The organism is Natronobiforma cellulositropha, assembly GCF_025629245.1.
GTDB classification, from domain to species: Archaea; Halobacteriota; Halobacteria; order Halobacteriales; family Natrialbaceae; genus Natronobiforma; species Natronobiforma cellulositropha.
Genome location: NZ_JANZXN010000032.1, coordinates 113554 through 156304, shown reverse-complemented (window position 1 = coordinate 156304; position 42751 = coordinate 113554). Strand labels below are relative to the sequence as shown.

Here is a 42751-nt window from a genome sequence, read left to right as displayed (position 1 = left end):
CCCAGTGAAGCGGGAAATCTTGGACATAGACATCCGCCGTTTCCCGCTTCAACTCCCTAGTTCTGACGGATCAAGTCGGCGCAGTCTGGCGATTCACCAGAGCCGTCTACTTCAAATCGCGCCGGATCCGATACTCACCGCTCGCGGAGTTGCTCGCGGTGAGAAACGGGCCGGGCGCGATTTGAACACACGGTCGGATGTGCTCGCTCACGGCTTCGCCGCTCGCAATCGCGGTCGCGAAGCGACCGCGTTCTCGCTGCGCGCAACCTCCCTGCGATTCAAATCGCTTCCGTCCGGTTCACTCACTGGCTCGCTCCTGGGTACTCACTCCGTTCGTACCACGCGTCGCTCACCAGTTCGTTGCACGGGCCGGGCGCGATTTGAACACGCGACCGTCTGATTAAGAGTCAGACGCTCTGCCTAACTGAGCTACCGGCCCTCGTATCGAGAGTTCGGATGCGCGTTGAAATACGTTTCTGTTGTATCCGGCCTGTGTCACTCGAGAACAGCCCACTTCCGTCACCGGCAATCGCCTGCAGAAAACGTCACAGTCTTCGGGAGCGTTAAGTAGACTGGGAACAACGACTCTGCCAACATGAGTACGGCGGTCACTATCTCTTCGATGTCGGATTACGCGATACTCGGCTGTGGGAGTGTCGGCTACGCCGTCGCCGAGGAACTCGTCGGGCAGGGCAAAGACGTCCTCATCATCGACCGCGACGAGAACCGCGTCGAGTCGCTGCGCGATCAGGACCTGGATGCGCGCAGAGCCGACATCGTCGAGCAGGAGACGGCCGACCTGGTCGCCGACCGGAGCGTCGTCCTCATCCTCGCCTCCGACGTCGAGGCGAACAAACAGGCACTCGAGCAGATCCGAGCGAACGACGGGACACAGTTCGTCGTCGCGCGGGCGAGCGACCCGGTCTCGGGTGACGAACTCTCGACGCTCGGCGCGGACATCGTCATCAATCCCTCGTCGGTGATCGCCGACTCGGCGCTCAGAGCGCTCGAGTCGGGCGAACTCGAGTACAACGCCGGGAAACTCGCCCGGCTGCTCGAGGAGACGAACACGCGGCTGGCGATCGTCACCCAGGACAACCCGGACCCGGATTCGATCGCGAGCGCGGCCGCCTTACAGGCGATCGCGACACACCTGGGCGTCGAGTCGGACGTGATCTACCTGGGAGACATCGGCCACCAGGAGAACCGGGCGTTCGTCAACCTCCTCGGAATCGAGCTGTTGCCGTGGCGCGACGTCGAGGATCCGTCGGTGTACGACACCGTCGCGCTCGTCGATTACGCGACCTCGGAGGAGATGGACCTGGGTGTCGACATCGTCATCGACCACCGCGAACTCACCGACGCCTACGACCCGTCGTTCGTCGACATCCGCCCGAACATGTCCTCGACCTCGACGATCGTGACGAAGTACATCCAGGAATTCGATATGAACGTCTCCGAGGAGGTCGCGACCGCCCTCCTCTACGGGATTCGCGCCCAGACGCTCGATTTCAAGCGCGACACGACGCCCGCGGATCTCACCGCCGCCGCCTACCTCTACCCGTTCGCGAACCACGACACGCTCGAGCAGGTCGAGTCGCCCTCGATGTCGCCGGAGACGCTCGACGTGCTCGCCGAGGCCATCGCGAACCGCGACGTCCAGGGCAGTCACCTCGTCTCGAACGCGGGCTACGTCAGGGATCGGGAGGCGCTCTCACAGGCGGCGAACCACCTGCTCAATCTCGAGGGCGTGACGACGACGGCGGTCTTCGGCGTCGCCGAGGAGACCATCTTCCTCGCCGCACGCTCGAAGGACATCCGGATGAACATCGGCAACGTACTGAGTGACGCTTACAGCGAGATCGGTGAGACGGCGGGTCACTCGACGCAGGCGAGTGCGGAGATTCCACTCGGCATCTTCACCGGGATCGATATCTCCGACGACACCCGGGATACGCTCCTCGAGTTGACCGAAGAGGCGGTCAAGCGGACGCTGTTCGACGCGATGGGTGTCGAGGGGAGTGAGGGAACGAACGGCTCCTGATCAGGCGACGATCTCTTCTTCTTCGTCGGGGTCGCGGACGCGCTCGACGACGTCGTTGACCAGGATGATGTCGCCGACGGCTCTGACCCAGCGGTAGGGAACGATGATTCCCTGGCCGCCGTTGATCGCTTCGGCGAACAGTTCTGCGTTGAGTCGACCGAGTGCGAGTCCGGTGACGGCCTCGCCGTCGACGTTGAGCCTGAGGTCTTCGACTTCGCCGACGAACACGCCGTTGTTCGAGTACACCTCGCGGCCGACGAGTGAGGTGATCTCCTGCGGTGTATCGTCCATACCAGGTCGCATGCGTGGCTCGCTCTTAAGAGTTAGTCAGACGGAGCCGGGCGCCGACTCACTCCCGGAGGACCGACAGCGGTGACGCCTGCTGCCAGAGCGACGCGAACGTCGACTCGGCCCACGCGACTGCGGGTTCGCTGTCGTTCGAGACGATAGCCTCGAGTCCGTCGTCAGACGTGACGACGAGCGACGCCACGACGCGGCCGGTCGGGTCGTGCCGGGAGAGCACCAGCGAGTACGGGAGCGTCGTCGTCGCCTCGCGGAGTTCGACGCGGCCGGCCGCCAGCGCTGCCGAGACGGGACCACGAAACTCCGTGGCGAGGTCGTCGAGGGTTTCGGAGGTGAACACGAACTCACACTCGAGACCGTCGTCGATTGCGTCGAGAGACGCCGCCACGAGGTGTGAGACGGTCTCCGTGACGAACACCCGCTGGTGTGTGCCGGTGAGTTGCGCTTCGAGTATCGAGCGCGACGGATCGTCGCCGACGCGAACGACGGTCGCCCCATCGACGAACGCACGCTCGAGCGGGACCGTCGGCGGAAGGGCCGAGAGGACATCGCTGGCGTCGGCGATAACAGTCACACGGTCGAGGAACTCCTCGTATTCGGCGAGTGCGAGTTCGCCGGCGAGCGTCAGCCGACACCGGCAGTCCGCACACGCGACGAGGTCGAACCGCTCGAGATCACAGATCGCGCGGTCGACGGTCGACCGGGAGACGCCGAGACGCTTGGCGAGGTCGTCTTTCCGCACCGGTCCCTCGAGCAGTGCCTCGAGAAACCGTCCACGGCGTGTGAGCACCGAGAGAACGGCCGACCCACCGTCGTTGCCCATCAACACATCTCGTCGAGACAACCCGATAAACATTTGGGTAGGTAGACAGTACCGGATGCGTGTGGGTGGGGACCTGCCAGTCTACTGGACGAGTCGGAACCCGTGACGGTCGGTTCGGCCGACCAGTTCGTTATAAAGAGCCACAATGCATATACCGGATGGTGACCGGAGCGGGAAGCCGAGCGACGAATGAGGATATACCACTGGGGAATATACACCTGAGTGCCGGGGTGCCTCTGACAACCGGCACGTTCTGGGTAGTTCGCGCGCCCGGACGACCTACCCAGACTGCAACTTTTGACGACGGTCTCGAGAACGGCGAGGACAGCGCACGCGCTACAGGCCGAGGATGGTCTCGAGGTGGGCGTGGTCGGTCAGCAGCGCCTCCATCCGGTCGACGGTTTGCTCGTCTCGAGTGCGGCCGCTTCGAATCACGTCTTCGGCGCGTTCGACGGTGGTGACCGTGTCTGTCTGGACCTGGACGATCGGAACGCCGCGCTCGGCGGCCTGTCCGAGGATCGGACCGGAGGGGCGGTGGCCGCCGGTGAGGACGAGACAGCGGACGCTCGGGGCTTCGAGTGCCGCCCGGTGAATTTCGGCACGGTCACCGCCAGTGATGACGGCGGCGTTCTTCGTCCGCCGGAAGTGGCGCAACGCGCTGTTGGCACCCATCGCACCGACGGAGAAGCGCTCGACGTACGCGTCGAGACCGTCGTCGACCAGGACGGTCGCGCCGAGTTCGTCCGCGAGTTCCGCGACGGTGACGCCGGCGAGCGAGCGCTCGCGAGGGAGGACGCCGAAGACCGGCACGCCGTTGCTCTCGAGGAAGCCGACGACGTCGGTCTCGAGCGTGTCGTAGGCACCATCGGAGACGTTGTTGAAGATGACGCCCTCGAACCGCTCACCGAGTGCGTCCGCACCGGCGAGGACGTCGTCGACGTCGCCGGGCACTTCGTACGGGGCGACGAGGACGACCCGGGCGTCGAGTAACGCCGCGACGTCGGCGTCGGTGAGGTCGACGATGCCGCCGAGTTCGAGTCGGCCCCCGCCCTCGAGAAAGAGCCGGTCACAGTCGGCGGCGAGCGTCGTGTAGGCCTCGTGGACGCGTTCACGGAGTTCGGTCGCGTTCTCCCGGCCGCGGATCGCCTGCTCGACGAACGTCGGCGAGTAGACGACCGGCTCCAGGTCGTGCATCTCGGCGTCGAGGTCGAGGAGGTCGCGAGCGAGCATCGGGTCCTCGTCGAGGGTCTTCCCGACCGTACTCTGGAGGCGGGTCCCCTTCGGCTTCATGTAGCCGACGCGGTCGCCGTGCTCGCGAGCGAGTCGAGCGAGCGCGAGCGTGATCGCCGTCTTTCCGAGGCTCTCCTCGAGCGAGGCGACGAGCAACGGCTGGATCTCGGGCGCGTCGGTCGCTGACGGTTCGGTTGTGGTCTGTTCGGGTGTGTCTGGCGGTGTGTCCTGAGTCATAGGGAAACCTCCGTGTCGAGGGTCAGTCTGAGGTCGATCGCCTGGACGCCGTCGGGACCGACGACCAGCGGGTTCACGTCGAGTTCGAGGATCGCCGGAAAGTCGGTGACGAGCTGGGAGAGACGGCCGAGCACGTCGACGATGGCGTCGACGTCGGCTGGCTCGCGTCCGCGCGCACCGCGAAGCAGTGGCGCGGCCCGTATCTCGTCGACCATCTCGCGAGCGGCCGTCGGGCCGATGGGGGCGACGCGAACCGCGGTGTCCTCGAGCACCTCGACGAAGATGCCACCGAGACCGAACAGGACCAGCGGGCCGAACTGCGGGTCGCGGTTCATCCCGACGATGGTCTCGGTTTGCCCCTCGAGGTCGAGTCGTTCCTGCACCTGCACGCCGAGGACGCGCGCGTCGGGCTGGTAGGTGCGCGCTCTCGAGACGAGGTCCTCGTAGGTGTCTTCGACCGCCGCGTCCGGGACGCCGACCCTGACGCCGCCGATGTCCGACTTGTGTGAGATGTCGGGGCTGACGATCTTCATCACCACGTCGCCCGGAATCGATTCGGCGACCGCGCGCGCCTCGTCGGGACCGTCGACGACCTCACCCGTGGGGATCGGAATGCCGTAGGCGTCGAGCAGTTCCATCGACTCGACGCCGAGACGGGCGTCGGAGCGCGAGCGGGCCCGCTCGAGGACGGCACGGGCGCGCTCTCTGTCGACGTCGAACGTCGTGGGTTCGTCTCGCGTCCGCTCGCGGACCTCGCGGTAGGTCGCGAGCGCGTCGAGACCCGAGACGGCCCGTGCCGGGTCGAAGTAGTTGGGGACGCCACCCTCGCGCAGTCGGTCGGCGGCCGCGCGCGAACGGGCACCACCCATCAGGCTCGTCGTCACTGGAACGGCGTGTTCCTCGGCGCGCTCGACGACGGTTCGGGCGAGGTCGTCGTACTCGAGCACCGCCGTCGGCGCGCTCACGACGACCGCCCCGCCGACGTTCGGGTCCGAGAGGACGATCTCGAGCGCCCGGTCGAAGCGCTCGACGTCCCCGTCGCCGAGGACGTCGACCGGGTTGTAGGCGGTCGCCTCGTCGGGCAGGGCGGTCTCGAGCGCGTCGATCGTCTCGTCGGTGAACGACGCCATCGAGAGACTCGAGTCACCGACGGCGTCGGTCGTGAGCACGCCCGGCCCGCCGGCGTTCGTCACGACAGCGATCCCGTCCGACTCGGGGAGTGGCAGGCCGGAGAGCGCTCGTGCGTAGTCGAACAGTTCCTGGACCGACCGCGCCCGGAGGACGCCCGCCTGCTCGAGTGCCGTCTCGTAGGCGCGTTCGCTCCCGGCGATCGATCCCGTGTGCGAGGAGGCGGCCTTCGCTCCGGCGTCGGTGCGCCCGGACTTGACGAGGACGATGGGCGTCTCGGTGGTGACCGCACTCGCCACCTCGAGGAACGCCTGGCCGTCGTCGATGCCCTCGAGGTAGCCGATGACGACGTCCGTCTCGTCGCTCTCGCCCCACTCGCGGACGAAGTCCGTCTCGGTGAGGACGGCCTCGTTACCCAGTGAGACGACGTCTCGAAACCCGATTCCCTGCTCGTTCGCCCAGTCGAGGACGGCCGTGATGAACGCACCCGACTGGCTCATAAACGAGATCGATCCCGGGAGCGCGTCGTCGGGACCGAACGTCGCGTTCAGGCCGACGGCGGTACCCATCACGCCGAGGCTGTTCGGGCCGACCAGGTGCAGGCCGTACTCGGCGGCGACCGACTCGAGTTCGCGCTCTCTGCGAGCGCCCTCTGCACCGGTTTCGCCGAAGCCGGCCGTAATGACGACGACGTGTTCGACACCCGACTCGCCGAGGTCACGCAGTGCGTCCACGACGGCCGGTGGCGGGACGACGACGACCGCGAGGTCGACCGTCGGTGCGCTCGCGACATCCGGATAGCACGTCACGCCGAGGACCGCCGTTCGGTTCGGATTGATCGGGACGACTTCGCCCTCGAACCCCTCGCGGAGATTCTCGAGAATCGCCCGGCCGACGGATGCCTCGCGGTCGGTCGCGCCGACGACGGCGACCCGGTCGGGTGTGAAGAGTTCGGATAACCTACCCATCGTTCGAAATTCAGCGAGGAGGGTGTTAAACGTGTCTGACGGTTCCGGCCGGGTGGGAGCCGGGGCAGCCGCCGGTCAGTGCGTCGAGAGCGCCGTCACCGACCGGCTCGACGCGAGAATCGCCAGCAGGTAGATGGCGATGGCGACGACGACGATCGACCCGCCGGGTGGCAGTCCCTGACTGATCGAGAAGGCGAACCCACCGAGGATCGACAGCTGGCCGAAACAGATCGAGAGAACGAGCGTCTCGCGGAAGCTGTGGGCGAGTTGTGAGGCGGCTGCGACGGGGACGACGAGCATCGCGGCGACGAGGATGACGCCCAGAATCTGCATCGCGCCGACGACGACGACCGCGGTCATCACGATCAGGAGGGTGTTGTACCAGGTCACGTTCAACTGTGCGACGTGAGCGGCCTGCTCGTCGAAGGTGATGAACAGCAGCTGTTTGTACGTGATCGCGACGACGGCGACGACGGCGACGGTGAGGACGGCCATCATCCGCGCACCTTCGACGGTCACGATGGCGAGACTGCCGAAGAGAAAGCCCTCGATGCTGATCGCGATGGAGATGACGTCCCGCCCCCAGCTAATGATCAGCGTCCCGACGGCGAAACTGCCGCTCAAGACGATGGCGATCGGCACGTCGCCGTAGGTGTTCGTGCGCTCGACGAGCCACTGGAGACCCAGCGCCCCGATCACGCTCACGACGAGCGCGACGAGCAACAGCGAGCCAGTCCAGCCGGTAAAGGCGATCACGACCAGACCGATCGCGACGCCCGCGAACGCCGTGTGCGCGAGCGTCTCGCCGATGAGCGCCATCTGCCGGTGGACCAGGTAGGTTCCGACCAGCGGCGCGGCGACACCGATCAGGACGCCCGTCGCGATGGCGCGCCACATGAACGGGTGGCGGAAGACGTTCGTCCCGAGGTAGTAGTCCATCCACTGGCCGACGACCATGAACTGCCCGAAGAGCAGGTCCGCCGGAGGGAACCCACGGAGCCAGTCGAGGGCGATGAACGCGAGCATCGCCACCGCCAGTGCAGCCGTCAGTCCCAGACCGACACGCTCGAGCGTTCGCCTGAGCGAGCGACGGGAGGTCTCGGTCTCGGGGACGGGTTCACTCACGCGTTCGCTCATCAGTGGTGGTGGTGGACGACTCTGCCCGTCGCGCCGTAGGCTTTCTCTAAGGCGTCGCTCTCGACGAACGACTCGGTGTCTCCGTGGTGGAACAGTTCGGTGTTGATACAGGCGATGCGCTCGGCGCGGTCGGTGACGACGCCGATGTCGTGTTCGATCAGGACGATCGTGATCCCCGACGCGTTGAGCGAGTCGAGCAGGCGGTAGAAGGCGTCACGCGACTCGGCGTCGACGCCGACGGTTGGCTCGTCGAGTGCGAGCAAGTCGGCCTCGGAGGCCAGCGCGCGAGCGATGTAGGTTCGCTGGCGCTGGCCGCCCGAGAGCTGATTGACCCGCCTGTCTGCGAGACCGCTGATCTCGACCGTCTCGAGTGCCTCCTCGACGATTTCGCGGTCACGGTCGGTCAGCCTCGAGAAGCCAGCGTGGGCGAAGCGGCCCATCGTCACCGCCTCGCGGACGGTGACCGGCATCGTACTCCCCCGGTTGGTCGCCTGCTGGGAGACGTAGCCGATGCGTCCGCGCTCGTCGAACGCCTCGACGGGCTGGCCGAACAGTTCGACCGTGCCGCTGTCGGGTTCGAGGAGACCGAGCATGAGGTGTAACAGCGTCGTCTTTCCCGAACCGTTCGGCCCGATCAGGCCGAGGAACTCGCCGGGTTCGATCCGCAAGGTGACGTCTCTGACGGCGTCTGCGTCGCCGTAGGCGAACGTCACGTCCTCGAGTGAAACGACCGGTGGCACGGGACTCTCGGTGGAGTCTCTGACGCCGGGGTGTTTATCTCTTTCATCTTCGACTCGAGTGTGAGTCTCGTCACCGCCGTTCTCGGCTCGCTCCCCTTCGTTGCCTGCCTGGTCCGTACTCTCGCGCCCGCCTCCGCCGTCCTCGCTCCGCTCGGCTTCACGGTCGTCACTCGAGGTGGGCCGGAGCGACGGCCGGTAGGAGGCGACTCGCTCGAGGAGACCTCGGCGAACGGTCGCCATCACTCGGCTCCGAGAGCCTTCCTGAGTGAGGGGAGGTTGATCTCTTCCATCTGTTCGACCCAGCCCCAGCCGTTCTCGTTCCACTCGAGGGTGGTCCCCTCGGCGGGGGTGAGCGGTGCGTAGTCGGTCGCGTCGGTGTTCTCGATGAGGACGTCGACCATGTTCGGCACCTCGTGGTCGGGGTCGTTCGTCTCGAACGGGTCGTAGAGGACGGTGTCGATGTCGTACTCTTCGATGACGTCGATCAGGCTGGCGACGTCTTCGAAGGACTCGGCGTCGTCCGGCGAGATGCCGACTGGGGTGTACAGTTCGAAGCCGTAGCGGTGTTCGATGTACTGATAGGAGTCGTGGCCGGCGAAGACGCCGACGGTGCGTGACGCCTCGTCGATGAGCTCTTCGAACTGCCGGTCGACGTCCTCGAGGCGCTCCGTGTAGGCGGCGGCGTTCGACTCGTAGTCGTCGGCGTTGTCGGGATCGATCTCGGCCAGTCCGTCGGCGATGGTGGCGACGATCTGCTGGGCCAACACCGGGTCGACCCAGACGTGCGGGTCGACGAACTCGTCTGCCGCCTCGTCCTCGCGCTCGGTGACGACGCTGACCGACATCGAGTCGGCGGACGTGTCCCAGATGACCTCGCCGTCGGCACGCAACTCGAAGACGAGCAGCGTCGTCCGGTCGTCGACGCCGTGGAGTTCGACGTACTCGCCGTGGGAGTCGATCTCGACAGATTCGGGTGCGCCGTCGACGAGTCGCGCGTCTAGCTGGAACTGTTCGTCCGCTCCCAGCGGGAGGACGCGCTCCTCGTCGTCGGTGATCACGGCGTCGATGGGGACGGACTCGTCGAGGACGACCGCCGGAAGGTTGCCGTGCCAGTGGTCGCCGTGCCAGTAGGCGACGACCTCGCCCGTCCGGCGGTCGATGGCGTCGAAGCCGCCGACCTCGAGCGTCTCCGGGTCGAAGTCGTAGTCGGTGTCGGGACTGGCAGGCGGTTCGCGGTCGACCGTGAGGAAGTGCTCGCTGAGTCCGGCCATGCCGTCGATGATCGTGACGTCGTCGTAGTCGCGCTCCAGGTCGGCGACGACCTGCTGGGCCCAGGCGAACTCGGCGGTGTCGAGGTAGACGAACACGTCGGTGGTGGCGATGTCGGCGGCTAAGTTGCCGTCGGGCTCCCACCCGTGGCCCATCTCGCCGACTCCGATGGGGTTCTCGAACTCGAACGTGTCCCCACCAACCTCTTCGGCCCAGTCCCACAGCGCGAAGAAGGCCGCGTAGCCCCGCCGCTCGTCCGTCCCACCCCAGTCACTCGGCGAACTCAGACAGCCAGCGAACGCGCCGGCCGTGAGCACGCCCGCACCACTCGAGAGTATCGAACGGCGTGTCAGATCCATATCCGATGAAGTGGCCCGCACGATAAAAGTATTATTATTTCACTGCCATTGGTTAATAATTCGTGGGCCAGTGGATCGTGTTCGCTAGCAACACGTTGAGAACGAAACCCCTCCGTCAGAGACGCCGAACACCGGTGGAGGGCCAAAAAACGGGTGTCAGCGGTTGATAGCCGAAGGACGACTACTCGTCGTCGTGGTGGTGATCGTCGTCGTGGTCGTCGTCGTGCTCTGCACCCTCTTCGAGTACCTGGGCGGTGATCGGCGGCGTCTGGTAGTCGGCGTGGTCGTCGTGCCAGATGAGGAAGACGACCTCGGTGACGCCGACGCTCTCGCCGGTCAGGTGGACGTGGTCGCCGTGGTAGTCGAACTCGAGGACGTCGTCGTCGGCCCCGTCTGCGACCTCGACGCGGAGTTCGTACTCGCCGCCCAGTTCGAACTCGTCGCCGTCGTCGTCGACGACCGACGCCCCGAGCGAGAGCGTCTCACCGACGGGGATGGCGGGAAGACTCCCGTGCCAGTGGTCGCCGTGGACGTCAGCGACTTCCTCGTCTTCGCCCCGGTCGATGACGCCGAACTCGTTGATGCCGATGTGGTCGAAGTAGTCAGCGTCGTCGTGGTGGTGGTCGTCATCGTGATGATCGTCGTCGTGACTGTGGTCGTCGTCGTGGTGATCATCGTCGTGGCTGTGGTCGTCGTCGTGACTGTGATCATCGTCGTGGCTGTGGTCGTCGTCGTGACTGTGATCGTCGTCGTGGCTGTGGTCGTCGCCACTGGCAGCCTCGTCGTCGTCCATACAGCCAGCAATGGCCAGGAGACCGAGCGACCCGGTCGCTGTCAGTACGGAACGGCGGGTTCTCGCGTGTGGTTCAGGAGTCATTAGCAGACACTGGGGGTAGATTACGAGAGGTTGCTAATGAAGCTGACGATGTTATTAAGATGTGCTGGTGATCCGCACAATCCTCCTGCGCTCGAGGCGCTCACAGCGGCGAGTGGGGTCTCACTCGAGCGAGACGACGACGCGTACGCCCTCGAGTCGGCGGTACCGAGGCTGGGGGTCGCGTTCGACGTCGAAGGTGTCGAAGCGGACGACGAGGCGGCCCGGATCGATCGTCGCCCGGAGGATCGGCCCTCGGCTCGTGACGACGACGTACGGTGGCGCGGCGACCGGCGACGCGGGGAGCGTACAGCCGGCCGAGTCGACGAGGTCGGCCAACACGAGCGGGAGCGCCGCGAGCACGCCGGTCGACTCGAGGCGGGCGCGCAGTGGGTCGGTGATCGCCGCCGCGTCGGTCTGTGTCGGCGTTTCCCAGGCGTGGACGACCGCGTCCGCACAGCGCTCGACACCGTAGACGACGCTGCCGTGTTCGTCTCGAATCCGTCGCCTGACCGTTCGAACCAGCTGAGACACGGGCGAGTGGACGTACGCTGAACCCAAAGGGTTCTCGATGACGCTTCGAACCGACACTCACTGCCCGCCGAGGAGGGCCACGACCGCCTCCCGGTCCGGCAACGCCGTCATCGCACCGGGTGCCGTCGTCGACGACGCCGCGACCGCCCCGGCGAAGTGCAGCGCCTCCTCGAGCGGGTGTCCCTCGCCGAGCGAGGCGATGACGCCCGCGACGAAGGCGTCGCCCGCTCCCGTGGTGTCGACGACGTCGACGTCGAAGCCACCGTGTTCGACGAGACCCGGCCAGGGGGCGTCCTCGCTCGCGAACGCGAGCGCCCCCGCCTCGCCGCGCGTGAGAAACACCGTGTGCGGTCCCGCCTCGGTAGCCGCTCGAGCGACCGCCTCGGGTGTCTCGCCCTCGAAGCCGAGCAGGCGTAGCTCCTCGTCGGTGGCCTTCAGTACGTCCACGTGCGCGAGCGCCTCGCGCACAACGCGCACGAACGTGGCCTCGTCGGGCCACAGTTCGGCGCGCGCGTTCGGGTCGAACGAGACGGTACAGCCGGAGTCGCCCGCGCGCCGACAGAGGTCGAGCGTCGCCTCCCGCGAACTCTCGCTCGAGAGGGCGACCCCACCGGCGTGGACCCAGTCGACGGCCGCGAGGGTGTCGTCGTCGACGGTTCCCGACTCGAGGCGGGTATCGGCGGTGTCGTCGCGGTAGAAGGAGAACGTCCGGTCACCCGTCTCGTCGTGGGTGACGAACGCCAGCGTGGTCTGTGCGGCCGGGTCGGTCTCGAGAAACCGGTCGGGAATCCCCTCGCGTGCGAGCGTCTCGCGGAGGTAGCGGCCGAAGGGGTCGTCGCCGACGCGCGTCCAGAACAGCGGCGGGCACTCGAGGCGAGCGAGTGCAACGGCCACGTTCGCCGGTGCCCCGCCGGGTCTCCGTTCGAAGCCGTCGACGCGCGAGAGCGGGCCGGGCCGCTCGGGGAGGAAGTCGATCAGCGTCTCACCGGTGACGAGGACCTCTGCGTGCATCGTCACCGTCTGTTCGTGCAGGCGAGTTAACTCCCCCGCTGTGGTAGCGAGTCCACCGGAACGTGTGTGACAATGGCTGACGATACGGGAAGATTTTTTCCCAGATGAGAAAGAAAGGTTCTGGCGCGAGGAATCTTTAAGTGGCTGGATCGTGTACGTCGAGACGAGATGAGCACCCAGAAGACCGTCCGACAGTCGGCAGGTACCGTCGAGGAGAACGGACTCCGTCTCGAGCGGGAGAAGGCCGAACAGATCGTCGACGCGCTCAACACGGAGCTGGCCAACACGTACGTGTTGTACCACCAGCTCAAGAAGCACCACTGGGTCGTCGAGGGAGCCCAGTTCCTCGAACTCCACCGCTTCCTCGAGGAGTGCTACGAGCACGCAGAAGAGGGTGCAGACCTCATCGCCGAGCGCGCCCAGGCGCTCGGTGGCGTCCCCGTCTCGGGTCCGGCGAACCTGGAGGCGCGCGCCACCGTCGAGTTCGAAGGTGAGGACGTCTACGACGTCAGAACCATGTTCGAAAACGACCTCGAGATCTACGGCGACATCATCGAGTCGATGCGCGACAGCATCGAACTCGCGGCGAACCTCGGCGACTACGCCACCTCACAGATCCTCCGTGAGATCCTCGTCACCGTCGAGGACGACGCCCACCACTTCGAACACTACCTCGAAGACGACACGCTGGTACTCGAAGAAGCGACCCACTGAGACCGGACGCGTCGGCCCACTGATCACGACTTCTTTCGGACCGCACTCGAGACGAGAGCGGCCGCTCTCGCTCGTGCGCTCGAGAACCCGGGCTACTCTATCGCTCGAGGTCGACCGCCACGTCGCTCGCGAGCCAGCCGTCGGTGTTGTTCCGTTCGGTGAGAACGAGCGTACCGGGGCGTGGTTCGTGGTACGAGACGATCGGTTCACAGGTTTCGGCGGCGAGTGCATCGTCGGGAGAGTCAGCGCCACCCTGACGGTCGGTGGAGACGTCCATCACTACGAGTTAGGCGGGCCTAAAACTAAAAAGATTTTGGTCCGCCTAGGTTCTCGGTAGCTGCCACGTCCGGTCGCTCGAGCGGGCTGTTCGGTGTCGGTCCGTCGAACGAACTACTCGGTCTACGTGTCGACCGCTCAGGAGAGCGACAGCCCGCGAATTTCGACGCTGTTGCCCTCCTCGACGCGGCCGATGATCGTTCCGCCGGTCTCGGCGGCGAACGCCTCGGCGCGCGCGTCGGGGAGCGAAACGACGAAGCCCGTCCCCATGTTGAACGTCCGGTGCATCTCCTCGTCGGTGACGCCGCCTTCGGACTGGATGAACTCGAAAATCGGCTGTGAGGGGTGTGGATCCTCGACCACGTAGCGACGGTCGCCCATCCGTAACAGGTTCGTCCACCCGCCGCCGGTGACGTGTGCGGCTGCGTTGACACCGTACTCGTGCATCGGCTCGAGGAGGTCGGTGTAGATACGCGTCGGCTCGAGCAACGCCTCGCCGATCGTCCGCTCCGGTGCGGGTGGGAACGGGTCCGTGTACTCGTGGCGGCGCGTCACCGCCTCGCGTGCGAGCGTCAGTCCGTTCGAGTGGATGCCGCTCGAGGCGAGACCGACGAGCGCGTCACCGACGGCTGCCTCGCCGTCGATCACCTCGTCTTTTTCCGCCAGTCCCGCACAGGTTCCCGCGAGGTCGAAGCCCGAGACGACTTCGGGCATGACCGCCGTCTCGCCACCTAAGAGCGTCATGCCGGACTGCTCGAGACCGACGGCGAGACCCTCGCCGATCTCACGGGTGAGTTCGTCGTTCGGCTCCTCGACGGCGAGGTAGTCGACGAAGGCGACCGGGGTGACGCCCGCCGCGACGAGGTCGTTGACGTTCATCGCGATGCAGTCGATGCCGACCGTCGAGAAGTCGCCCACCGCCTCGGCGACGAGCAGTTTGGTGCCGACGCCGTCGGTCGCCAGCGAGAGGTAGCGGTCGCCGATGTCGAGCAGCCCGGCGTACTCCGTAGTGAGACCGCTGCCGAACGCCGAGAGCAGCGCCGCCGTCGCGTCCTCGCTCGCGTCGATGTCGACGCCGGTGTCGGCGTAGGTCAGCCCCTCGGAGTCAGCGTCGTCGGCGCTCGCCTCCTGCGCGCGCTCCCCATCGTGGGTATCGGTCATGTCTGAACGACCTCGCGGGGTGAGCAAAAGGCCACCGTTTCGGCCCTCGAGTTGCCTCACTCGGCGGCGCCTGTCACACTCGGCTCACGGGAAGCCGAGTACGAGGAAGGCGACGGCCAGCAACAGGACGCTCGGGAGGAAGACGACGACGAAGACGCCCTTGTGCCAGTTCCAGACGGACTTGCCGTCGAGCGGGCCGAAGGGGATCATGTTGAACGCGGCGAGCAAGAGGTTGATGAGGACGCCGAGGTGGCCGATGTACGAGAGAATCCCCGGGAAGAAGAGAAACGGGACGAACAGCAGTGCGAGACCGTGGTTCGTCAGCGGACCCGCGAGTGCGATGATGCCGTTTTCGCGAAGCGTGATCCGCCCGCGGTGGTACACCGCCCCCGGCGCGGCGAAGAGAAAGCCGATGAGCGCGCTCATCACGGCGAGAAAGAGCATCTGGTAGTCGGCGCGAAACTCCGCGACCTGGCCGAAGCGGATCGCGACCACCTTGTGGGCGAGTTCGTGGAGCAAGAACGCGACGCCGACGGTGACGAAACTCAGCGCGATCATCGTCACGAACTCGGAGAGCGGTATCTCGAGGCGGTGGATCGGACTCAACAGCAGCGCGAACGCCACGCTGAGGACGACCCAGGCGATGGCCAGGTCGAGCAGTTCCTGCTGGCTGAACGAGAACGGCGACTGCGAGCGGGTCACGTCGGGGAAACTCACCAGGGGATCACCGCGCGGAGCAACTCGGCGCTGTTTCGCGCCCCGCGCAGCAGTTCGTCGGCGAGCGCGTCGACGCCGCCGAACTCCGGCCCGGCCAGCCACGGCAACACCGTGAGCACGAAGAGGAAGGTCGCGATCATACTCCCGATGTTGGTGAACGCGACGATCATGATCAGTCGAAACAGCGGCACGTCGAACATGTCCTTCAGCGCCCGCTCGAGCGGCCGTTCGGTGTCGCCGATGATCTCGTTGAGCGCCTGAATGTCGGCGACGTTGACCGGGCGTTTCCGGAGTTCGACGTAGCCGGCGAACCAGCCGGGAGCCAAGAGTGGATTGATGCTCGTCAGCCAGGCGACCGCGCCGCCGACGCCCGCGCTGCTCCAGCGTGCGCCCGCCAGTCGCGCGAGCGTGAACGCGAAGATGCCGTTGATGAGGAACCACGCGAGGAACAGCTGGAGCAGGAAGGTGTCCTGGACGCCAGCCATGAGCAAGAGACCGAAGAAGGCGACGAAGCCGATCATGAACAGGTAGCCCAGCACCTTCAGTACCGAGAACCGCCGCGTCGCGGCGGTGCCGGTGATCGACTCGAGCGGCGGGAGCGTCTCCGGGTTCTCGAGATAGCTATCGATGCCCGCTTTGTGGCCCGCGCCGACGACGGCGACGACGTTGTACCCCTGCGTTCTGAGCGCGTGGAGTTTGTGGGCGATGTAGGCGTCGCGTTCGTCGATCAGGGCGTTCGCACCGTGGGGGCTGAAGCGGCGAAACTCCTCCATCATCGCGGCGATGACGTCGCCGTCGGTGATGTTCTCGATGTCGAACTCGTCTAGGTCTTCGGTGTCGCCGGCGAGCACGTCGAGGACGAGACCGATGACGACGCCGAGCAGGGCACCGAGACCGACACCCGCGAGGATGCCGACGGCGCCACGGATCGTCAGCGATCCGGCGCTCTCGAACGCGCCCGCAGAGAGCGGGCCGACGAACGTGCCGGTCGCGACGAGCGCCAGACAGCCACCGACGCCGAGGACGAGTCCGGCGACCAGACGGAGGGCGAACCCGCCGAGCAGGCCGCCGGTGAACTGTTCGGTCGACTCGAGCGAGGGGACGAACAGTAACCCGACTAACAGGCCACCGAGTGCGCCGACGCCGAGCGCGCCGACGTACTGGAGAGTGGCCGGGTCGGAGACGCCGAGGGTGAGCAGCGACTCGAGACCGAGCAGTGGGGCGAAGACGGCGGCGAAGAGGAGTCCGAACGAGAGACCGACGACGGCACCGAAGGAGATGCCGATGGTCCGTGGGTCCGTGACGCCGAGGGCGAGACCGCCCACCATCCGCATCTTCTCGGTGAAGGTGAGCCGTGCCCAGAAGCGTTGCATCGTGACCTGGATGTCCCGGTCGACGAGCGCGACGCCGTGGCCGTTTCGTTCGGCGGCTTCGATCGCTGCGCGCATGTCCGCACCCGGTTCGATGTCGAACTGTTCGCCGAGCCGTGACTGGACGTACGAGAGCATCCAGTAGGCCAGAAACTGAAAGACCGTGTTCCCGCTCAGGAGGTCTTTCGCCTCGATGTCCTCTGGGGCTCCGCCTTGCATCTGCCGGAAGCGCCCCTCGTCGAGTTCGACGGCGACGACGTCGGGGCGCTCGCGGTCGACCGTCTCGTGTACGTCGTCGACGCTCGCTTTCGAGACGTGTGCCGTCCCGAGAACGTAGACCTCGCCGCGCTCGCGTTCCGGGGGACCTGCCTGGGAAACGGGCGCGTCGCCTGCATCGCTCATTAGCACCGTCAACTCGCTCACGGCTTTTACCAGTATCGAACGCGTGACGAAACCGGGGCGCGACGAACCGCCAAGACTGAGACGAATCCCCGAGTAGCGCCACCGATGACCGACCTCGAAGAGACGATCATCGAGAACCGCACCATGGTCCTGCCGAACCACGCGAACATCCTCGACACCGCCCACGGCGGCACCGTCATGAAGTGGATGGACGAGGTGGCGGCGATGTCGGCGATGCGCTTCGCCGGGCGGACCTGCGTGACCGCCAGCGTCGACCGGATGAGTTTCGAGCGCCCGATTCCCGTCGGCGACACGGCGTTCATCTGTGGCTACGTCTACGACGCCGGAACGACCAGCGTCAAGGTGCGGATCAGGACCTACCGCGAGGACCTGCGGACCCACGAGCGAGAACAGACGACGGAGTCGTACTTCGTCTTCGTCGCCATCGACGACGAGCGCGCCCCAGTTGCGGTCCCCGAGCTGACCGTCGCGAGCGAGGAGGGAGCACGACTCCGCGAGGACGCACTCGAGGGCGAGAACGGCGGTCGGTGAGCTGACTGACTCGGTGAGCGGTGCCTGTGACCCACAGCGGTCGGTCAGCCAGGCGATCCACAGCTCACTCGAGTACCCGGCTGATCTCGCCGAGCGACTCGAGGACGTAGTCGGGGTCGACGCTCGAGGCGGTGACGTCGTCGCGCGTCGTCACCCCCGAGAGGACGAGCACGGTCGTCATCCCGGCGCGCTCGCCGAGTGCGACGTCGGTGTCGAGTCGGTCGCCGACGACGAGCGTCGCCTCGGGTGGCGCGTCGATGAGCGCCATCGCCGCCGAGGCGGCCATCTCCGAGGGCTTGCCGAGTACGGCGTCGGGGTCCCGGCCGGCGGCCGCTGTCATCGCGGCGAGGATCGACCCCGTCCCTGGAATCGAGTGGCTCGCCCGTGGAATCGTCACGTCCGGGTCCGTTCCATAGAAGGGGAGGTCGCGCTCGAGCGCGGCGAGAGCGCGCTCGAGGTCCGCGAAGCGAAACTCCCGATCGATCGAGCCGAGGACGAGGTCGGCCGCGTCGGGGTCGTCGGTGACGGCCAGGCCGGCGTCCTCGAGAATCGACGCGAGACGGCGCTCGCCGACGAGAAACACCGTCTCCCCGGGATGTGTGTCGGCGAGGTACGCCGCCGTCACCGTCGCCGAGGTCAGGACCCGCTCCGGGTCGACATCGATGCCGTGGGCCGCGAGGCGATCACGGTAGTGCGCCCCGCCCCGCGTCGGGTTGTTCGAGAACAGCACCCGCGAGAGGGCTGCCCGCTCGAGCGCCCGCAGGCCCTCGAGTGCGCCGGGGACGAGGTGCTCACCGCGAACGATCGTTCCGTCGACGTCGAGGATGGCTGCCGCGTAGGCTCCGTCGTCGCTCATCACCCGCCGAGAGGAACCCACCGGGGTTGAGCCTTCGGGTGGTCGGAGCGAACCCTTATCGGCGAACCCGCCGAAGTGGGGTCCATGGGACTGGACGTGGACGCCCCCGCGCCACCGACGCTCTCGTTCGTCGACCCGAACGAGTACGAAGACGCGACGATCGTCGGCGACGGGGACATCGACTACCGCCGTGAGGAGCTGCAGGCGTTTCTCGAGGACGGGGCCTGGGAGGAGGCGTTCGACGCGTGGGTGAGCGAAGCCGACCTCGAACCCGACGCTTACCAGATCGCACTCGACCTCGAATTGTTCGCCGACTTCGACTTCTTCTGGGACGACTTCGCCGACCGCGTCGGCTACCACGCGCCGGGCATCCCCGAAGACTGGCGCGAGCGGGGCTACCACCCCAATCTCGACTCCTGGGGGACCGTCTCGGCGATCAACGCCGAACTCACCGAGTTCGGGCAGATCGTCTCCGAGGTGCTCAAAGACGAGTACATCGACTGGGAGGCCTCCTACGAACCGCCGGAGGACCTCCCCGACTTCTGACTCGAGACGGACTCGAGTGACGGAGGTAGCGAGCGCGAGTGAGAACCCTCGCACAGAGGTGATAGCCAGCCGAACGGTCGTTACTCCCTGGCGACGGCGATGTTGTGGACGTTCCCGTCACACTCGGGACAGCCGCCGGGCAGTTTCGAGGCCGTCGATCGGTACCCGCACTGGTAACACTCGAAGTAACACCGCTCGGGCGTATATGGGTCGTGGTATGCCATGTATGGCCGTGAGAATCGGACGTATGTAAACACATCCCTGAAACAGTATGCAGAATGTCCAGAGATGTGGAGGCGCTAATATCCGTTAATACAGTGGACGTCCGTCCACCGTGATCCGTTCGGTGAACGCTGTCACACGCAACCAGCCGACCGCCCGCCGGCGTGTCACTGGCAGCGACTCGGCGAGACCGGACGTGGCGAAGCCCACCGCGATCACGAGCGCGGGAAGCGAAGGAGACCCGCGCAGGATGTCGTAGTAGGCGTAGATGCCGAAGAAGACGAGCGAACCGACGAACAACACGACAGCGCTGCGTCTGCCGGCGGGTTCACCGAAGACGAACGCACCGAGACTGCTATAGTAGCCACTGCAAGTCAGTGTACACCTGATCGCCAGACGGGTCGGCGATTCCCGGGTAGGGTCGGCGTCGGCCAGCAGTGATCAGTCACCGGCCACTTCGAGGTCGGTCGTCTCGCGCATGCGGTCGACGTTCGGGTTGCCGATCCCCTCGAGTGCGCAGTCGTCGGGGACGGGTTCGTCGCGCAGCCAGTAGATATCCCGAATCTGGCACTTGAGGTGGTCGACGAGGAACGACTGGAACGGCCAGCCGAACGAGACCGGCAGGGTCTGTGGGGGCAGCCGACAGAGGACGTCCGGTTCGCGGTCGGGTGCGGCCATCGAATCCGCGGGGTTCAGATACTCCCAGCGGGTCTCCGCCGCCGTCACGAGTTCGAGGGCTGGACTCGTCACGTACTCGAGCGTCGGTGTCCCCGTCGGGTCCCGCAGGTAGAGGGCGATCGTGACGGTCACCACGTCCGCGGGGTCGGCGGTCGTCGGCGACGGCTCGAGCAACTCGTCGTAGAACTCCCGGAAGTAGCGGACGAACTCGGCCTCGCCGAGCGATTCGACGACCTCGATGCCCGCACGCAGCGTCGCTGGCCGTTCGGAGGGGCGGACGATAGCCGCGTCGGTCTCCTCGTCGGCGACGTAGCGGGCGTTCGCTCTGGCGGCGCGGATCATCCGCCGCTGGTCGGCCGTACACGCCTCGACGTCGGCCGGATACTGGTTGTACTGGTGGACCGCGATGTCTCCCGTCAGTTTGTCGATGGCGATGCGGTGGTCGACGCCGTTTCCGTCCCGGACGGTCACTACCGCTGCGTCCGGCGTGTCGTTCGTCAGTCGTGTGGTGAAGTTCCCCATATCGATCACTCCGCGAGAGGTCGCGCTGGCACGTCCCCGCCCCGACGCGTGTGCCGGCGTTCGGCGCGCCACGAAGATACAGCACGTACGACGTGAGCCATACTAAATTTTATGATTTAATACAGTAGTATATGGACCGGTTCCGGCCGTCGGCCGTCCGCTCGAGCGTGCGGTCCCGGTTCTGGTCTAGCGTCGACGCGCGCTCGAGCGGCGAACCGACGGATACACCTCGACGTACGCCTACTCTCGGGTACGTTCAGCATGTCGACTCCGACGATCCGTCGCCACCTGCGTGCGCTCGACGCACTGTTGCTGACGGCGTCCATCTGGTTTCTCGCGAAGTTCATCCGGTACGCCTTCCCGCCGCTGTTCGAGCCGCTGCAAGGGAGTTACGAGGTGTCGAACACCATCATCGGAGCCGCGTTCACCGGGTTCATGCTCGTCTACGCGCTCATGCAGTTCCCGTCGGGTGTCCTCGCCGACAGACTGGGGTCGGTCGTCGTCATCACTGCAGGGGCCGTCGTCGCCGCGGGGGCGTCGCTGCTCGTGGCGACGGAACCGCCGTTCGCGCTGCTCGTCCTGGCGATGGCGCTGATGGGAGCCGGGACCGGCGCGCACAAGACGGTCGCGGTGAAGCTCCTCTCGCGGGCCTACCCGACGCGGACCGGCCGCGCTCTCGGCGTCCTCGACACCATCGGCGCGTTCGGGGGCGTCGCCGCCCCCGCCGCCGTCGTCGTGGTCGCACTCGTCCCGGTGGTACTCGAGCCCGGCTGGCGGACGATATTCCTGGCGGCTGCGCTGGTGGGACTCGTCCTCGCCGTGACGTTCTCCCGGCGGGTCAGCCGACGGCTGCCCGCAGAGTCGCGCGACGGGCGGCGAGCGAGCGGAGGGGCGGACGACGAGACGGGCCTACAGAGCTACCTGGTGCTCTTCGGCGAGTGGCGCTTCACCACGTTCGTCCTGGCGACGGTGCTGTTCGCGCTCGCGTACAACGGCGCGGTCGCCTTCGTCCCGCTCTACCTCACTGACGAGGCGGGACTCACGACGGCGAGCGCGAGTCTCCTCTACAGCGCGCTGTTTCTCGTGAGCTTCGTCCAGCTCGTCACCGGCGACGTGAGCGACCGGGTGGGAACGCTCCCCGTCATCGTCTGTACACTCCTGCTGGCGACGGCCGGACTCGTCTGCTTCATCCTCCTGACCGCGAGTGCGAACCCGTTCGCCCTCGGCGCGGCAGTGGTCGCCCTCGGGCTCGGTGCCCACGGGTTCCGCCCCGTCAGAGGCTCGTACCTGATGGCCGTGCTCCCGTCGTCGACCGCCGGCGGCAGCCTCGGTATCGTCAGAACGCTGCTGATGGGCGCGGGTGCGCTCGCACCCGTCACCGTCGGGTACCTCTCGGAGACCGTCGGTTTCCAGCCGGCGTTCTGGCTCCTCGCGTGTTCGATGGCGGGTGCGGCCCTGCTGGCCGTGGTCCTCTGGCTGGTCGGGCCGACACCGGATCCGCGAGCCCGCACCTCGGAGCGCTGACCTGCCCGAATACTCACACGCGATGGACAGTCTCTCGAGCGTGTACCAAGGCGTTTAGCGCCGTCTGTGGAACGGGGACGCATGACCACGGCAGCCGACATCGCGGCGTTCGCGAGTGACCTCGAGTTCGACGACCTCTCCCCCGGCGTTCGGGACGCGCTCGAGCGCCACCTGCTCGACGCGCTCGGCGTCGCCATCGCCGCCAGCGAGTCGGGGACACCGGTCGAAACGGCAGTCAGCGACCTCGAGGGGGAGGGTCCCTGCACGTGCTGGCTGCGCGGGGAGCGGTCGTCGCTCACCGGCGCGACGATGCACAACGCGTCGCTGGTGCGCGCGCTCGACTACTCCGACGCCTACCTCACTCCGGGGGAGACCGCTCACCCGAGCGACTGTGTCGGTGCGCTGCTCGCGACGGCCGAGTACGCCGACGCCACCGGCGAGGACCTCCTGGCCGCGCTCGCGGTCGCCTACGAGGTCCTGGGTGCACTGGCCGAACACGCCCCGGTCCGCGAGCGCGGCTTCGACTACGTCACCCACACGGCCGTCGCCGCGGCCGCCGCCTGCGGGCGCCTCCTCGGTCTCGAGCGGGACGAACTCGTCGACGCACTCGCCATCGTCGTCAGTAGCCAGAACGCGCTACGGGTGGCGCGGACGGGGGCGGTCACCGGGTGGAACACGCTCGCGGCCGCGAACGCGACCCGGAACGCCGTCTACGCCGTGGCTCTCGCCGCGGGTGGCGTGGGCGGACCGGCCGACCCTTTCGACGGCCAGTACGGGTGGAAGGACGTGGTCACCGGCCCGTTCGAACTCTCGTTCACCCCCGGCGAGCGCGTCTTCGACGCCACGATCAGGCGCTACGTGGCCGAGGCGAACGCCCAGTCGGCCGTCGAGGGAATCGTCGAACTCGCGAACGCAGAGCGACTCGACCCGACGAGCGTGACCCAGATCAGACTCGAGACGTTCGCGGCGGCGCGACGAACGCTCGGCGGGGGAGAGGGCGGACGCTACGAGGTGCGAACGCGCGCGCAGGCAGTCCACTCGCTCCCGTACGTTCTCGCGGCCGCGCTCGTCGACCGCGACCTCAGCCTCCCACAGTACGCTGACGATCGGATCCGCGCCGGCGACGTCCAGGCGCTGCTCGAGCGCGTGACCGTCACCGAAGACCCGGCGCTCACCGACCGCTTCGACGCCGGCGAGTTGCCCGCCGTCCTCGACGTGACACTCGAGGACGGCACGACCTACCGCATCGAGAAAGAGACCGCCCGCGGCCACCCGAGCGACCCGCTCGAGTGGGACGACGTCGTCCGGAAGTTCGACGCGATCACCGCCGACCGACTCGACGAGGAGCGCCGTGGCGACCTCGTGGCGGCGGTGCACTCGCTCGAGGACCGCAGCGCAGCGCAGCTGTGTCGGCTGCTGGCGTGAGCGGCCGGCCGGTGTGCCCGTCGGTGCGTACAGCGGAGCGACACACCGCAGGCGCGTGTGCTGGGTGGTGCGTTTTCTGCGCCGACGGAGATGGGTGCGGTATGTACACGCTGGCGCTGCTCGAGCACGCCGACACGGAGTCGTTCGACGAGGGACCGACGCGCCGTGCGATCGATGCTGACGTCGAGTCAGCGCAGATGCGCCCGTCGGTCTGGGAGTACGAAACCGGCGAGAAGAACGTCTACCACCGACAAGAGCAACAAGAAGAACTGTACGTCGTCCTGGAGGGGCACTTCGACGTGACGATCGAACGCGACGACGAACGCGAGGTACTCGAGATCCGGCCCGGTGCGTTCCTGCTCGTCCCGCCGTCGTCCTGGCGCCAGTTCGAGGCGCTCGAGCCGAGTCGCCTGCTGGTCGTCGGTGCGCCGAACGTCGCCGACGACGGTATCCTCGAGCGCTGATCAGGCGTCGGCCGTGACCACGGCAGCGACGACCAGGAGGACACCGACGATAACGACCGGCAGCCCCACCGACGAGCCGGTGAACGCGAGCGTCGAGCCGGCGACGAGTCCAGCACCGCCGCCGCCAGCGAGGACGTTCGTCGTCACGGTCGACACCGGTGCCTCGCGAACCGGGGTTTCGGCGTGAGGGTCCGAACCGGCCTGGACCGCCTCGAGATCGGCCCGCAACGAATCGAGTTCCGCCTCGAGGTCGCTCGTCTCCTCGTCACGCTCGAGATCCTCGTCGAGGCGCTCCTCGAGTCCCTCGACGGCCGCTTCGAGGTCGGTGACCGCCTCCGCCGACGCGGGCTCCGGACGCTCCTCGAACTCCTCGACGTCCGTCGCGAGGGTCGTGAGCGTCTCCTCGAGGTCGGCGAGGTCCGCTTCGAGTGCTTCGACGGCGTCACCGGTGTCCGCGTCCACTCCCGCTTCGAGTTCGGTCTCGAGGTCGTCGAGGCGTATCTCGAGCGACGAGACGGTCTCGTCTACCTCCGCGAGCGCCCCCGAGTCGTCGGATGTTCCCTCGAGAGCGTCCTGCAGGTCCGTGACCTCCGTCGCCAGTCCCTCGAGTTCGGTCTCGAGGTTGGCGATGCGATCCGTGCTCTCGTCCGCCGTGAGCGCGTCGACGGTCGACTCGAGGGTCCCGAGCTGGGACTCGACCGCCGAGATGGAGGTGGTCGCGTCGTCGAGGTCGTCCGTCAGGTCCGCGAGTGCGTCCTCGTCGACCGACGCCGTCCCCTCGGAGCCGCTCGACTCGAGACGCTCGTCGATCGCATCGACCCGGTCGTCGACCGCTTCGAGCGTCGCCTCGGCCGACTCGAGGCGGTCGATCGCGTCCGTCACCGACTCCTCGAGCGCCGCCGCGTCGTCGAGTCGTCCCGTGGTCGACTCGAGGCGCTCTTCGACGTCCGCCACCGAGTCAGCGAGCGCGTCGGTCTCCGAGCGGACCGTCTCGAGGTCCGCTGCGAGCGTCTCTTCTACGGTCTCGAGGTCGCCCTCGAGTGCCTCCGTTCGACCGGTGAGTTCGTCGAGGGCGGCCGAATCGGCGACCGTCGACTCCAGCGCGTCGACCCGCCCGTCGACCGCCGCCGCGGCGTCGGTGGCGTCCGAAGCCGTCTCAGAGACCGTCCCGAGCTCCGCTTCGAGAGTTTCCAGATCGTCTCGAGCGCTCTCGAGCGCGTCGTCGACCGCCTCGAGGTCCGTCTCGAGGTCGGCGACCGCCGTCTCGGCGGCGGCCGTTTCCAGCCGTTGCTCGAGATCCGTGAGCGTCTCCTCGAGTGTCTCCACCTCGGACGCGACCGCGTCGGTCGTCGCGGCAGTCGCTTCGAGGTCTTCGAACGCGGCCGTATGCGCTTCGAACGTCGTTTCGAGTTCCTCGAGGTCCGCCTCGAGCGTCTCGACGGTGTCGGCCGACGCCGCATCCGTGGCGAGCGAGTCGTGGTCGTCTCGTAACGACTCGTACCTCTCTTCCAGCGAGTCGTGATCGTCTCGCAACGACCCGTGGTCGTCCACGAGCGCGTCTCGGTCGTCCTGCAAAGCGTCCAGGTCGTCTCGCAGAGCGTCCCGGTCGTCCGCCAGCGCCTCGAGTCGCGTCTCGCCCTCCTCGAGTGCCGCATCGACGTGTTCGGTCCGGTCCTCGAGGCGCCCCTCGAGTTTCTCGAGGTCCGCTTCGACCGACTCGACGACCTCCGTGAGGACGATCACCTCGGCCTCGGTCGAGCCGACGTCTGCGCGAACCGCCTCGAGGTCCGCGTCGGTCGCACTCTTCTCGGCGAGTTCACCGAGGTCGCCCTGGAGCATCGATACCCGATCACCGAGCGAGGCGAACCGGTCTTGCAGCCGCTCGAGGTCCGTCTCGAACTCCGCGTCGGCACGCTCGAGGTGGTCGACGTCTCCAACGACGGTCTCGAGGTCTGCCTCGAGCGCTGCGATGTTGGCTTCGGCCTCGCTGAGGTCGGGTGCGAGGTCTTCCTCGAGCGCATCGAGCCCCTCCGAGAGCGCGTCGATGTACCCGTCGAGAGCCCCGACCTCGGACTCGAGCGCGTCGACGCGGTCGTCGATGCTCGCGACGTCGTCGACCGAGGCGGCCGTCGCCTCGACGTACTCGAGGTTCGCGAGGAGGTCTTCGACCTCGTCGGCGACCGATTCGACCTCTTCGTCGCGGGTCGCCAGCCGATCGAACAGCCGGTCGATAGCGGCGTCTTCGGTGCCGGCCGCCGACTCGAGAGACGGCTCCTCGAGCGTCGTCTCGTCGAACGAGAGGTCGGCGTCGAGCGGCGAGTCCAGGTCGTCGTCGGCCGCGTCGTCGGACCAGGTGACGGTTTCGTAGGCCTCGACGTCGTCGCGGGCGGCGGCGAGCGCCCCTCTGGCGGCCGCGTCCGCGGGGTCGTCTGCGAGTCTGACACCCCGGATGGAGAAGGGCAGGGCGGCCGCGTCGAAGCGGCCACCGAGGAGGAACTCGATGCCCTCGACCGCACAGTCACCGGCGACGGCGACGGGGACGGAGATGCTCTGTTGGAGGTCCGTCTCGTCGGCCTGCTCGATGATCGCGTCGACCAGCGCCTCGGCGAGGTCGTCGTGCGCCTGTGCCAGCGCGCTGTCGAGACCGCCCGAGGCGGTCTCGGGGTCGAGGGCGAACTCCTCGAGCGCCGACGCGACCTGCGAGCGGGCGTGACCCGTCTCGGCGGCGGCCCGCTCGACGATCCACTCGCTGCCGCGCGCGAGCGAGAAGGCGAGGACCGGAACGCCGTAGTAGGCGAGCGAGACGCTCGTCGTCTGCGATTCGATGCAGACGCCGAGACCGGTGAAGTTGTCCTCGGCTAGCTGGTCGTAGATGACGGCGTAGCCCTTGCTCACCGGCGTGGCGTCGCACTCGAGGGCGGTGAACGCCTGCTCGAGCGTCTCCCGGTGGGCGTCCGTCGGCCGGTCGTCGCCGATCAGCGTCCCCGGGGTCGTATAACAGAGGGACGTCTCGTCCCCGCCGTCCGCGAGAAGACGCGCGAAGAGGGCTTCGAGCGCGGCCAGGACGTGGCCGTCGGTGCGAAGGACGCCCGTCTCGAGCAGCGACTCGAGATCGGCGTCGTCCTCGGCGACGGCCACGGCGTCGCTCCCGAGGAGGTACGTCTCGCCGTCGACGTCGACCGTCAGTGCGTCCTCACCGAGCGCTGCGTCCGCGAGTTCGCCCCCCGAAACCGCGAGACAGACCGGCGGTTCGGCGACGAGTGCGGGCCCGTCGGGTACGTCTCGGGCCGATCGAAGCGCCCCCGTTCCGATGTCGAGACCGTATTCCATGCACCCGCGAATACAGGGAATCCTCTTGGAGGTTTGGCCCTGAATACCAGAAGTGAAAATTAGCGGTGTCGGGCCGCGTAGAATATCGAGCGGACGGTCACGCGCAGGGATCGCGCCGTGAGGTGCCGACGGAGACCTCGTCCCCGACGGCGAGGACGCCGCCGGAGGGAGAGGGAACGCGCGTGTTCACCATCAGCCGAAAGTAGTGGTCGAACCAGGCGTCGGTCGCCCACGCCGGGAGCGTCGCCCGTCGGCGCTCGAGGAAGCGCTCTCTGAATCCCGGCGTCGACTCGCCAGTGTCCGGGTCGCGCGTCGGCACGACGCACCGTTGGCACGGATTGACGCCGTGAAGCGTCACGTCGCCGACCGAGAAGGGGACGACCCGGCCGGGCCGCTCGTAGAGGCGGTCCTCCCAGAAGGCGTCAACGCCGCCGACGACGAGGTTCGGCCGGAGCCGCCGCTGCATCTCGAGCGCGCCGACGCCGTCGTACCACGAGGCGACGCGCTCGAGCGTCGCCTGCGAGATGACGGTCGGTCCCGCCGCCTCGGTGTCGTCGGGGAAGCCGCCGTCGTCGTCGCTGCGGAGACGGACCTCGTAGCCGAAGAACTCCGTGAGCCACGCTGTGAGAGTCTCACGGTCGTCTTCGAGGTGAAACGTCCGGCCGTCGTCACTGCCCCGTTCACAGAGCGTCACCGTCGCCTCGGATGGGGTGACCCGCGAGCGCAGGCGGTGGACGCGCCGCTCGCGTTTGCCGTTGACGTACTCGCCGTCGGCGTCGACCATCGCGTAGCGTCGGTCCCACTCGAGACCGCCACCTGTCGTGAGCGCGGCCACATCGACTGAGATCGGATCGAGTGACTTTACTGGGTAACAGCAGATTCGCTCGAGCGTTGCCACAGCCATCGGTCTCCGTTGGACACACGTCGGGAAAATCGTTGTGAACTCGATCGATCATCCACTACGACACGTCTCACGTCGAGAAGGCTCGACGCGGTAGGCGATCTGTGAAATACTCTACGAACCCCATAATTGCAACGATTGTTAATAGAAAACTGTGTCAAGGGATGGCGGACATGGGTACGGTTATATGCTTTGAGTTCACATACCTCTGCTAATGAGCGTACAAGTGAAGAGACCGACCGCACGAGAGTGCGAGCAGTGCGGCCGACGCGAGCGGTGGGACGAGGACGCAGGTGCGTGGCAGATCGTAACCGAAGACGGCGAGAAACTCGCGGGTAATCCACACTGCATCCACGAGTGGGACATCAACGGGACGTTCAACCCACTCAACGGCCACTGAGACGGACGACAGCGACCGAGTGACGAGCACGCGGAGAGACCGGGAGTGCTTTCTGGGACGACCGCACTAGAGAGCGCATGCCAACGGTGTTCATCACGGTCCCGCCGACGGCCGCAACGGACGTCGTCGAGACGCTGCTCGAGGAGCGCCTCGCCGCCTGCGTCAACCGCATCGAGACCCGCTCGAGCTACCGGTGGGACGGCGAGGTCGTCCACGACGAGGAGGAGATTCTCCTCGTGAAGACGAGCGACGACGCCTACGACGACCTCGTCGCGCGCGTCGAGGAGATTCACCCCTACGAGGTCCCCTGTATCGAACGCTTCGAGGAGTCACACGTGCTCGAGTCGTTCGCGACGTGGCGAGCGGAGGCACTCGAGTGAACCGGCGTGGACTCGAGCGGCGGCCGCCCGTGACACTCGCACACACGACTTCGTGGCCCCGAAAAGACAATCCTTAAAACTCGTCCGCGGGTTCTGTGAGGTATGGCTGGAACAATCGAAGTGCTCGTTCCGGGCGGACAGGCCAACCCTGGCCCACCGCTCGGTCCAGAGCTCGGACCGACGCCCGTCGACGTACAGGCGGTCGTCAGCGACATCAACGAGCAGACCGCAGCGTTCGACGGCACCGAGGTGCCCGTCACCGTCGAGTACGAAGACGACGGCTCCTACGAGATCGAAGTCGGCGTGCCGCCGACGGCCGCCCTCGTCAAAGACGAGGCGGGCTTCGACACCGGCTCTGGCGAGCCCCAGAAGGACTTCGTCGCCGACCTCTCGATCGAGCAGGTCAAGAAGATCGCCGAGCAGAAACTCCCCGACCTCCTCGCCTACGACGCGAAGAACGCGGCGAAGGAAGTCGTCGGCACCTGCGCGTCGATGGGCGTCACCATCGAGGGCGTCGACGCACGCGAGTTCAAAGAGCAGGTCGACGGCGGCGAGTACGACGACGTCCTCCTCGAGGAAGCGGCGGCGTAATCGGCTCACGCCAACGCGTCGTTTTACAGCAGCAGTAACACGGCCGTGTAGCCGGCCGCTCCGGCGAGAAACGCCGGGAAGCGACTCTCGCGTTCCTCGGGCAACTCCTCTTTGATCACGTTGAGGACGACGGCACCGGCGAGAAACGCCAGCGGCAGCGAGAGCAGCGCGTCGTCGATGTGCGTCGCGTATCCGACCGCCGTGCCGGCGAGCACGACGGCCGCGAGGAGCCAGCGCCCCACCTCGTCGTAAGCCGCCCCGTAGTGGTCGTACAGCCCGAAGTCGTTGACGAACAGGTGCAGCCCCATGGCGAGTGCGAACAGCGAGAGTCCGGTGACGCTTGGCTCTTCCTGGTGGACCAGCAGGTAGCCGATGAGCGCGTTGTACGCCGCGAACACACCGATGTGGATCCAGAAGTGCATCGCTGCTGACCCCACGGTCTCGTCGTCACCGGAGGCTGCGTCGACACTCGAGCGGCCAGCCGACGTTTCCGGCGGCCGGGTCGTCGCGTACCACTCGAGTCCGTAGAAGGCGACGAAGCCACAGAGCGAGACGACGTAGACGTGGCGCTCGAGGGTGACGATGGGGAGCAGCGGACTCTCGGTGGCCGTCCGGGCTGCGACGCCGACTTCGGGCAGGAGGTGGACGAAGACGTAGGCGACCGACGCACCGCCGGCGAACGAGAGCCAGCCGCTTCGCGGGACGGTCTCGACGAGTTGCAGGCGGCCGACGACGACGTGAACCGCGGCGAGACACACCGCGAAGACCGCCGGGAGGACGACGAGCCACATATCGGCCGCTCTACCACGCCGACCCGGATAACCCCACAGCCACGTTCCACGCACAGCGAACCCGGCCCACGAGCGTTCGGAGCGTCGCGGGGCCGACCGCGCTCTCAGACGCGCGCCAGCACGTCGAGGTTGTGCGCGACGAAGACGAGTTCGGCGCGCTCGAGTTCGGCGCGACGGCGGCCGAGCCAGCGCTCGTACACAGTCGGATCGACGACCGACGGCGGGTAGTCCGCGAGCGCGCCCTCGACCGTCTCGAGGAGGTACTCGAGGACGCGCGCCTCGTCGGCGGGGTAGCCGCGCGCCCCGTCGGGCGTCGCGTCGGGTGGATAGGTCTCGAGCGGGCGGACGATCCAGTCCCCGCCGCCGGCGGCGAGCACCGACCCGCCGGCCGCGGGCCACTCGAAGAGGAACTCCCGGCCGCGACGGCTGCTCCCCGGTTCATCGCGGACCGCGTCCATGTGTCGGTGGTAGGCGGTGAGTACGCGCTCGTCGCGTGGGTCGCGTGGGGCGAACCCGGTCTCGCCGTCGAACGTGATCGGCGCGTAGACCAGGCCGCCGTCGGCGAGCACGTCGCGGAAGTGATCGACCGTCGAGGCGAGGTCGACGATGTCGAGAAACGCCCCAGAGACGACCGCATCTACCTCGTCGGTGACGGCGAAGGCGTCCCCGACCTCGAGTGTGACCGCGAGCGTTCGCTCCCCGTCACGGGCGACGAGGAGGTCGTCACCCCGCCACTCGACGCGGTATCCGGCCGTCGAGAGCCACCGCGGAAGCCGCTCGCGAGCGAGCGCGATACAGTCGGGGTCGCGATCGATCGCCCGGTAGGAAACCGACGGCGGGAGACACCGACGGGCGGCCAGGCGGGCGACCATCGTCCCCGGCCCGGCACCGACCTCGAGGATCGAAACAGGCGCTCCGTCTGGGCGGTCGGCGAGCGCCGACGCGAAGCGCTCGAGGACCCGGCGGTCGAGCGCCCGGTCGTCGACGGTCCGCTTCGCCAGCAGGTACGCCGTCGTAGAGACTCCTCCAGTCACCGGTGCTCGCCCTCCTCGAGCGACGGATCACGGCGGGTCTGGCCGGTGTCGGCCACCTCGAGCGAACGGAGAAACGACCGAACGTCGTCCGCAGTCTCCGGCCAGTCGGGGTGGGCGTCGGCGGTCTCGAGCGCACGACCCCCGAGTCGGGCGAGTCGCGACCGGTCGCGTGCGAGCCACGCGAGGAGTTCGCTGATCGCGTCTGGGTCCGCCGGCGGGACGAGCAGCCCGTTTTCCCCATCGTCGACGAGCTCACGCGCACCGCCAGCGGCGCTTACAACCGGGACGACGCCGTGTTCCATCGCTTCGAGGGCGACCATCCCGAAGCCCTCGTAGCGTGAGGGGGCGACGAGGACGTGGGCACGCGAGAGGAGCGACACGAGGCGCGCACTCGAGACCTCGCCGGTGACGGTCACGTCCGCCTCGAGTCCGAACGCGTCGATGGAGTCGAGGACGCGGCGCGCGTAGGCGGGGTCGCGTCGGTGGTCCCCGACGAGAGTGAGGTGAACCGGGCCGGGGCGGCCGGCCGCCGGCTCGAGCCGCCGTCGGAGCGAGAGGAGTCCCTCCAGGAGCGTCACCACCCCTTTCCGGGGGAGGAGGGCCCCGACGAAGAGGAGTCGGAGCGGGTCGTCGGTCGCCCGCGCGGCTACGGCCGCTCGAGACGTCGCCCGCGACCCGACCCGACCGCCCGGTGGGGCGACGAGCGTCGGCCGCGAGACGTACGCCTCGACACATCGGCGCGTCGCCTCGCTGACGCAGACGGTGGCGTCGACCGACTCGAGGTAGCGCCGTTCGGTCTCGAGGAGGTCGCCTCCGGGGACGGCGGCCGCCGCCGACCGGAGGTGGTGGACGAGCGCGACGAGCGCGTGCGGGCGCTCGAGGTGTGGATTGAGCCACCCCAGCGTCGGCGCACACAGTTCGTCCTGGACGAGGGCGTCGAACGGGCGGTTCAGGCGGTGCTCGAGCGCTCGCGGGAGTGTCTCACCAGCGGACGCGGTCTCGGGTCCGGCGTCGTAGCGCGAGAGGTCGATCACTTCGACAGCGTCGCCGCGGGCGCGGAGCTGTGAGACGAGCTGGCGGTCGTAACGGTAGCCGCCGGAGCGCGTCTCGAGCGGTCCGGGGACGACCAGGCCGAGTGAGAGTCCGTCGGCGCGGCCGCTCGGCGTCGACGCCTCCATGTCAGAGGTCGCGCTCGTGAGCGACCCAGGCGAGGTCGTCTTCGCGCATCGACACCCGGAGCGACGTGGCGGGCACCGGGTCGAGTCGCTCGAGCAGTCGGTCGCCGAAGATCCGGGCGAAGTGTTCGACGCTCGGGTTCTCGTCCCCGAAGGCGGGGTCGTCGTTGAGGACGCGCCCCCGGTGGGCGTCGACGAGTTCGTCGAGCGCGGCCGCGAGGTGATCGATGTCGACGAGATAGCCGTACTCGTCGAGCGTCGGGCCGGAGAGCGTCGTCTCCACGGTGTAACGGTGGTCGTGGAGGTCGCCTTCGGGACCCGGGTCGGGAACGGTCAGGGCGTGGCTCGCGGTGAACGACCGCGAGAGCGACACCGAGTACATAGCTGTGTCGACACCCGCCAGCGGGTAAGTACCCGACTCTCGACTGCAGGCGCTGAGACCGCAGGTGACCGCCGACACACTCACAGCGCGTACGCCGGAGTCGGCCGCGCCGTCAGCCGTAGTCGAACACCACCTGCACCGCCTCGTTCGGGCGCTCCTCGAGCGTTCGGTAGGCCGTCTGTGCGTCCTCGAGCGGGAGTTCGTGCGTGAACAGGTCCTCGAGGGTGAGCCGTGAGAGCCACGTCCAGGCGAGGTCGTGTCGACGGTCGCGCGAGAACCGCCCCCGGTGTCGTGGCGCGATGGTGCTCACCTGGCTGCTCACGAGCCGAATGCGCTCGCGGTGAAAGCGCCCGCCGAGGTCGAGCGTGACCGGGTTGGTGCCGTACCAGGAGCCGACGACCACCCGGCCGCCGAACCCGGCGGTTTCGACCGCGTCGTCGAGCGCCGACGGACAGCCGGAGAGTTCGTAGACGAGGTCGGCGCGTTCGCCCGTCGCCTCGCGAAACGCCGCCGGCGCGTCCGCCGGCGGGAGTGCGCGGTCGGCACCCAGGTCGGCGGCGAGGTCGCGCCGGCGCGGGAGGTCCTCGACGGCGACGAGCGCCTCGAGCGGCGACCGGGCGAGCAACGCACTCGTCAGGAGTCCGACGACGCCCTGCCCGAAGACGGCGACGCGCTCGCCGATGACCGGTTCGCCGTCGAGGACGAACGTGAGCGCGGTCTCGACGGTCGCGAGCAGCGTCGCCTCGCGGAGCGAGACGTCGGGTGGAATCTCGAGGACGTCGTCGGGACTCGCCAGGAAGTGGCTCTCGTGGGGGTTGTACGCGAAGACCCGACGCTCGAGCCACTCCTCTGGGACCTCGTCACCGACGGCGACGACGGTTCCCGCCGCAGCGTAGCCGTACGAGAGCGGGAACTCGAGCGAGCCGGAGAGCGCGTCGATGGTCTCGTCGGCCGCGAGGTCCGCGGGTGCCTCGCCGCGGTAGACGAGGCGCTCGGTGCCGGAGCTGATCGCGGAGTAGGCCGTCTCGACGAGGAGCTCACCGCGGCCGGGGTCGGGAGCCGGACCGGTCTCGACGGTGACCTCCCCGGGTGCGACGAACGAGAGCCGTCTCGCCGTCATCGCTGGCGTTGCGTCCACGGCCACCGCGGCCGTCGGCGGACGACCCGGCGGTACCGGGCCGGAGGGCGACTGCTGCGGGGACCACGAGGAGACCTGGCTCGAGTCGGCGAGAGCGGTTCGAGGGCGAGCACGTCGAGAGCGTCGACGGCCGTCCACTTGGTCGTTGGCCGTCGTCTCAGCGACGGCGGGAGACCGACAGGTAGTCGGCGGCGAAGCCGACGAGAAACGGCGGGGTCACGGCCGCGGCGAGCAGCCAGGAGATTCGCGGGGCGACGACGGGAAGTACGGCGAGAACACAGACGGCCATCGCCGCGCTGCCGAGTACGCGTCTGCGCCGACTCGGCGGCAGGTCGGAGACGGGGTTGTCGCGAACCGTTCGCCACCAGCAGGCGAGGACGAACGCGTACCTGGCGAGTCCGACGGCGAGGAAGATAGCCGGTGCCCCACCGACGGCGACCGCGTAGACCGACCCGAGGAGCACCGTCGCCCCGTCGACCTCCGCGTCGACGCGTGCACCGAGGGCCGTCGTAGCGCCGATGGCACGCGCGAGCGCTCCGTCGGCCGCGTCGAGAACGACGGCGAACGCGAACAGCCCCGCCGCGACCCACGTACCCCGACCGGCCGGCCCAACGACGGTCAGGCCCGCGAAAAACGCGAGCGCCAGCGCTCGAGAGAGCGTGAGCACCGTCGCCAGCGTGAGCCGTTGTGGACCCGCGAGTCGCGTACTCGTGACGGTCGCCCGGTGAACGACGAGGACGCCGCCGAGGACGACGCAGACGACGGCCGCGTGAAACCGCCAGGGGAGCGACGGGCCACGAAGCGCGAGCGCGGCGAGCACCAGGGTGGTGGGGACGCCGAGGACGACTCCGGATCGAGCGACGACACACCGCACGTCACTCGAGCGGGCGGCAGGGCGGGATTCCCTCGCCGCGTCGGGACGCCGGTCGGTCGCGGTGTCACGACTCACGGGTGTAGAGGACGGCGAGCGCGGCGATCAGGAGGACCTGTGCGAGTTTGTCCAGAACGCCGATGGGAGAGGGATCCTCGAGTACCGGACGGTTGAGGAGGTACCAGAAGAGCAGTTGGCCGGCCGTAAACGGGATGCCGAGGAGGGAGAGGAGGCGACGACGGACGTCGAGGAGGACCAGGGTGACGCCGCCGAAGAAGCCGCCTGCGGCGAGGAGGAAGGCACCACCCATCCAGTGTGGGAGGAACTCGACGCCGAGGACGAGGTGAATCGCGCCACTGAGCAGCGCGAGCGCGATGGCGGCCCAGTGAAGCGGGGTGAGCGACGCCGTCGGGGACTGGCCCGCCGAACTCTCCATCGAGTGAGTCAGTCGACGCCGGGAGGCAAGGGTGTTGTGGAGCGACTCACTCGCTGGGGCTACGTCTTGTTCGCCGGCGGAACGACCCGCTCGTCGGGAGCGGAGAGACCACCGTTGAAGGTCGTCCGGGCGCCCGCACCGGAGCCGAAGATGGCGGCGACCGACGCGATGGCCAGGCCCACCGGCAGGTAGAGCGCGAACAGACTACAGAGCGCGCCGCCGACCGGCACCCAGATCCAGAGACCCTCGAGTCCGAGTCGGCGTGCGAAGAAGCCACCGAGGGAGACGAACCCCATCGCCGTCCAGACGACGAGCGGAATCGCGGCGGCGGCGATCAGCGGGATGGCGAAGAAGATGCCGAGTCGCGAGGCTGCGAGTAGCTGGCCGACGTAGACGAGCGAGACGAGGACGAGCGCCGTCGGGACGCCGACGAGAAAGGAGATGACGGGGCTGCGCTGGGTGGTCTTGACCACGGTGGTCGCGTACTCCGTGAGCAGGCCGAGGACGACCACGCCGAGGACGATGGTCGTCACCCCGAAGAACATCGATCGCTCGAGCGGTTCGAGACCCACGACGAACTCGAGGATTCCCAGTTTGGTGACGAGCGGTGTCACGTCGATCACGCTGTCTCACCTCCGTGACTGTATACTCGCATGCAATATTCATCTACCCGGAGTTAAATGTAGCTTTCGATACTGAGATAAATTCGTCCTCGAGTCCAAAGGCGATAAGTTATGGTTGCACTTAGTGAAACATCGTGTAAATAGCCCGAATGTCGCAGACGGGGGAGGGGTCGACTCGTGAGCGCGACACAGGGGTGGAGTCGGCCGACCGAGACTCGGTGTGGCGAGTGCTTCGACGGGTTTAAGTCCGCCATCCCACTTTCTTCGAGGGAGACAGGCGGATGCCTGTTTCACTGACCCGTAGGAGCACTACCCTGCGTACTACGGAGGTGAACGATGGCAGATACGGACATCCAAACAGCAGTCACGCGCGCTCTCGAGGACGCACCCGAGCGGAACTTCCGCGAAACGGTGGACCTCGCGATCAACCTGCGTGATTTAGACCTTAACGAACCGTCGAACCGTGTCGACGAGTCCGTCGTGTTGCCGTCCGGGACCGGCCAAGAGACAACGATCATCGTCTTCGCAGAGGGCGAGACAGCAGTTCGCGCCGAAGAGGTCGCGGACGAAGTCCTCTCTGGCGCTGATCTGGCCGACCTGGGTGACGACACAGACGCAGCCAAAGATTTGGCTGACGAGACGGACTTCTTCATCGCCGAAGAGGCGATGATGCAAGATATCGCCCGGCACCTCGGGACCGTCCTCGGTCCGCGAGGGAAGATGCCGGACCCACTGAGCATCGACGACGATGTCGTCGAGACGGTCAACCGAATGAAAAATACCGTGCAGGTTCGCTCGCGCGACCGACGCACGTTCCACACGCGAGTGGGTGCAGAAGACATGGGCGCAGAGGACATCGCCGACAATATCGACGTGATCCTCCGCCGTCTGCACGCGAACCTCGAGAAGGGACCACAGAACATCGACTCCGTCTACGTGAAGACGACGATGGGTCCATCCGTGGAGGTGGCTTGAGATGAGCGCCGAAGCCGAACGCAAGACCGAGAACCGTCCGGCCTGGAAGAGCGAGGAGATCGACGCGCTCGCGGCGCTCATCGAAGACCACGAGAGCGTCGGTGTCGTCGGTATCACCGGCATTCCGAGTAAACAGCTCCAGGCGATGCGCCGCGATTTACACGGGAAAGCGACGCTCCGCGTCAGCCGCAACACGCTGCAGACGCGAGCGGTCGAGGAGGCCGGCGCCGACTTAGACGAACTCGTCGGGCACATCGACGGGCAGGTCGGCCTGATCGTGACGAACGACAACCCGTTCGCGCTCTACAAGGAACTCGAGGCCTCGAAGACGCCCGCACCGATCGGTGCCGGTGAGGTCGCCCCGAACGACATCGTCATCCCCGAGGGTGACACCGGGGTCGATCCCGGCCCGTTCGTCGGCGAACTCCAGCAGGTCGGTGCGAACGCCCGCATCGACGATGGCTCGATCAAGGTCATGGAGGACTCGCAGGTTCTCGACGCCGGTGAGGAGGTCTCCGCGCAACTCGCGAACGTCCTCAACGAACTCGAGATCGAACCCAAGGAGGTCGGACTCGACCTCCGTGCCGTCTACTCAGACGGTGTCCTCTTCGACCCCGAGGACCTCGACATCGACGTCGAGGCATACGAGAGCGACGTGGCCGCGGCCGTCGCTGGCGCGCGCAACCTCTCGATCAACGCGAGCTACCCGACGGCGGCGACTGCGCCGACGATCATCGCCAAAGCGACCGCAGAGGCGAAGAGTCTCGGCCTGCAGGCAGCCATCGAGGCACCCGACCTCGCCGGCGATCTCGTGAGCAAAGCCGACGCACAGCTTCGTGCGCTGGCCGCGCAGATCGACGACGAGGAGGCCCTTCCGGAGGAGCTTCAGGGTATCGAGGCACCTGCCTCGAGCCCGGACACAACTGAGGAATCGACTGACGACCAGTCCCAATCCGAGGACGCAGCCGACGACGACGATGACGACGACGACGATGACGATGACGACGGTGCAGCAGGTCTCGGCGCGATGTTCGGATAACACCCCACCACTAGAACAATGGAATACGTTTACGCAGCACTCATCCTGAACGAGACGGACGAAGAGATCAACGAAGAGAACATCACCGGCGTGCTCGAAGCCGCTGGCGTCGACGTCGAGGAGTCCCGCGTGAAGGCGCTCGTCGCCGCACTCGAGGACGTCGACATCGACGAGGCCGTCGCCGAGGCCGCCGCCGTCCCCGCCGCCGCAGGTGCAGCGGGTGCCGGTGCGGCCGCCGACGACGACGGTGAGGAGGTCGAAGAGACCAGCGACGTTCCCGACACGACGGACGACGACGACGATGACGACGACGAGGCCAGCGGCGAGGGTCTCGGCCAGCTCTTCGGCTAACTCGGCTCCGACTATCCTGACGTTTTTTGGCGCGATCGGTGAGCGCCGGCAACGGCAGCGAGGGCGGCGAGGGCAGTCAGCGCTCGCTCACGACGGAACTGGACGAAAGATGGAAACAGCCGCGGGCAGCGGGTGGCTTCGAGAGCTACCCCTGGCCGTCGTCGTCGGTCGATCCGTCCGGGTCGTCGGACGCGTCGGTCGGCGGGTGCCACTCGAGCTGGTGAAACGCCAGTCGCCGGATGACCGCGGGCGGCGTGTCGTCTTTGAGCGTCTCCTCGAGTTGACGGCAGGTCTCGACGAACCGTCGTTCGGCGACTGGCCGTGTAATCTCGGGCTGTGCGGCAACGTACTCGGCTAACCGGTCGTCGTATTCGTCGGTGATGTATCTTCGAATCCCCATCGGTGTCCCCCCTTCTGACGTAAACCGTGACGGTTTACGATACCGTACGGAGTCGAAGCGGGTGCGACGTATTAACCGGACCGATTAGTCGAGAAAAATGATTGTACAGTGAAAAAGATACTCTCTGTCACACGACCCGACGGTCACCCGGGACTGGCGACCGCAGCGGTCACTCCGAGGTCTCCTCGTCCGCGTCAGCCGAGAGTCCCTCGGTGTCGTCACCCGTGTCGATGCCGCCCTCGTCCGAACCGTCGTCGCTTCGTTTGTCGACATCGAGGCTGCGGTCACCGGCGTCTGTCTCGTGCGGGCGGCCCTCGACCTCGGGGGTCGCCCGAACGCTCGGCCGTTCGGCCGGTGAATCAGAACGGTCGGCGGCCGTCGACGACTGCTCACTCGCTCGTGTGGGCCGGTCGTGCTCACTGCGCTGTCGTGGCCGCCGGCCACCCATCGAGGACTCGCGTCGCACCCACTGGCCAGTCTGCTGGTCCGGTGGCAAGGACGGTTCGTTCGCGTAGGCCGTCCTCGCTTCGGTGCCACTCACAGCGGCCTCCGCTCCTTCCTCGAGCGCTTCTCGCATCGGCGAGCGCATCGCCTCGAGTCCCTGGGCGTACGACTGGACCATCGCGTGAGCGACCGACATCCCCTGGGCTTGCACTGTGCGCTGCCACTCGAGCGCGTTGATCGTGAGGTGGGCCGCGTCGCGCTGTAATTCGATCGCGTCGGCGAACAATCGTCCTGACATCGCGGGCATCTGCTGCTGTCCTCTCGGTGGGTTCTCTCTCTCTGTCATGGTATCTCTCACGAGGCGGCTCCTCGAGTGTACAGGCGGGCCACCGAGAACCGTATAAAAGGATGGGTTGGTTGCGACGACAGCGCCCACTAGACGTCGAAAGGGTTCGGTCGGTGACCACCGGCCCGCCTCGACGGCCGAGACGTGCGGCGAGTTCCCGGTAATCGGCCGGACCAATCGATCACTACCTCGAGAAAGCGGCGATTGGCCGGCCGGCTCGAGACGGGGTTCAGTGAGACGAGTCCGGCTGGCCGTGTGAGACCCCGGATCTACCGTCGGCACGGAGTCGGCGCAGGGCCGCCCGGGCGTTGCTCGCGTCGTAGCCGAAGAGGACGCCCTCGCCGTAGGCCGCGGCGACCTCGGTGGCGTGGATGAGGTCGTCGATGTCGACGTCGACCGCGTACAGTTCGACGCTGAACGGCGTCTCGAGTGCGCTCTGGAAGCCACTCGCGATCACCTCGAGCCAGTAGGTCGTCGCGTAGGCCAGATCGTAGAGCGGGATCACGAACTCGTCGACCAGCGCCTCGATCCGCTCGAGGTCGAGTCCCGAGCGCTCGTAGAGGTGGCCCGGGTACGGGTCCGGGTGGAGCGTCAGGTAGACACGCCCCGGAATGCGAGCGGTCGCCCGCTCGAGGAAGTCGGTGACGACATCCGCACGCCACTCGAGCCAGTCGTCCGTCTCGCTCCGGGCGAACTGATCCTGGCAGGTCTCACAGTGGCAGTACTCGGCGCGCGGAAATCCGACGTCGTCGAGGCGAACGTCGGGGTTCACGTCGACGCAGTCGTCGACGATCTCGAGGAGTCCCTCCTGGTACTCGGGGCGACTCGGGCAGACGCTCGCCCAGTCGAAGCACGGTCGCTCGCGCGTGGCGGGAGCGCCGATATCCGAGCGGGCCGCGAGCGACGGGTCGGCGTCAACGGCGGCGTTGTCGCCGAAACAGGAGACCATGTTCACCGCCTCGGGCTGGGGGGTCGCCGACCGGCCGGTGACGTCTTTGACTTCGTAGAATCCGCGATCGAACTCCCCCCAGGTCAGTTCAGCAGCGTTGCGCGTCACGACGCCGTACATAGAGCGGCGTACGGCGTCGAGCGGGTAAGGTGTTCGGAAAACTCACTCCCCGGTCACTCGATGGGGTCGTACTCGATTTCTGCGGGACCCGACGCGCTCGCGCTTACGACTTTCCAGAGGAGGGCGATTGCGGCCAGGACGATCAGGAGTTTGATTGTACGCGACATATACACCTGAACGGTCTCCGGCCGGCCACTTAGATTTTCTGGATCGTTGCTCAGAAATCAATGAAACATTTTCAAAACTGAGAGTCGAGCGAGCAGGCAGATCAGGTGTCGATGTGTGCGGCGATGTCGTCACGAACGATGGTCTCGCAGTACGCACAGCGGACGGCATCCTCGAGGACGGTGAAGCGGGAGACGACCGGTTCCGATCCGGTCGTGATGCAGTTTGCGTTCGGACACGAGAGGACGCCCTCGACGGAGTCGGGGCGCTCGACGCGGTGTTTCTCGACGACCTCGTAGTCGCGAACGATGTTGATCGTCGCGTCCGGGGCGATCAGCGAGAGGACGTCGACTTCGTCCTGGCTGAGTTCCCTGCCCTCGACTTTCACGATGTCCTTGCGAGCGAAGCGGTCGGACGGGACGTTCATCCCGACGGAGACCTCCTCGCCGTCGGCACCGTCGATGCCGAGAATCGCCAGGACGTTGAGCGCCTGACCGCCGCGGACGTGGTCGATGACGGTTCCACTGCGGATCTTGCTCACACGGAGTTCGTGGTTCGTCTCAGTCATCGTCATCACCCAGGAAGGAATCGAGCAGCGCCATCCGGACGATCACGCCGTTGTGCGCCTGCTCGAAGTACGCCGCGTGGTCGGTGTCGTCGACGTCGGCCGCGATTTCGTCGACCCGTGGCAGCGGGTGCATCACCGTCAGATCGTCGGCGGCGTCCTCGAGTATCTCGGCGTTGATCCGGTACTCGCCGGCGATCTGTGCGTACTCGTTCTCGTCCGGGAAGCGCTCGCGCTGGATGCGCGTGACGTAGAGGACGTCGAGCGACGGGAGAATCTCGTCTACGCTCTCGTGTTCTTTGACCGTTACCCCCTCCAGGTGGAGGTCGTAGATGACCTCGCGAGGCAGGCGCAGGCTCTCGGGGCTGATGAAGTGCTGGGTTGCGCCGAACTTCGTCAGGGCGTAGGCGAGTGAGTGGACGGTCCGTCCGTACTTCAGGTCGCCCATGATCCCGATCGTCAGATCGTCGAGACCGGCGTTCTCGCGGATCGTGTAGAGGTCGAGCAGCGTCTGCGTCGGGTGGTGGCCGGCACCGTCACCGGCGTTCAACAGCGGCACGTCGACGAACTCACTGGCCATCGCCGCCGCCCCTTCACGCGGGTGGCGCAACACCAGTGCGTCGGCGTAGCCTTCGATGACGCGGACCGTGTCGGCGAGACTCTCGCCTTTGGTTACGCTCGAGGATTCGACCGCCCCCATGTCGACGACGTCGCCCCCCAGGCGCTTGATCGCCGCCTCGAAACTCATCTTGGTCCGGGTGCTCGGTTCGAAAAAGAGCAACCCGAGGAGCGTCCCCGCCTGACGCTGCGCGACGGCTTCCGGGTCGTCGTCGATCTCGCTGGCACGGTCGAGGATCGACTCGATGTCCGCCCGCGAGAGTTGTTTGCTCGTGATGAGATGGTCGTGACGCATCTGCTCTGTGATGACCCGCCGAGACCCTTCAATCTCCCCATTCGACCTCGAGTTACGTGGCAAACACCGTAGCTTTCTCACCTGTTGTCAGTAAATTCCGCATATTTAATACAGGCACTAAAGCAAAGAGTTATGATACGTACGTGGCAAAGGTTCACAACCGCATGGTTGGTCGGCTAGAGACCGGTATCGACGTGCTGGATCGCAAGCTCGACGGGGGGCTCCCACCCGGCTGTGTCGTCGCCTACACCGCAGACGCAGCCAGCCAGTCAGAGCTGCTCCTCTACGAGTTGACGGCCGCACGAGGGACGCTCTACCTCACGACCGAACGCTCCGACCACCTGGT

47 protein-coding genes and 1 tRNA gene (1 of these 48 cut by a window edge) are annotated in these 42751 nt (G+C 67.0%); 14 read left to right on the top strand and 34 right to left on the bottom strand.

What is annotated here, in order from left to right; all coding sequences use genetic code 11:
* Positions 1-365: 365 nt before the first annotated feature.
* Positions 366-439, bottom strand: a tRNA-Lys gene (locus N0B15_RS15400).
* A 156-nt stretch (positions 440-595) separates the two neighbouring features.
* On the opposite strand from N0B15_RS15400, the gene N0B15_RS15395 reads away from it, so the two are divergent.
* Complete coding sequence (locus tag N0B15_RS15395; RefSeq protein ID WP_263020601.1) at positions 596-2044, top strand: DHH family phosphoesterase; 1449 nt, start codon at positions 596-598, stop codon at positions 2042-2044.
* On the opposite strand, the gene N0B15_RS15390 is transcribed toward N0B15_RS15395, so the two are convergent.
* The 10 genes from N0B15_RS15390 to N0B15_RS15345 form a co-directional block, all read right to left on the bottom strand.
* The gene (locus N0B15_RS15390; RefSeq protein WP_263020600.1) at positions 2045-2335 is read right to left on the bottom strand and encodes a PRC-barrel domain-containing protein; all 291 of its coding nucleotides are present in this window, start codon (positions 2333-2335) and stop codon (positions 2045-2047) included.
* A gap of 58 nt (positions 2336-2393) precedes the next feature.
* On the bottom strand, positions 2394-3170 hold the full coding sequence (locus N0B15_RS15385; protein WP_263020599.1) for a helix-turn-helix transcriptional regulator: 777 nt from the start codon (positions 3168-3170) through the stop codon (positions 2394-2396).
* 336 nt (positions 3171-3506) lie between these two features.
* Positions 3507-4637, bottom strand: coding sequence for a phosphotransacetylase family protein (locus N0B15_RS15380; protein ID WP_263020598.1), 1131 nt, complete (start codon positions 4635-4637; stop codon positions 3507-3509).
* The gene (locus N0B15_RS15375) at positions 4634-6733 is read right to left on the bottom strand and encodes an acetate--CoA ligase family protein (RefSeq protein ID WP_263020597.1); all 2100 of its coding nucleotides are present in this window, start codon (positions 6731-6733) and stop codon (positions 4634-4636) included. The genes N0B15_RS15380 and N0B15_RS15375 overlap by 4 nt, the downstream gene beginning before the upstream one ends.
* Positions 6734-6808: 75 nt before the next feature.
* Entirely contained in the window at positions 6809-7870 is a 1062-nt protein-coding gene (locus N0B15_RS15370; protein WP_263020596.1) for a metal ABC transporter permease, read from the bottom strand.
* Positions 7870-8610, bottom strand: coding sequence for a metal ABC transporter ATP-binding protein (locus N0B15_RS15365; protein ID WP_263020608.1), 741 nt, complete (start codon positions 8608-8610; stop codon positions 7870-7872). The genes N0B15_RS15370 and N0B15_RS15365 overlap by 1 nt, the downstream gene beginning before the upstream one ends.
* A 239-nt stretch (positions 8611-8849) precedes the next feature.
* Positions 8850-10238 (bottom strand): metal ABC transporter substrate-binding protein, encoded by a 1389-nt coding sequence (locus N0B15_RS15360; RefSeq protein ID WP_263020595.1) that lies wholly within the window; start codon positions 10236-10238, stop codon positions 8850-8852.
* Positions 10239-10419: 181 nt separating this feature from the next.
* Entirely contained in the window at positions 10420-11031 is a 612-nt protein-coding gene (locus tag N0B15_RS15355; protein ID WP_263020594.1) for a hypothetical protein, read from the bottom strand.
* Between the two features lie 204 nt (positions 11032-11235).
* A complete protein-coding gene (locus tag N0B15_RS15350; RefSeq protein ID WP_263020593.1) occupies positions 11236-11646 on the bottom strand; it encodes a DUF7988 family protein in 411 nt (136 codons plus the stop codon).
* A gap of 57 nt (positions 11647-11703) precedes the next feature.
* Entirely contained in the window at positions 11704-12657 is a 954-nt protein-coding gene (locus N0B15_RS15345; protein WP_263020592.1) for a carbohydrate kinase family protein, read from the bottom strand.
* A gap of 168 nt (positions 12658-12825) precedes the next feature.
* Between N0B15_RS15345 and dpsA the strand changes: the two genes are divergently transcribed.
* Positions 12826-13371, top strand: coding sequence for a DNA starvation/stationary phase protection protein DpsA (dpsA, locus tag N0B15_RS15340; RefSeq protein WP_263020591.1), 546 nt, complete (start codon positions 12826-12828; stop codon positions 13369-13371).
* Between the two features lie 97 nt (positions 13372-13468).
* Here the strand turns inward: dpsA and N0B15_RS15335 are convergent, their stop codons facing one another.
* From N0B15_RS15335 to N0B15_RS15320, 4 genes are all read right to left on the bottom strand, one after another.
* Positions 13469-13648: a hypothetical protein gene (locus N0B15_RS15335; RefSeq protein WP_263020590.1), complete on the bottom strand. Its 180-nt coding sequence runs from the start codon at positions 13646-13648 to the stop codon at positions 13469-13471.
* A gap of 137 nt (positions 13649-13785) precedes the next feature.
* Complete coding sequence (gene purM / locus N0B15_RS15330) at positions 13786-14808, bottom strand: phosphoribosylformylglycinamidine cyclo-ligase (protein WP_263020589.1); 1023 nt, start codon at positions 14806-14808, stop codon at positions 13786-13788.
* An 84-nt stretch (positions 14809-14892) separates the two neighbouring features.
* Complete coding sequence (locus N0B15_RS15325; protein WP_263020588.1) at positions 14893-15525, bottom strand: zinc metalloprotease; 633 nt, start codon at positions 15523-15525, stop codon at positions 14893-14895.
* Positions 15522-17297 (bottom strand): TraB/GumN family protein, encoded by a 1776-nt coding sequence (locus N0B15_RS15320; RefSeq protein ID WP_263020587.1) that lies wholly within the window; start codon positions 17295-17297, stop codon positions 15522-15524. Before N0B15_RS15320 ends, N0B15_RS15325 begins: the two co-directional genes overlap by 4 nt.
* Before the next feature lie 105 nt (positions 17298-17402).
* On the opposite strand from N0B15_RS15320, the gene N0B15_RS15315 reads away from it, so the two are divergent.
* Complete coding sequence (locus N0B15_RS15315) at positions 17403-17849, top strand: acyl-CoA thioesterase (RefSeq protein WP_263020586.1); 447 nt, start codon at positions 17403-17405, stop codon at positions 17847-17849.
* 64 nt (positions 17850-17913) lie between these two features.
* Here the strand turns inward: N0B15_RS15315 and N0B15_RS15310 are convergent, their stop codons facing one another.
* Positions 17914-18705: an HAD-IIA family hydrolase gene (locus tag N0B15_RS15310; RefSeq protein ID WP_263020585.1), complete on the bottom strand. Its 792-nt coding sequence runs from the start codon at positions 18703-18705 to the stop codon at positions 17914-17916.
* Between the two features lie 84 nt (positions 18706-18789).
* On the opposite strand from N0B15_RS15310, the gene N0B15_RS15305 reads away from it, so the two are divergent.
* Positions 18790-19251 carry a DUF7992 family protein gene (locus N0B15_RS15305; protein WP_263020584.1) on the top strand — a complete coding sequence of 154 codons (462 nt, stop codon included), beginning with the start codon at positions 18790-18792 and terminating at the stop codon, positions 19249-19251.
* A gap of 80 nt (positions 19252-19331) precedes the next feature.
* Here the strand turns inward: N0B15_RS15305 and N0B15_RS15300 are convergent, their stop codons facing one another.
* The 3 genes from N0B15_RS15300 to N0B15_RS15290 form a co-directional block, all read right to left on the bottom strand.
* The gene (locus tag N0B15_RS15300; protein WP_263020583.1) at positions 19332-19475 is read right to left on the bottom strand and encodes a rubrerythrin-like domain-containing protein; all 144 of its coding nucleotides are present in this window, start codon (positions 19473-19475) and stop codon (positions 19332-19334) included.
* Positions 19476-19560: 85 nt separating this feature from the next.
* The gene (locus N0B15_RS15295) at positions 19561-19851 is read right to left on the bottom strand and encodes a DUF8011 family protein (RefSeq protein WP_484549520.1); all 291 of its coding nucleotides are present in this window, start codon (positions 19849-19851) and stop codon (positions 19561-19563) included.
* A gap of 63 nt (positions 19852-19914) precedes the next feature.
* Positions 19915-20673 carry a DUF7958 family protein gene (locus N0B15_RS15290; RefSeq protein WP_263020581.1) on the bottom strand — a complete coding sequence of 253 codons (759 nt, stop codon included), beginning with the start codon at positions 20671-20673 and terminating at the stop codon, positions 19915-19917.
* A gap of 261 nt (positions 20674-20934) precedes the next feature.
* On the opposite strand from N0B15_RS15290, the gene N0B15_RS15285 reads away from it, so the two are divergent.
* The 3 genes from N0B15_RS15285 (at position 20935) to N0B15_RS15275 (ending at position 24086) form a co-directional block, all read left to right on the top strand.
* Positions 20935-22197 (top strand): MFS transporter, encoded by a 1263-nt coding sequence (locus tag N0B15_RS15285; RefSeq protein ID WP_263020580.1) that lies wholly within the window; start codon positions 20935-20937, stop codon positions 22195-22197.
* Between the two features lie 81 nt (positions 22198-22278).
* Positions 22279-23622, top strand: coding sequence for an MmgE/PrpD family protein (locus N0B15_RS15280; protein WP_263020579.1), 1344 nt, complete (start codon positions 22279-22281; stop codon positions 23620-23622).
* Positions 23623-23723: 101 nt separating this feature from the next.
* Positions 23724-24086, top strand: coding sequence for a cupin domain-containing protein (locus N0B15_RS15275; RefSeq protein ID WP_263020578.1), 363 nt, complete (start codon positions 23724-23726; stop codon positions 24084-24086).
* Here N0B15_RS15275 and N0B15_RS15270 read toward each other — a convergent pair whose 3' ends face one another.
* Positions 24087-27416 (bottom strand): disk-shape morphogenesis protein volactin, encoded by a 3330-nt coding sequence (locus N0B15_RS15270; RefSeq protein ID WP_263020577.1) that lies wholly within the window; start codon positions 27414-27416, stop codon positions 24087-24089. It lies immediately after the preceding gene.
* 97 nt (positions 27417-27513) lie between these two features.
* Entirely contained in the window at positions 27514-28314 is an 801-nt protein-coding gene (locus tag N0B15_RS15265) for an MOSC domain-containing protein (protein ID WP_263020607.1), read from the bottom strand.
* Between the two features lie 217 nt (positions 28315-28531).
* Between N0B15_RS15265 and N0B15_RS15260 the strand changes: the two genes are divergently transcribed.
* From N0B15_RS15260 to N0B15_RS15250, 3 genes are all read left to right on the top strand, one after another.
* Complete coding sequence (locus N0B15_RS15260; protein WP_263020576.1) at positions 28532-28717, top strand: HEWD family protein; 186 nt, start codon at positions 28532-28534, stop codon at positions 28715-28717.
* Positions 28718-28794: 77 nt separating this feature from the next.
* Positions 28795-29097, top strand: a complete 303-nt coding sequence (gene cutA, locus N0B15_RS15255) for a divalent-cation tolerance protein CutA (protein WP_263020575.1) — start codon at positions 28795-28797, stop codon at positions 29095-29097.
* A 102-nt stretch (positions 29098-29199) separates the two neighbouring features.
* Entirely contained in the window at positions 29200-29688 is a 489-nt protein-coding gene (locus N0B15_RS15250) for a 50S ribosomal protein L11 (protein WP_263020574.1), read from the top strand.
* Positions 29689-29711: 23 nt separating this feature from the next.
* On the opposite strand, the gene N0B15_RS15245 is transcribed toward N0B15_RS15250, so the two are convergent.
* From N0B15_RS15245 to N0B15_RS15210, 8 genes are all read right to left on the bottom strand, one after another.
* Positions 29712-30479, bottom strand: a complete 768-nt coding sequence (locus N0B15_RS15245; RefSeq protein WP_263020573.1) for a hypothetical protein — start codon at positions 30477-30479, stop codon at positions 29712-29714.
* Between the two features lie 104 nt (positions 30480-30583).
* Positions 30584-31513: a class I SAM-dependent methyltransferase gene (locus tag N0B15_RS15240; RefSeq protein WP_263020572.1), complete on the bottom strand. Its 930-nt coding sequence runs from the start codon at positions 31511-31513 to the stop codon at positions 30584-30586.
* Entirely contained in the window at positions 31510-32691 is a 1182-nt protein-coding gene (locus N0B15_RS15235) for a glycosyltransferase family 4 protein (RefSeq protein ID WP_263020571.1), read from the bottom strand. The genes N0B15_RS15240 and N0B15_RS15235 overlap by 4 nt, the downstream gene beginning before the upstream one ends.
* Before the next feature lies 1 nt (position 32692).
* Positions 32693-33070, bottom strand: coding sequence for a 6-pyruvoyl trahydropterin synthase family protein (locus N0B15_RS15230; RefSeq protein ID WP_263020570.1), 378 nt, complete (start codon positions 33068-33070; stop codon positions 32693-32695).
* Between the two features lie 112 nt (positions 33071-33182).
* Positions 33183-34190: a zinc-dependent alcohol dehydrogenase gene (locus tag N0B15_RS15225; RefSeq protein WP_263020606.1), complete on the bottom strand. Its 1008-nt coding sequence runs from the start codon at positions 34188-34190 to the stop codon at positions 33183-33185.
* 175 nt (positions 34191-34365) lie between these two features.
* Positions 34366-35157 carry a CDP-alcohol phosphatidyltransferase family protein gene (locus N0B15_RS15220; RefSeq protein WP_263020569.1) on the bottom strand — a complete coding sequence of 264 codons (792 nt, stop codon included), beginning with the start codon at positions 35155-35157 and terminating at the stop codon, positions 34366-34368.
* Positions 35147-35515, bottom strand: a complete 369-nt coding sequence (locus N0B15_RS15215) for a DUF7475 family protein (RefSeq protein ID WP_263020568.1) — start codon at positions 35513-35515, stop codon at positions 35147-35149. The genes N0B15_RS15220 and N0B15_RS15215 overlap by 11 nt, the downstream gene beginning before the upstream one ends.
* A 59-nt stretch (positions 35516-35574) precedes the next feature.
* Positions 35575-36138, bottom strand: a complete 564-nt coding sequence (locus tag N0B15_RS15210; RefSeq protein ID WP_263020567.1) for a hypothetical protein — start codon at positions 36136-36138, stop codon at positions 35575-35577.
* A gap of 336 nt (positions 36139-36474) precedes the next feature.
* On the opposite strand from N0B15_RS15210, the gene N0B15_RS15205 reads away from it, so the two are divergent.
* Genes N0B15_RS15205 through rpl12p form a run of 3 tightly spaced genes read left to right on the top strand, consistent with a single transcriptional unit; the run spans position 36475 to position 38503 of the window.
* On the top strand, positions 36475-37113 hold the full coding sequence (locus tag N0B15_RS15205; RefSeq protein WP_263020566.1) for a 50S ribosomal protein L1: 639 nt from the start codon (positions 36475-36477) through the stop codon (positions 37111-37113).
* A 1-nt stretch (position 37114) separates the two neighbouring features.
* A complete protein-coding gene (locus tag N0B15_RS15200) occupies positions 37115-38152 on the top strand; it encodes a 50S ribosomal protein L10 (RefSeq protein WP_263020565.1) in 1038 nt (345 codons plus the stop codon).
* A gap of 18 nt (positions 38153-38170) precedes the next feature.
* Positions 38171-38503: a 50S ribosomal protein P1 gene (rpl12p, locus tag N0B15_RS15195; protein ID WP_263020564.1), complete on the top strand. Its 333-nt coding sequence runs from the start codon at positions 38171-38173 to the stop codon at positions 38501-38503.
* A 145-nt stretch (positions 38504-38648) separates the two neighbouring features.
* Here the strand turns inward: rpl12p and N0B15_RS15190 are convergent, their stop codons facing one another.
* The 5 genes from N0B15_RS15190 to pyrB form a co-directional block, all read right to left on the bottom strand.
* Positions 38649-38903, bottom strand: coding sequence for a hypothetical protein (locus N0B15_RS15190; protein ID WP_263020563.1), 255 nt, complete (start codon positions 38901-38903; stop codon positions 38649-38651).
* A gap of 169 nt (positions 38904-39072) precedes the next feature.
* Positions 39073-39645, bottom strand: coding sequence for a hypothetical protein (locus tag N0B15_RS15185; RefSeq protein ID WP_263020562.1), 573 nt, complete (start codon positions 39643-39645; stop codon positions 39073-39075).
* A gap of 277 nt (positions 39646-39922) precedes the next feature.
* Entirely contained in the window at positions 39923-40762 is an 840-nt protein-coding gene (locus N0B15_RS15180; RefSeq protein WP_263020561.1) for a hypothetical protein, read from the bottom strand.
* Between the two features lie 268 nt (positions 40763-41030).
* Positions 41031-41501: an aspartate carbamoyltransferase regulatory subunit gene (gene pyrI, locus N0B15_RS15175; RefSeq protein WP_263020560.1), complete on the bottom strand. Its 471-nt coding sequence runs from the start codon at positions 41499-41501 to the stop codon at positions 41031-41033.
* The gene (gene pyrB / locus N0B15_RS15170; protein ID WP_263020559.1) at positions 41488-42405 is read right to left on the bottom strand and encodes an aspartate carbamoyltransferase; all 918 of its coding nucleotides are present in this window, start codon (positions 42403-42405) and stop codon (positions 41488-41490) included. The genes pyrI and pyrB overlap by 14 nt, the downstream gene beginning before the upstream one ends.
* Positions 42406-42569: 164 nt before the next feature.
* Here pyrB and N0B15_RS15165 point away from each other — a divergent pair, with 164 nt between their 5' ends.
* Positions 42570-42751 carry the start of an RAD55 family ATPase gene (locus N0B15_RS15165; RefSeq protein ID WP_263020558.1) on the top strand. 442 nt of this gene lie beyond the right edge of the window, so the window shows 182 of its 624 coding nt (coding positions 1-182); its start codon is at positions 42570-42572; its stop codon lies off the right edge, out of view.

Bases quoted from the DNA above. Each gene is read 5' to 3' on its own strand.
- cutA (WP_263020575.1), top strand. From the start codon at position 28,795: ATGCCAACGGTGTTCATCACGGTCCCGCCGACGGCCGCAACGGACGTC.
- N0B15_RS15205 (WP_263020566.1), top strand. From the start codon at position 36,475: ATGGCAGATACGGACATCCAAACAGCAGTCACGCGCGCTCTCGAGGAC.
- pyrI (WP_263020560.1), bottom strand. From the start codon at position 41,501: ATGACGATGACTGAGACGAACCACGAACTCCGTGTGAGCAAGATCCGC.
- N0B15_RS15320 (WP_263020587.1), bottom strand. From the start codon at position 17,297: ATGAGCGATGCAGGCGACGCGCCCGTTTCCCAGGCAGGTCCCCCGGAA.
- N0B15_RS15260 (WP_263020576.1), top strand. From the start codon at position 28,532: ATGAGCGTACAAGTGAAGAGACCGACCGCACGAGAGTGCGAGCAGTGC.
- N0B15_RS15250 (WP_263020574.1), top strand. From the start codon at position 29,200: ATGGCTGGAACAATCGAAGTGCTCGTTCCGGGCGGACAGGCCAACCCT.
- rpl12p (WP_263020564.1), top strand. From the start codon at position 38,171: ATGGAATACGTTTACGCAGCACTCATCCTGAACGAGACGGACGAAGAG.
- N0B15_RS15280 (WP_263020579.1), top strand. From the start codon at position 22,279: ATGACCACGGCAGCCGACATCGCGGCGTTCGCGAGTGACCTCGAGTTC.
- N0B15_RS15300 (WP_263020583.1), bottom strand. From the start codon at position 19,475: ATGGCATACCACGACCCATATACGCCCGAGCGGTGTTACTTCGAGTGT.
- N0B15_RS15290 (WP_263020581.1), bottom strand. From the start codon at position 20,673: ATGGGGAACTTCACCACACGACTGACGAACGACACGCCGGACGCAGCG.
- purM (WP_263020589.1), bottom strand. From the start codon at position 14,808: ATGACCGATACCCACGATGGGGAGCGCGCGCAGGAGGCGAGCGCCGAC.
- N0B15_RS15180 (WP_263020561.1), bottom strand. From the start codon at position 40,762: ATGTACGGCGTCGTGACGCGCAACGCTGCTGAACTGACCTGGGGGGAG.
- N0B15_RS15275 (WP_263020578.1), top strand. From the start codon at position 23,724: ATGTACACGCTGGCGCTGCTCGAGCACGCCGACACGGAGTCGTTCGAC.
- N0B15_RS15215 (WP_263020568.1), bottom strand. From the start codon at position 35,515: ATGGAGAGTTCGGCGGGCCAGTCCCCGACGGCGTCGCTCACCCCGCTT.
- N0B15_RS15380 (WP_263020598.1), bottom strand. From the start codon at position 4,637: ATGACTCAGGACACACCGCCAGACACACCCGAACAGACCACAACCGAA.
- N0B15_RS15390 (WP_263020600.1), bottom strand. From the start codon at position 2,335: ATGGACGATACACCGCAGGAGATCACCTCACTCGTCGGCCGCGAGGTG.
- N0B15_RS15315 (WP_263020586.1), top strand. From the start codon at position 17,403: ATGACCGACCTCGAAGAGACGATCATCGAGAACCGCACCATGGTCCTG.
- N0B15_RS15345 (WP_263020592.1), bottom strand. From the start codon at position 12,657: ATGCACGCAGAGGTCCTCGTCACCGGTGAGACGCTGATCGACTTCCTC.
- pyrB (WP_263020559.1), bottom strand. From the start codon at position 42,405: ATGCGTCACGACCATCTCATCACGAGCAAACAACTCTCGCGGGCGGAC.
- N0B15_RS15335 (WP_263020590.1), bottom strand. From the start codon at position 13,648: ATGGACGTCTCCACCGACCGTCAGGGTGGCGCTGACTCTCCCGACGAT.
- N0B15_RS15395 (WP_263020601.1), top strand. From the start codon at position 596: ATGAGTACGGCGGTCACTATCTCTTCGATGTCGGATTACGCGATACTC.
- N0B15_RS15375 (WP_263020597.1), bottom strand. From the start codon at position 6,733: ATGGGTAGGTTATCCGAACTCTTCACACCCGACCGGGTCGCCGTCGTC.
- N0B15_RS15285 (WP_263020580.1), top strand. From the start codon at position 20,935: ATGTCGACTCCGACGATCCGTCGCCACCTGCGTGCGCTCGACGCACTG.
- N0B15_RS15385 (WP_263020599.1), bottom strand. From the start codon at position 3,170: ATGGGCAACGACGGTGGGTCGGCCGTTCTCTCGGTGCTCACACGCCGT.
- N0B15_RS15360 (WP_263020595.1), bottom strand. From the start codon at position 10,238: ATGGATCTGACACGCCGTTCGATACTCTCGAGTGGTGCGGGCGTGCTC.
- N0B15_RS15225 (WP_263020606.1), bottom strand. From the start codon at position 34,190: ATGACGGCGAGACGGCTCTCGTTCGTCGCACCCGGGGAGGTCACCGTC.
- N0B15_RS15355 (WP_263020594.1), bottom strand. From the start codon at position 11,031: ATGGACGACGACGAGGCTGCCAGTGGCGACGACCACAGCCACGACGAC.
- N0B15_RS15370 (WP_263020596.1), bottom strand. From the start codon at position 7,870: ATGAGCGAACGCGTGAGTGAACCCGTCCCCGAGACCGAGACCTCCCGT.
- N0B15_RS15235 (WP_263020571.1), bottom strand. From the start codon at position 32,691: ATGGAGGCGTCGACGCCGAGCGGCCGCGCCGACGGACTCTCACTCGGC.
- N0B15_RS15245 (WP_263020573.1), bottom strand. From the start codon at position 30,479: ATGTGGCTCGTCGTCCTCCCGGCGGTCTTCGCGGTGTGTCTCGCCGCG.
- dpsA (WP_263020591.1), top strand. From the start codon at position 12,826: ATGAGCACCCAGAAGACCGTCCGACAGTCGGCAGGTACCGTCGAGGAG.
- N0B15_RS15200 (WP_263020565.1), top strand. From the start codon at position 37,115: ATGAGCGCCGAAGCCGAACGCAAGACCGAGAACCGTCCGGCCTGGAAG.
- N0B15_RS15230 (WP_263020570.1), bottom strand. From the start codon at position 33,070: ATGTACTCGGTGTCGCTCTCGCGGTCGTTCACCGCGAGCCACGCCCTG.
- N0B15_RS15310 (WP_263020585.1), bottom strand. From the start codon at position 18,705: ATGAGCGACGACGGAGCCTACGCGGCAGCCATCCTCGACGTCGACGGA.
- N0B15_RS15185 (WP_263020562.1), bottom strand. From the start codon at position 39,645: ATGTCAGGACGATTGTTCGCCGACGCGATCGAATTACAGCGCGACGCG.
- N0B15_RS15190 (WP_263020563.1), bottom strand. From the start codon at position 38,903: ATGGGGATTCGAAGATACATCACCGACGAATACGACGACCGGTTAGCC.
- N0B15_RS15270 (WP_263020577.1), bottom strand. From the start codon at position 27,416: ATGGAATACGGTCTCGACATCGGAACGGGGGCGCTTCGATCGGCCCGA.
- N0B15_RS15305 (WP_263020584.1), top strand. From the start codon at position 18,790: ATGGGACTGGACGTGGACGCCCCCGCGCCACCGACGCTCTCGTTCGTC.